Origin of the sequence: Cedecea sp. P7760 (assembly GCF_013386425.1) — a bacterium.
In the GTDB taxonomy this organism is placed as follows: Bacteria; Pseudomonadota; Gammaproteobacteria; order Enterobacterales; family Enterobacteriaceae; genus Cedecea; species Cedecea selenatireducens.
On sequence record NZ_JACARU010000003.1, the window covers coordinates 57672 to 105838 of the forward strand.

The following is a 48167-nucleotide window of genomic DNA, read 5'->3' on the forward strand; positions in this document are numbered from 1 at the left end:
AAGATAAGCTCTATAACGACTACCAAACCGTCATCGAAGGGCGCAAAGAGCTGGCGTTGAACCGCGAGCGAGCGGAACGGATTTACCAGGATACCTACACGCCTCATGCTGCCGATTATCGAAACAACATTATCTGGGCGGATACCTACCACCTGAGCGCTGTAAACTGGTCAAATATTATGATGCTGGGCGCAATTGGCCTGGTGTTTTATATGGCTAACAGCCTGGGCTGGTCCGATACCAACGTAGCAGCCACTTTCTCTTTAACGTTGTTATTCCTGCGCACGCCACTCCTTTCTGCCGTGGGAGCCTTACCGACGCTATTAAGCGCCCAGGTTGCCTTTAACAAGCTGAACAAGTTCCAGCTCGCGCCTTACGATGCCCGGTTCCCCCGTTCGAAAGAAGCTGGGAACTGGCAACAGCTTGAAATGCGCGATGTGGTATTCCAGTACGGTGACAATAGCTTCGGCGTGGGCCCGCTTAATCTCACCATTAAGCGCGGAGAGCTGCTGTTCCTGATTGGCGGCAACGGCAGCGGAAAATCTACCCTTGCGATGCTGCTTACCGGACTTTATCAGCCGGTGAGCGGGGCTATTTACCTTGATGGAAAAAGAGTTGAGGCCGAAACGCAGGACGACTACCGCAAGCTATTTTCGGCAGTCTTTACCGACGTCTGGCTGTTCGACAGGCTTCTTGGACCGCAGGGTAAGCAGGCTAACCCTGAGCTGGTGGCCAGCTGGCTTGAGCGGTTGAAGATGAGCAGCAAGCTGGAGCTGGAAAACGGCACCATTCTTAACCTCAAGCTGTCGAAAGGTCAGCGCAAGCGCGTGGCGCTGCTGCTGGCGCTGGCGGAGGAACGCGATATTATTCTGCTGGACGAATGGGCCGCAGACCAGGATCCTCATTTCCGCCGGGAGTTCTACCAGGTGTTGCTGCCGCTGATGCAGCAAATGGGGAAAACGGTATTTGCCATCAGCCATGACGATAATTACTTCATCCATGCCGACCGCCTGCTGGAAATGCGCCAGGGTAAGCTTAGCGAACTTACCGGCCATGAGCGGGAGCAGGCGTCACGCGATGCCGTAGCAAGAACGGGCCATTAGGTCAGCGTTTTCTAAACAAAGTAAAAAAAACCAGTCTATTAAGGCTGGTTTTTTGTTTTCTTCATCTTCCCGCGCTATAAACTAACTCGTCGTTTCAAGGGAACAGTTTATTTATGACAGCCATTCAGAAGTACAGCACCAAAGAGCGCGACCAGGATCGGGCGCGCATCCTGCAAATCTTGCTGACGAATAAGGCCGTTGCCAGCGGCATTCTGGCCAAAGAGCCGCTCGCTGAAACGCAAAGTGCTGAACAGGATATCGCCGAGATAGTGACGCTGGTAGGGCGGCTGCCCGCGCCGGATCTCGCCGATGTCCTGGAAGCATTGCCCACGGAAGAGCGTTTAGCGCTGTGGAGCCTGATTACCGAAGAGCGGCGCGGTAGCGTACTGGTCGAAGCGGCAGAAACCGTCTGGGACGATCTGATTGAGGATATGAGCGATAAAGCGTTGCTTAACGCGCTACGTCCGCTGGATATTGACGATCAGATCTATCTGGCGCAATACCTTCCTCGCGATCTGGTCGGGCGCCTGCTGGCGACGATGCCGCAGAATGAGCGCACCCAGGTTCGCCAGATCCTGCATTATGACAAGCACAGCGTCGGTGCGATCATGGACTTTGAAGTGATCACCGTGCGTCCTGACGTCACGCTTGCCGTGGTGCAGCGCTATCTTCGACTTCGCGGTAAAGTCCCGCAGAACACCGATAAACTGTTCGTCACCAGCCGGGACAAAACGCTGTTGGGGGAGCTGGACCTCACCGCGATTTTGCTGCATGCGCCGCAAACGCCGGTGTTTAAAGTGATGGACGATAATCCCACCTGTTTTGCTCCGGAAGATCACGATGAAAAAGCCGCACGTACCTTTGAGCGTGACGACTTAATCAGCGCCGCGGTTATCGACAGCGCCGGCAAGCTGATGGGCCGCTTAACGGTCGATGAGATTGTTGACGTGGTGTACGAGGAAACCGACAGCGATTTGCGCCGCATGGGCGGCCTGAGCACGGAAGAGGACGTCTTTGCGCCGGTGAGCAAAGCCGTTCGCACCCGATGGGCGTGGCTTGCCATTAACCTTTGTACTGCGTTTGTGGCTTCCCGTGTGATCGGGCTCTTTGAACATACCATTTCTCAGCTGGTGGCCCTGGCGTCTCTGATGCCGATTGTGGCCGGTATCGGCGGCAACACCGGTAACCAGACTATTACCATGATCGTGCGCGCGTTAGCGCTACAGCATATTCAGGCCGGCAATATCTCATTCCTGATGCTGCGCGAGCTTGGCGTGGCGTTGATCAACGGCCTGGTCTGGGGCGGCGTGATGGGAACGATTACCTGGCTGTTGTATAACGACGCAGCGATGGGCGGCGTCATGACGCTGGCGATGATCCTGAATCTTTTGGTTGCGGCGCTGATGGGCGTGGTTATTCCGATGACGATGACCAAACTGGGCAAAGATCCCGCCGTCGGCTCAAGCGTAATGATCACGGCGATAACCGACACCGGCGGATTCTTTATCTTCCTCGGCCTGGCAACGTTGTTCCTGCTGTAATCCGATATAACGCCCTGAATGGCGTTCAGGGCGTAGCGGTTTTTATTTCTTCAGTCCGGATTTTTTCACGATATACCTAATTTGTGAAATAAGACTGGAGAGGTATTTCTTCTGGCGGTATTCGTGCTTAGAACGCAGTTTTAACAGGGTGGTTGTATGGGCATCCTGCAGCGGCAAGCCTTTCCAGGGCGATTGCTCGTAGGCAATATCAAAATAGACCGACGACGGGTAACGCATCCATTGTAACCAGGGTTTTGAGCTGCTGGTGTAGTGGATAAAGACCGTCTCATCGGTAATAGCTTCGCTATGCAGATGTGACGTTTTGAGACCAAAGTGATGGGCGGCGTCATAAATCTGATTATATTTTCCCGGCAGCAACAGGCTGTTTTTATGGAAAAGAATATTCAGCACGTCCTGATCGAGGAAGCTGTATTCCGTCGTTTTATCCCCAATCATCGCCAGCGCTTTTTCGGTAAAATTGTTCAGCTTCCACTGTTCGAGATTCAGGTAAATTACCCCGGCATTAAAATAATTACCTTCCATTCCAGACAAACCCAGTCGTTCCTCGCACGTCTGCTGTACTAATCCCAGATCCGGGACCACGGCGGCATACTTTTCCCCTAATTTGAGATCCAGGAGAGCGTCAGGACTGGCTTTGCACATCACGTCGGCATCAAGATAAAGAACGGTTTTCTTAGTCGATGACAGAGAGTTAAACGCAATAAAGCGATAGTAGGTCGCGACGGTCCATTTGGCCCGTACGGGGAAATCTGAGAAGGATGTTTTGTCGATCAGATAAATATAAATATTTGTCTGGAATTTTTGCGCCAGCGCGTTAAATTTTTCGAGATGATCGTTGCTGATAAAATCAGTGAAAAAATGGAAGTTGAATTTCTTACTGCTATTAATGAGCACTGATACGGCAGAAACGGCGGCACCTAATAAAAAATTCTTGTCGATGCTATAGACAACATCATGTGCCTCTTCGCCTTCAGCCAGGGAGAGATACTCATTACTCACAATATACTTAACAACATGTTCCATTTCGAATTAGCCTATTTCTTTGCCTGTAGGGCTTTTCCCTAATGGCGTAATATGTCAAAAATCCGCCCCTGACGGAAGTGGCTGTACTTTATTTGCACGGCAGATGGAAGATTTCAGGTACAAAAAAACCAGCCACTGAGGGCTGGTTTTAAAATTTTGGTCGGCACGAGAGGATTTGAACCTCCGACCCCCGACACCCCATGACGGTGCGCTACCAGGCTGCGCTACGTGCCGACGCAGAAGAATAATACTACATTTTTTCGCGTTGATTGCAAGGACGGTTACGGCTAACTGTCTTATAAATAAACAATTAGTTGGCGATGAAACGCTTCTCGTCGGTCAGCACCTGCAGCAGCAGATCAAGCTGAGGCTTGGTCTCTTCGATTCTCTTGCCCTGCAGATCGTACATCCTGTAGTTGCCGTTATTGCTAAGCACCAGCGTCATTTCCGGCGTGGTCACGGCCAGGGTTTCGTTGTCGGCCCCAATCACCCAATTATTACGACGGGTCGCGGCAAACAGATCTTCGCCCTGAGAATATTCATTTGCCGGCGTTTTAACGTGCAGCAGGCGCTGCATCAGCGTTGTCATGACATCCTGATGATCGGTGAGCTTGGTGATGGTCTGTGCTGGCGTACCCGGCCAATGGATCACCAGCGGTACCTGAATATGAGCCCGTGACCAGGCAAAAGCATCGCGCTGTGCGCCAAGCGGGACACCGTGTCCTGCGGTAACGATCACCACGGTATTTTGCAGTTTACCCGCCGCCTGAAGCGCATCCAGCACGCGTTTAATCTGTTCATCTACGTTGCCGGCCGCGCGGGAATAGCGCCGCTCAAAGCCCTGCTGGTTGCCGTTGTCGTCAATGCTGGTGCCGTTAAAGGCCACCCACGAGAACCAGCGGTTATCGTCAGAGGCATACTGATTGAGCCAGTTAATCCACTGTGTTGCCGTCTGGCTGTCGCCCTGGTTTTTAGCCGGACGTAGCGAGAAGTCGGAGAGCAGGGCCTGGCGGTACATTGCCGAGTTAAAGCCGTCGGAGGCAAAAAGGCCAAGCTGGTAGCCCTGCTGGTTTAAGCCGGTAATCAGCGCGGCAGGCGTACGTTTTGATAGCACGCCGTCCATATAAGCCGGTGAAATGCCGTAGAACAGGCCGAAGATACCGCTGTCGGTACTATTCCCGGAGCTCATGTGCTGGGTAAAGCGGATATTGCCGGCGGCGAATTCGCTCAGCGCTGGCATATCTTTGCTCACGCTGTCTGCGTTCAGGCCGTCCACGGTAATCAGCAGAACATTGTTGCCGATACCCATATCGCGGAACTGCAGGTTACTCAGCGGATACTGCACCGAAAGCGCTTCCGGGCTGCCTTGCTCAACCAGACGACGCTGGTACTCTTGCGCATCAAGCAGGCCGTGTTTTTCAAGGAAGCGACGTGCCGTCATCGGGTAAGAAAGCGGCAGATTCGCCCGCTGCATGGTTATCGGGCGATAAAAGTTAGCATCCGCCCAGATATACATCAGGTGGCTGCTAAAGAAAGAGATAAAGAACAGAATCACTAAAGGACGCACGTATTTACGGCGACGGCCGAGGCTGCGCAGCTTCTGCCAGCTCCACGTCGCAAACAGCATCTCAATAAGCAAAATCACCGGTGCGCTGATGAACATCAGCTGCCAGTCGCGGGCCATCTCCCCCTGGTCAGGGTTAATCACCAGATCCCAGACGGTGGGATTAAGGTGAAGGTGGAAGCGCGTGAAAACTTCGCTGTCTATCAGCAATAGCGTCATGCCCGCCGTGGCTAAGGCAGCGCTGATAAAGCGCAGCAGGCGCTGCGACATCACGATAAACGTCAGCGGAAAAATCAGCAGCAAATAGGCAGCAAACACCAAAAAACTAAAGTGCCCAACGACGCTAAGGTACGAATAAACTCGCCCCGTCAGCGTCGTTGGCCAGTCGGCAATAAACAGATAGCGGCTACCCAGCAGCATGGCCAGCAGGATATTAAACAGGGCGAACCAGTGTCCCCAACTGACCATCTGGGAAACTTTTTCGCGGTAGCGCTGACGGTTAGTCACCATAACTTGTTACGATAGTTCCTTAGTGGGCTTTATCTTCGCTCACCGAAGCTTGAAGCGCCTCGGCAAAGGAGCGAGCCAAAGGACGACGCTGAGCGGACGCCACGCTGGTGTTTATCAGATTGGTGACCATATTTCCCAAAACCATCAGGGAAAGATCGGTAGGCGCGTGGTGTTTTTCCAGCACGCCGGCCAGTTCGGTCAGCATCGCTTCAACTTGTTCGTCACTGTAGCGGGATGTTTGTGGCATAAATTAAAAATCATTCGTATTCGGGAAAGGGCATTATCTTACCGTAGCAGGGACGATTTTTCCGCTTTTTTATCACGACTTGCGTCCCGGTAGCGGCGGTGGTTGAATACCGCCCGGTCTTAAAGGAGAGTTTAACATGAGTCTGGATATCAACCAGATTGCCCTGCATCAACTGATTAAGCGCGATGAGCAGACGCTGGACGTCGTGCTTCGCGATTCGCTGCTGGCAACCGACGGTGCCGTCGAAGATATGATGGCGGAGCTGCACCGCGTGTACAGCGCCAAAAATAAAGCTTACGGCCTGTTCAGCGAAGAGAGCGAGCTGGCCGAAGCGCTGCGTTTACAGCGTAAAGGCGATGAGGATTTTCTTGCCTTTACCCGTGCGGCGACCGGTCGCCTTCGCGATGAACTGGCAAAATACCCGTTTGCCGACGGCGGCATTGTGCTGTTTTGCCACTACCGTTATCTGGCGGTGGAATATTTGCTGGTGGCGGTGCTGAACAATCTGAGCAGCATGCGCGTTAACGAAGAGCTGGATATTAGCGCGACCCACTACCTGGACATCAACCACGCGGACATCGTCGCGCGTATTGATTTGACTGAATGGGAAACCAACCCGGAGTCTACCCGCTATCTGACCTTCCTGAAGGGCAGAGTGGGGCGCAAAGTGGCCGATTTCTTTATGGACTTCCTGGGCGCCAGCGAAGGCCTGAACGCAAAGGCGCAGAACAAAGGTCTGCTGCAGGCGCTGGACGACTTCACCAATGAAGCCCAGTTGGACAAAAACGAGCGCCAGGCCGCGCGGCAGCAGGTTTATGCCTACTGCAACGAACAGCTTCAGGCGGGAGAAGAGATTGAACTCTCTTCATTGGCCGATGAGCTGCCGTGGGCGGTTGACGACAAGAACTTCCAACAGTTTACCGCCGACAAGGGCTACGAACTGGAAGAGAGCTTCCCGGCCGATCGCGGAACTCTGCGTCAGCTGACTAAATATGCCGGTAGCGGCGGCGGGCTGACGATTAGCTTCGATGCCATGCTGCTGGGCGAGCGTATTTTCTGGGATCCGGCGACGGATACCCTGACTATCAAAGGGACGCCGCCGAACCTGCGCGACCAGCTCCAGCGCCGCACTTCCGGGAAATAACCCGTCAAAACGGCCCGCATATTACCGGCGGGCCGTATCAAGTACTCATTGCTTAAGCTTACGGCGCAACCGTAGGGCAAGTATTTGGGATGTATTCTGGCTCCGGACCTTCGCTTTCGGGCAGGCGGTGCAAATTTCGAATCTCCAGCTTTTCCCCCATCCAGACTGCGTGAGCGGTATGGTCGGCTTTGGGGTGCCCGGTATTAGGGTGCAGCAGCACGGTTAGTCCGCTGCGGTTGAGCATCAGCCACGGCGCCAGGCGCACAAATTCATCGGGCATAAAAGCGACCTGGTACATCGGCAGGGCGTGAGGGCCAACGGGCTCGTCGTGCCAGCGCCCGAGCAGCACGGAAAAACGCTGCGCAATTTCTTGCCGAATCCTTTCCGCGGTCGCCCTCTGCTGAGGCGTCTCGAAATAGATATGGGCGTGGTAGCTTTGTATCGTCCTGATAGCCTGGATATCCGTTTCTACGGCGGGTGTCAGCGATGCACCTGCGGGGGTTTTTTCAACCATGGAAGTTATCTCTCAGTGCCAGGCGTGGCGTCGGGAATGCTTATATAACAAAAAACCCCGCCGAAGCGGGGTTTTTTTCGAACTTAACTCGCGATTAAGCGCGAACGAAGTCGATGTGAGTCAGTTTTGGCTTGAACGGGTGACGCTGAACAGCCTGAACTTTCACTTTTACTTCTTTGCCGTCGATAGACAGGGTCAGAACTTCTTCGTAGAAACCAGGTTTAGCCTGCTGGTTCATTACGGAGTCGTGATCCAGTTCGATGGATACAGGAGCTTCCGCGCCACCATAAACGATAGCTGGGAATTTGTTTGCTGCACGCAGGCGGCGGCTCGCACCCTTGCCCTGCTCTTTACGTTCTACTGCATTGATAGTAAACATTGAATGTTTCTCTTTAAATAAGCCTGCTACAGGCGACCCAGCAGCAGGTAAAGTTTTCTGCTTTGCGGATGCAAAAGCGGGCGGCATTATAGCCATATCTGACCCTGTCGGCAATGAAAAGTACCGCTTAACCGCGCAATTCATTGGCCCGGCGGAAGCGTCCCTGGTAGTCGAAAACCTTCTCTCGAACGTTCCAGAATTGCCCCTTCATGCGGGCAACCACGAAATCAGGATGGCGCAGCAGCGCCTGCTGGGCTACAACGTCTGCGGCGTTTATCCAACGTAACGGCACGCCGGGCGCGCGTGAGTGTGGGCGGATAAACAGTTGTTCAAACGCCATACGTTGAGCGGGTGTCTGGAGACGGAAGCGCTCGCTAACGTCTGCTCCGTCTTCATCGTAATAGGTGATTTTCAGCCAGTCGCCATTAGCGTCGCCGCCGTGCTGTAGCGTCATGCCGCTGCAGCGTAGCACCAGCGCATCCTTTAGCTTCAGGGCGGCTTTGAGCATATCGTCCGGGTCGACCAGCACGTGATCGCACTGATGGCATCGGCGGGCGGCAATATCATTTTCCGCATTGCAGTTGGGGCAGTTTTTGAAGCGAAACCGATAGTCGCACTGCTCCCGCAGGCCGTCATCGTCTTCAAACCAGCCCTGGCAGCGGCGGCCAAAGTGTTCAGTTACCGTACCGTCTGCGGTGGTTTTTCCCCAGAACGTATTGGCAAAACCGCAGGACGGGCAAAAGACCTGCACCGGTACGTTGTCGCTTTTTCCTTTGGCATGGCCCACTTCCGGGGTAAATAAGTCATGCGGATTGCCGGCGTAGTCGAGGATCAGGCAGTCTTTTTTACCGGGCGACAGGCGCAGGCCGCGACCAACGATTTGTTGGTAAAGGCTAACTGACTCGGTAGGACGCAGGATGGCTATCAGGTCCACGTGCGGCGCATCAAAACCGGTGGTCAGTACCGCCACGTTCACCAGAAACCGGAACTGCTGATTTTTAAAAGCTTCGATAAGCGTATCGCGCGCCGGGCCGGGCGTATCGGCGGTAATCAAGGCTGCGTCGGTGGTGGGCAACAGGGCGATAATCTCTTTGGCGTGCTCTACCGTGGCGGCGAAAATCATTACGCCACGGCGCTCGGCGGCAAACTCAACTATCTGGCTGATGATGTGGGGCGTGATGCGTTTTTGCTGCTTAAGCTCACGGTTCAGGTCGGCTTCGCTGAACAGCCCGTTGGACTGCGCCTGCAGGCGGCTAAAGTCGTATTGCACCACCGGCATATCCAGCCTTTCCGGCGGCGTCAGGTAGCCATGCTTAATCATATAGCGCAGCGGCAGCTCGTAAATGCAGTCGCGGAACAGCGCTTTTTCATCGCCGCGAACCATGCCGTGATAGTGAAATTGATAAATCCAGCCTTTGCCGAGACGGTAAGGCGTCGCGGTCAGCCCCAATAGCCGTAGCCTGGGGTTGTTGCCGCGCAGATGCGTGAGGATTTGCTGATACTGACTTTCGTCGCTGTCGCCGATACGGTGGCATTCATCGACAATCAGCAGGGAAAACTCACCGTGAAAATGCTCAAGATTGCGGGCCACGGACTGCACGCTGCCAAACACCACTTTTCCCTGACTCTCTTTGCGCTGCAGGCCGGCGGCAAAAATGTCTGCTTCCAGCCCAAGGGCGACGTATTTCGCGTGGTTTTGCGCCACCAGCTCTTTTACGTGAGCAAGCACCAACACGCGTCCACGTGCCACTCTTGCCAGCTCCGCTATCACCAGGCTTTTGCCCGCGCCGGTAGGCAGCACGATAACGGCGGGTTCAGAATGTTTACGGAAGTAGCTGAGGGTGGCGTCCACCGCTTCTTGCTGATAGGGGCGTAGAGTAAAAGACATGGCAGGGTGGTTTTTCAACCTTCTTATCAAATGACTGCAACGATTATGCCATAAAGCACGGTTTTACCTTGAGAGAGTTTTTGATGTCGCTATACTGGCAAACTAATTATCAGGCAAACCAATTTTCACCTGAATTTGGGCTTCAGTCCCGGCCGCAATCTCGCTTGTCGGCACCTTCATGAAACAGGCAATACACTAATGCGACTCGATAAATTTATCTCTCAGCAGCTCGGCGTCAGCCGTGCTATCTCTGGCCGCGAAATCCGCGCTAGCCGCGTCACCATTGACGATGAAGTGGTGCGTGACGCCTCTTTTAAACTGCTGCCGGAACACCAGGTGGCGTTTGATGGCAACCCGCTGACCCAGCAAAATGGCCCACGCTATTTCATGCTTAATAAGCCGCAGGGCTACGTTTGCTCGACCGATGACCCGGATCATCCGACGGTGCTTTACTTCCTGGACGTGCCGGTGGCGCACAAGCTGCATGCTGCGGGTCGCCTTGATATCGACACCACCGGTCTGGTGCTGATGACGGACGACGGCCAGTGGTCGCACCGCATTACTTCTCCGCGCCATCATTGCGAAAAAACCTATCTTGTGACGCTGGAATCGCCGGTAGAAGAGGGCACGGCGGAACACTTCGCGAAAGGCGTTCAGCTGCATAATGAGAAAGATCTCACCAAACCTGCCGTGCTGGAAGTGATTACCCCCACGGAAGTGCGCCTGACCATCAGCGAAGGTCGCTACCACCAGGTCAAACGCATGTTCGCGGCGGTCGGTAACCGCGTTGTTGGCCTGCACCGCGAGCGTATTGGTGAAATCGCACTGGATCCTGAGCTGGCCCCCGGTGAGTACCGCCCGTTAACCGAACAGGAAATTGCCAGCGTCGGCATGCCCTAATCTCCGGAGTGACTTTTGAGCCGTAAACAGAACTCTTCTGTCGGTATTATCGTAATCCTTGGCCTGCTGGCGATGCTGATGCCGCTGTCCATCGATATGTATCTGCCGGCGTTGCCGATGATTGCCCAGGGCTTTAATGTGCCGGCGGGCAGCGCGCAAATGACCCTCAGTACCTATATTCTGGGCTTTGCAATCGGGCAGATCTTCTATGGGCCGATGGCCGATAGCCTGGGGCGTAAGCCGGTGGTGCTGGGTGGCACGCTGATATTTGCCCTCGCGGCTATCGCCTGCGCGCTTTCACAGACCATCGAGCAGCTGATTTGGATGCGTTTTCTGCATGGCCTCGCGGCCGCGGCGGCGAGCGTGGTCATCAATGCCCTGATGCGCGATATCTATCCGAAAGAAGAGTTCTCCCGGATGATGTCCTTCGTGATGCTGATAACCACCATTGCGCCGCTAGTCGCGCCTATGGTCGGGGGAGCGGTGCTGGTGTGGTTTAGCTGGCATGTTATCTTCTGGATTCTGGCCGCCGCCGCGCTGCTGGCCTCAGCGATGATTTTCTTCTTTATTCACGAAACGTTGGCCCCTGAGATGCGGCAGAAATTTAATCTGCGCACTACGGTCGGGAATTTCGCCACGCTGTTCCGCCATAAGCGCGTGCTCAGCTATATGCTGGCCAGCGGCTTCAGCTTCGCCGGTATGTTCTCGTTTCTTAGCGCGGGGCCGTTCGTTTACATCGAACTCAACCACGTTTCGCCCCAGCATTTTGGCTACTACTTTGCGCTGAACGTGGTGTTCCTGTTCATCATGACCATGATCAACAGCCGCTTTGTGCGCAGGGTTGGGGCGATCAACATGTTTCGGACCGGGCTTTGCATCCAGTTTGCGATGGCGGTATGGCTGGTGGTGAGCAGCCAGCTGGACTTCGGCTTCTGGGCGATGGTGCTTGGCGTGGCGATATTTATCAGCTGCGTGTCGCTGGTTTCCTCCAACGCCATGGCGGTGATTCTGGACGAGTTCCCGCACATGGCCGGGACTGCGTCTTCGTTGGCCGGCACCTTCCGCTTTGGTATTGGCGCGCTAACCGGGGCTTTACTCTCGGTGGCAACCTTTAACACCGCCTGGCCGATGATCTGGTCCATTGCTATCTGTGCGACAGCCTCGGTGGTGTTCTACTTTTACGCCAGCAAAGCCCGCCACAAAAAGGCCTGAAAACGCGCGGGTGTTTCGGTTCAGAAACGCCCGTGTTCTTCGCTAAAACTCCGCCATTACGTCCGTCGATACAGGATATATGTTTCGCATATGTAAAACGCTCAACTGTAAAAAGTCACAACTTTGTAGTTAAAAAGGTTGAGTTAGATCTCAGAAAGCGATACATATAGCGCCGAAACGCGTGCTGTAGCACAAAAATAAAGCGTTAGTAATGAAATTACTACAGTGGATGTAAGTCAGTTTCGTACTCGTTTAAACGCAATTTATCAACATTGTGTTAACCTTTATGCAAACTGTTTGAGATATATTGCCGATTGGAACTTCCGGGGAAATGAAATTGAACACCATACAACTGTCCATCGTGCACCGCCTGCCGCAGAGCTATCGCTGGTTGACGGGTTTTGCAGGCTCCAAAGTTGAACCGATTCCGCAAAACGGCCCACAAGACGACGGTTGCCTGATTGGCCTCAAGCTGCTGAGCCCGGATGGGGAAAAGGCGTGGCCGATCATGGATACGCTTAGCCAGGCATTAAGCGATATTGAAGTCGACAGTTCGGTGGTCGAGTGCGAAGGCGAGCCGTGCCTGTTTGTTAATCTTCAGGATGAGCTGGCAGCAACCTGCCGCCTGAAAAACGTTGGCGTGGCCATTGCCGAACCTTTTTCCAGCAATAACCCTTTCTGATCTCAGGCGAGTGCCAGAAGCTGACGCGTGTAGTCGCTTTGCGGGGCGCTAAAGATCTGCCTGCAGTCTCCCTGTTCGACAACTTCCCCCTGATGCAGCACTACCATCTGGTGGCAAAGCGCTTTGACCACCTGCAAATCATGGCTGATGAAGATATACGCCAGCCGGTGCTTTTCCTGCAGTGATTTTAACAGCGCCAGAATTTGCGCCTGAACCGAGCGGTCCAGCGAGGACGTCGGCTCATCCAGCACGATAAGCTGCGGCTGCAAAATTAAAGCCCTGGCAATAGCGATGCGCTGACGCTGGCCGCCGGAAAACTCAGCCGGGTAGCGGTGCAGCATATCCGCCTGCAGGCCAACTTCCTCCAGAGCCTGAATCACTTTAGCCTCACGTTCGGCGGCGTTTAGCGATGGATGATGCACCCGCAGGCCTTCCTCAACGATTTGCAACACGTCGAGGCGTGGGTTCAGCGAAGAATTAGGGTCCTGGAAAACCACCTGAACGCGGTGGCGCAGCGGCAGCAGCTGTTTGCGCTTAAGCTCATGCAGAGGCTGGCCGTCAAACCAGATAGCGCCGGTGGAATGAATTAATCGCAGCAGCGCCAGCCCGGTGGTGCTTTTACCCGAACCTGATTCGCCAACCAGGCCCAGGCTTTCGCCGGGCCGCAGCTCGAAGCTCAGCTTTTTAAGGCCATAATGGTGGCCCACCGTTCTTTTCAACAGCCCCCGACGAATGGGGAAAGCGACCTGCAGATCCTCAACCTTGAGCAAAGGAGCAACGCCCTTTTGAAGCGGCACCGGCTCCCCTGAAGGCTCTGCGTTCAGCAGTTGCCGGGTATAGGGATGCTGAGGGTTGTTAAATAGCCGGGCGGCAGGCTGCTGTTCAACGCACTGACCGTGACGCATGACCGCCACGTTATCAGCCAGCTTTTTCACAATGCTCAGGTTATGCGTGATAAACAGCAGCCCCATGTTCAGCTCCTGCTTCAGCTCTTGCAGCAGCTGCAGGATCTGCGCCTGAACGGAAACGTCCAGCGCGGTTGTCGGCTCATCGGCAATCAGCAATTCAGGTCGCGTCAGCAGCGCCATGGCAATCATCACGCGCTGGCGTTCCCCGCCGGACAGCAGGTGAGGGTAGTCATTCAGCCGGGCCGCAGGGGTGCGGATCCCCACGCGATCGAGACAGGTAAGAATCTCCGCCCGCGCCGCCTCCGGCCGCATTCCCCGGTGCAAAGAGAGCACTTCATAAAGCTGTTTTTCGATAGTGTGCAGCGGGTTTAATGACACCATCGGTTCCTGAAAAATCATCGCAATTTTGTTGCCGCGCACGCCGCGCAGCGCTCTTTCTGGCGCGTTTAGCAGGTCCGTACCGTGAAACAAAATCTCTCCCGAAGGATAAACCACGGGCGGTGACGGCAGCAACCGCAGCACGGAGAGCGCCGTCACGCTCTTCCCCGACCCGGACTCGCCGACCAGCGCCAGCGTCTCGCCTGCTTCAACCTGAAGAGAAACCGAGTCCACCACCTGATGCAGCGTTTTACCTTGCTGAAAAGCAATAGAAAGATGGTTGATGGCGAGTAGCGGAGTCGTCATGGTCAGCGCGCCTTAGAAGGATCAAAGGCGTCACGGACCGCTTCGCCAATAAAAATTAACAGGGAGAGCAAGATCGCCAGAGATAGAAAGGCGGAAATGCCCAACCACGGTGCCTGCAGGTTGTTTTTCCCCTGCAGTACCAGTTCGCCAAGCGAAGGTGAGCCAAGCGGCAGACCAAAACCGAGGAAGTCGAGTGAGGTCAGGGTCGTTATCGAAGCGCACAGAATAAAGGGCAGGAAGGTCAGGGTGGCGACCATGGCGTTAGGTAACATATGGCGGGTCATGATTGACCAGTCGCCGACGCCCATCGCCCGCGCAGCGCGAATATAGTCGAAATTGCGGGTGCGCAAAAACTCTGCCCGCACGACGCCGACCAGCCCCATCCAGCCAAATAATACGGTGATGCCCAGCAGCCACCAAAAGTTAGGCTGCACCACGCTCGACAGCATGATTATCAAAAATAGCGTTGGCATCCCCGACCAGACTTCTATCAAGCGTTGCCCCCACAGGTCGACGCGCCCGCCGTAATAGCCCTGCACCGCGCCTGCCAGAACGCCAATAATGCTGGAGAAAAAGGTCAGCATCAGGCCGAAGAGCACGGAAATGCGGGTTCCGTAAAGTATTCTCGCCAGCACGTCGCTGCCGTTGGCATCGGTGCCGAGCCAGTTTTGCGCGCTGGGTGGCGAAGGGAACGGCACGTTGCTGGCGTAGTTAATGGTGTTGCTGCTAAAGCGTATCGGCGCCCAGAGGATCCAGCCTTTGTCGCTCAGGCGCGCGGTTAACCAGGGGTCCTGGTAGTCGGCGGGGGTGGCAAGCGGGCCGCCAAAATCGCTTTCGCTGTAGTTTTTTATCGACGGGAACCAGAGCTTGCCTTCGTAATGCACCAGCAGCGGACGATCGTTGGCGACCAGCTCTGAACCCATGCTCAAAATAAAGATAAGGGCAAAGATCCACAGCGACCAGTAGCCACGGCGGTTCTGTCGAAAACGCGTCCAGCGCGCCTGGTTTACCGGGCTTAGTCGGCTCATCCTCGGCCCTCAAAATCAATGCGGGGATCGACCAGCGTATAGGTGACATCGCTGATGATGTTGGTCAGCAGGCCAATCAAGCTAAAAATATACAGCGTGCCGAAAATCACCGGATAGTCGCGTGAAATCGTCGCCTCGTAGCCAAGCAGGCCCAGGCCGTTAAGAGAGAACATCACTTCAATAAGCAGCGATCCGGTGAAGAACATGCTGATAAACGTTGCCGGAAAACCAGCGATCACCAGCAGCATCGCGTTACGAAAGACGTGGCGATACAGAATTTTCTTCTCATCCAGCCCCTTAGCCCGCGCGGTCACCACGTACTGTTTACGAATCTCATCGAGGAAGGAATTTTTCGTCAGCATGGTCAGCGTGGCGAAGCCGCCGATAACCGTTGCCAGCACCGGTAGCGCGATGTGCCACAGATAATCGGTGATTTTGCTGTACCAGGGCAGGGCGTCAAAATTGGCCGACGTCAGCCCTCGCAGAGGGAACCAGTCGAGATAAGTCCCGCCGGCAAACAGCACAATCAGCAGGATGGCAAACAAAAACGCCGGGATGGCATAGCCGATGATGATAAAAATGCTGCTCCAGATATCAAAGCTGCTGCCGTTGCTCACCGCCTTGCGGATCCCAAGCGGAATTGACACCAGATAGATGATCAGCGTGCTCCACAGCCCGATGGAAATGGATACGGGCAGGCTGTCTTTAATCAGCTTGATCACCGAAGAGCTACGGAACAGGCTATTACCAAAGTCAAAGCGTAAATAGTCGCCCAGCATAGTGAAATAACGCTCGTGCAGCGGCTTGTCGAACCCATAGCGATGCACAATCTCTGCGATGACTTCAGGGTCGAGTCCACGGCCACCCCGGTACTGGCTGCTGGTAACATCCCCCACGCCGGTTCGGGCATGGCTGCCGCCCATTGCATCGTTACTCACGCCCGGCATGCCGCTGCTGTGGCCCATCTGTATGGCCGCAATAGCCTGATCTACCGGCCCGCCAGGCGCGATTTGCACGATGAAAAAGTTGATGGTGATTATCGCCCACAGGGTGGGAATGATGAGCAGCAGACGTCGGAGAATATAAGCGCCCACGTTAGTCCCCCTGGCGCCGGTCGGCAGGCAGCTTCGCCGCTTTGTTTACGTCATACCACCAGTTATCAAAGCCGTTGTTATACATTGGGCGGATGGCCGGGCGGGAGAATTTATTCCACCAGGCTAAACGGTCGGCTGACGTATACCACATCGGCAGCATGTAGTTGTTCCAGGTCAGCACGCGGTCAAGGGCACGGCCCAGCGGCAGCAGTTTTTTCTTATCGCCCTGGCTGGCGATAATCATCTCGATAAGCTTGTCGATAACCGGGCTTTGCACGCCGGGTGCGTTATAGCTCGAATTGATGTACTCCGATGCCCAGATGATTTGTAAATCCGGGCTTGGGTAAGGCATCGCGCTGTAAACCCGAGGCATCATGTCGTAATCACGGCTGCGCAGGCGGCTGGAGAGCTGCGAGTTATCCACCTGGCGGATGTTCATGGTAATGCCCAGGCGCTGCAAGTTGCGCTGGAAGGGGAGGATCCACTGCGTATTGCCTGCCGTGCCGGCCAGCAGTTCAAAAACAAACGGCTTGCCGGTGCTCACACTCACCAGCTTCTGGTCTTTTAACTCCCAACCCGCTTCTTTAAGCAGGCTGAGCGCCTTAAGCAGGTTATCCCGGTCAAACCCACGGCCGTCTGATTTAGGCGGGTTGTAGATTGAGGTGAAGACCTCCGGCGGGAGATCTTTTTTCATCGGCGCCAGCAGCATCAGTTCGTCGGCGTCCGGATAGCCGCGTGCGGCGTATTCGGTATTCTGGAAGTAGCTGTTGGCCCGACTATAGGCGCCATAAAACAGCGCTTTGTTCATCCATTCAAAATCAAACGCCAGGCCGATAGCTTCCCTTACCCGACGGTCGCTAAAAATGGGGCGCTGGATGTTAAATGCCAGCCAGCGGGTGTCCTGGGCGGATTCGTTTTTCTGTTCATCTTTAACGATGAAGTGGTTGCTGAAGTTTTTACCTGTATAGCGCGTGGCCCAGTTCTTGGCAGAAACTTCGCTGCGAAAATCAAAAGCTCCGGCCTTGAAGGCCTCGAAGGCAACGTCATCATCAAGATAATAGTCGTAGCGGATGGTATTAAAGTTCCAACGCCCCCGGTTCACTGGCAGATTTGCTGCCCAATAGTCACGGACTCGCGACCAGGTGATGTATTGACCCATTTTCCAGTCGGTGATTTTGTACGGTCCGCTGGAAGGCGGAGGGGAAGAAAGTGGGTCGCTTAGTTTGTGATCTTTCCAGAACTTTTCCGGGAATACTGGCAGTGAGAACAAGCCCAGCATTCTGTCTTTGCTCGGCGTGGCAAGCTCGATGCGCACGGTCAGCGGAGCAATCGCTCGTACCGTCGCCCCTTTGTATATCAGCCGGAACTGCGGCACGCCTTCGGTCATGAATTTATTGAAGGTGAACGCGACGTCCTGCGCGGTAATCGGGCTGCCGTCCTGGTAACGGGCGCGGGGATTGATTGAGATTTCAGCCCAGGCAAAGTTGGACGGATAGCGGGCCATCTCGGCAATCAGCGGGTAATAACTGCCGGGTTCATCATCGGAGGTAGTAAACAGCGTGTCGTACAGCGCATCGGTGCGGATACCGGGGTTACCTCGCATGGCGAAGCGGTTGAAGTTATCAAAGGTGCCAATGGCCGAAAGCGTAATATTACCGCCTTTTGGGGCCGCTGGATTAACGTAATCGAACTGAGTGAAGTTGACGGCGTATTTAGGTTCGCCCAGCACGGCAAAGGCATAACTTTCGTTTATCTCTGCGGCGCACGGCATCAGGGAAAACGTGCTCAGGCAAAGCAGCATCAGTGCACGTACAGCTCTCGTCATCTTCATTCCTTGCCTGGTGGATGGCAGACCGCAGGCGTCGCGCTCCTGCGCCCGGTAAGCCCATGATGGTTAATCATAAGTTAGCCGGCGAAGATTGTGCAATGTCTGTCAGTCTTTCAGTTCGTCATAAAGCGTGTGGGACGGGTTCCAGCTGGCGAGCTGGCTTAGGGTCAGCGGGCGGCTGAAGTAATAGCCCTGCAGGAAGTTACAGCCACGCTCAATAAGCCATTTTGCCTGCTCCGGCGTTTCCACGCCTTCCGCGACCGTATTCATGTTCAGCCGCTGGGCGAGCGTCAGCACGGCGTCCAACACCGGAGCCGTCACCGTCTCCATGCCGATGGAGTTGACGAAGCCGCGGTCGATTTTCAGGTAATCCAGGGTAAACCGTTCCAGGTAAATCAGCGCGCTGTGGCCGGTGCCGAAGTCATCAACCGCAATTTCAAACCCTTGCTCATGCAGCCAGGCGAAAATCCCCATCGCCTCTTTTTCTTTCAGCATATCGCGTTCGGTTATCTCGAAAACCAGCTGGAAATGGTGCGGCGGCATAGAAGCGGCAAATGCCTGAATGTCTTGCTTAAACGTTGGCGAGTGTAGATGGCTGGGCGCAAGATTAACGCCAATTTTGGCACCGGCCGGTAAGACTTTCTGCAGTACTGGCGCATCTTTGGCTATCAGCTCAAACAGATGGCGAGTCAGCGGCACGATAAGCTGCTGGGCTTCGGCAAAGCCGATGAAAGCATCCGGAGGGATCATGCCCGCCGTCGGGTGCTCCCAGCGCATCAGCACTTCTATGCCACGCATCTGCAGCGCCTCAGAGTCGACAACGGGCTGGTAAACAACAAAGAACTGTCCGCGCTTAATGCCGGTAAGAATTTCTTTGCCGGCCCGCACCTTCACCGTAAGGAAATAACCGCACAGCGCGGTGCCAAGCAGGCCGGATAATAACCCGGCAAGGATCGCGAGCTGAATATCCTCTACCGGCCACGGAGTACCGTAAATGTAGAGTTTAATGGGGTAACCGCTGAGGATAGAAATTCTTGTGGGGGAGGGAGGGAGTTCATCGACGTTAATAACGTCCGGGGAATAGGACGTTAGCGCTTTGTTTCCCACCACCAGCGCCATCGAACTGATGTCCTGCTGCCTCGAGGTGAAGACCAGGTACGGCGTGAGGTTGACGTTTAGCGTGGTGAAGACACCGCGTCCTGAAGCCAGCGGATTCAGAAACCAGGCGGCAATCACCGGCCTGCCCGGCATCATTGGCGTGCCGTTCATGATAGCCAGGTCGATAGGTTTATTGATGTTCAGCTCGGGTTCCAGGGCATCCATCGACAGTTCCATGTCGCCGGTGGCGGAAGAGCAGTAGGCGATGCTGTTACGCACCAGCAAAAAGGCCCGCACGTTGGGATTAAAAGCCGCGCGGGAAGTGAGCTCGCCGCTGACTCTTTCGCATTCGTTCATGGTTAAAGGTTGAATGCCGTCGGCGGTGGCGTGGAGTTCTTTAAAAAAGGTATCGAGGTAGTTGCTGATGTCGCGAGCGAGAAGGTTATAAGCGGACTCACGCTTGGAATGAAGCGCCAGGCTGGTTAGCCCCCCCACAAATAATGCGGCAAACAGTCCCATCAGCAGGCTGAAGGTGACTATCTGCTTTGGGGTGCTAAAGTAGCGCGAAAAAATGTTCTTATAAGACATGGATGTATGAGTCCCGCAGGGGCAAGCGAATCATCGTTTGTTTTATGATTTTTTCTGACTATAACCCATAACCCGGAAATTGTTTAATTTGTTTCATCGGGTGACTATTTGCTGTTTCTCTCGCTGAGGAAAGAGTAACCAGCTGAATTTCAGGCATAAAAAAACGCTGCATCGGCAGCGCTTTTAACGTTGGTAGTTTTGCTGAGTAGCCAAGGGAATAACCCTCAACAAAACATATCTTTTTATGGCGTTAGCTGCGGCTCAGCACCCGGCGTGCTTCGTTGTAACGCTTCTTCCAGTAAGGTTCATCCATGCTGGAGATAACAACCCCGCTGCTGGTGGAAGCATGTACAAACTGGTTATTACCAATGTAGATGCCGACATGACGCCCGGTAGAGCCCGCGCGGAACAGCACTAAATCGCCGGTGCGTAATTTATTACGCGAAACGGATTTGCCGGATTCCTGCTGCTCGGACGTTGAACGAGGCAGCGTTAAGCCAAACTGTTCCTGAAACGTGCGCTGCACGAATGCAGAACAATCGATACCCGCTCTGCTGCTGCCGCCAAGACGGTAGCGTACACCTTTCCAGCTCGCGTATTGGTCCATAAGGCGTGACTTAACGTCTACGTTACGAACCATCTCTTCGAATTCATCCTGAGAAGCTTGCAGTAAAAAACTGTCTTTTTCACCGACTGCATGCGTCTCAGAATGCATATTTGCTGTGTTAGTCGAACTACAGGCGGAGAGCATAACTGCTACCGCAACCGCGGGGATAGCCCGCAGGATGTATCTCAAAATAGGCTGAGATCTGACCATGTTGTTTGTTTTCCCTTGATGTCCTTAACGAATAATTCGTTATACAAAAATACCAACGTGACGAGACTAATTACCTACAGGCAACGAGACAATTATTTATGCACAAAAATGTGGAACACCGCACACTTTTATTCACAGCACAAATAGCTGAGACGTAGCGAAAACTTTCCCGAGACTACCCGATAAGACCAGGCTATGCGAGCGTTTTTATTCTTATTTTTATAAGAAATTGTGATGTTTCGTCGCGAAAGGTTATTTCGAACAAATGATCGACGATGCTGCTGGTTTTATCGTCAGGTCATTCAAATTGAAGAGGATTTGGCGTGAGTAAATATTCATCTTGCCGTCATGGTGCTGAAAAAATAAGCAGGGACCTGTAGGGGACCCTGCTTATTCGCCATCGTCATAGCTTATTCGGCATCAGCGAGAAGCTTTATATTTACCCGGCAAAGTACGATTCAGTATGGAAATTAACCGGTCACTGATTGGGGTTAAAAGCACCCACGGCAGGCCCACCAGGGCGATAGAAAGTGAGCCAACGTAGACGTCGGTAAACCAGTGCGCGCCTATCATTATTCTTGGCGAAGAGAAGATAAAGAAGATAGCTGTCGCGATAAGAAATGCACGCCCGCCGAAATATCGCAGCATAAAACCGGTAAAGATAAGCAGCATCAGGCCATGATCGCCGGGGAAGCTGTCGCTCGAGGCATCTTTCGTCGGGAAGTGCAGCAGCTCGCTGACGCGATGGATATCGGTGAAGAACAGCGTCGGGCTGGCGTGAGCCACCGGGATAAGGTGGCCGAGCTGGTTAATCACCACGGCGCACAGCAGCATCACGATGCCCATCAGCACCAGGCGGCGGCGGCCAGCGCCGTCTTCACGCAGCCAGAACCAGGAGAACAGGGCGCCCATTGCGAGCAGCGAAATGCCGTCGAAAGCGCGGTTATTGGTGATAGCAATCAGCGTTAAAAATGTCTGGCTTTTGACAAGTTCATTATTAAAGAAATGGAACAGCGTGGCGTCAATGTTGAACCAAAATCCATGGTTCACGGGCAGATACCAGCTAAAGAACAGGGCAAGGCCCAGCGCGTTCAGTAACAGTAAAAGAGGGAGGCGATTAATCATGATGCAGCTTCTAAATCTCATTACGGGGGCGGAAAGGTAGTCGTATTAACTTAAACGTAAGCTCAACAGGCCGGATTGTAGAACGTTCCAGTCGGGATTATCCGGGTGTATCAATTCGATGCGGCTGTCCGGCGGCGGCGAGGATTGTGTCTCAATATGCAGGTCGTTGCCCTGACGGTTGATACGCACCAGCCCTTCAGGAATACGCAGCACGCCCTTTACCCGTTCAACCGGAGCGAGACGAGCCCACTCGAGCAGGCCGATGGTGTCGAAGACGGTTTCCTCATCGAAAATCCAGCCACAGGCGTAATATCCCTGCCCGCTGTTAACGCTCCGCCGCCAGCGCTGATGCCCCGGCAGGCTAAGCGCGGCAAGGCCGTGAGTCACCGCCTTTGCATGCTGATGTTCGGCGCTGGACGGCAGATCGCGCTGATTCAGCCGCGCCCTGTCCAGCAGTTCAATATTGATAGCGCCATTTTCTGCGTGAACCAGCGCTCGACTGTCCCCATTCGCCTGATACCAGCGCTCTAACGCGGCTTTGCTTTCCGGCGTGGCGCGATCCTGTTTATTAGCCACAATGACGTCCGCCGCGGCGAGCTGGTCGCGGAAGTTGTCATTATTCAGGGCTTTTTCATCCAGCAGCTGGCGGGCGTCCAGCAGGCAAAGCGTGGCCCGCAGGTCAATCCACGGCTGATAAACCTCCGCCTTGAGCATGTCCAGGATTTGCTTCGGGTGGCCGAGGCCGGTGGGTTCAATCAGCAGACGATCGGGTTTGCCCTGGCGCAGCAGCGTGTTCAGACCGACCTGCATCGGCAGGCCGTTAACGCAACACATACAGCCGCCGGGGATCTCTTTGAGCAGCGCTCCGCTGTCCGCCAGCAGCGCGCCGTCAATGCCGACCTCGCCAAACTCATTCACCAGCACCGCCCACTTCTCATCAACCGGCTTATTCGCCAGCAGGTGCAGGATGGTGGTGGTTTTACCGCTGCCGAGGAAGCCGGTAATTAAATTTGTTTTTGTCACAGGAACTCCGGGGGTTTATCGCGCATAAACCACGTCAATCATTAAGTCATTGTTAATTATTTACGCTGACTATCCTGACGACAACCCGGTTAAAAGAGAAGGCTTAACGCGTTTTTACCCGGAGGTAAACCACGTTAAGCGCATTGATTGTTAACTGAAGTGCAGGTTTTCGACCGCGCCGCGAGCGCCCAGGTGGGTAAGCTGTTGCCAGGCGTGCTGAACTTCATCGATAAATTTCGCGTTTTTCGGCAGGTCATCGCCAAAAATTTCATTCAGGCTGAGGAGGGCGCTTACGCGCTCACTCTCGCCGCTGTCGCTGACCAGCATCTGAATCTTCCCCAGCAGCGGATCGCGAACGTCAATAGCCTTACCCTGCTCGTCTACGCCGCTGACGTAGCGCATCCAGCCGGCAATACCGAGCGCCAGACATGACCAGTTGCTCTCGTTTTCCAGATGCCAGCGTACGCCTTCCAGCCAGCGCTGGGGCAGCTTCTGGCTACCGTCCATGGCGATTTGCCAGGTGCGGTGCCTGAGCGCCGGGTTAGCAAAGCGTACCAGCAGATTTGTGGCGTACTGATTCAGGTCGACGCCGCAAATGTTCAGCGTCACGGCCTGCTCCTGCAGCATCAGGTGCCTTGCGGCACGGGCAAAGCGTTCGTCGGCCATGCAATCATTAATATGCTGGTAGCCGGCAAGGTAGCCGAGATAAGCCAGAAACGAATGGCTGCCGTTAAGCATACGCAGCTTCATTTGTTCAAAGGGCATGACGTCTTTAACCATTTCCACGCCCGCGGCTTCCCATTCGGGGCGGCCAGCAACAAAGTCATCTTCTATTACCCATTGGATAAAAGGCTCTGCGGCAATGGCGCAGGGATCTTTTACGCCCAGAACGCTCTCGATCTCTTGCAGTGACTCTTCCGTAGCAGCCGGAACAATGCGGTCAACCATAGTGCTCGGGAAAGTGACCTCTTTGGCAATCCATTCTTCCAGCATCGCGCTTCGTTGGGCTGCCATGCCCAGCACGGCCTGACGAACCAAATGCCCGTTATGGGGAATATTGTCGCAGGACAAAACCGTAAACGGGTTTAATCCGCGTTCGCGGCGGCGGCTCAGCGCCTCAACGAGGATCCCCGGCACCGAGTGTGGTTCGTGCGGCGAGGCAAAATCGTGAATGATTCGCTCATTGGTCGTATCGAGCTTTCCGCTAGCGGGATCGATGCAGTAGCCTTTTTCGGTGACGGTCAGGGAGACAATCGCGACCTGCGGCTCGCAAAATTTCTCTATGATGGCCTCCATGCCGTCCAGTTTTGCGTTCAGGCACTCTTTTACTGCGCCAATCACCAACGCCTCGTTCCCCGTCGCGCCTTTTTCCAGCACCGTAAACAGGTGATCCTGCTGACGAAGATCGCGCATCAGGCTATCGCCGTTAAACAGGCTGATCTCGCAGATCCCCCAGTCGCCGCCAAGCTTGTTAAGAACCCGATCGGTAAGCAAGGCCTGGTGCGCACGATGGAAAGCGCCAAAACCAAAATGCACGATGCGCGTCCTGAGAGCGCCACGATCGTAGTTTGGCCGTTGAACGGTTGCGGGGAGTAAAGCGGTGGCAATGGTGTCCATAGATTGGCATCCTGGGTGAGGGAGATGGAAACCTTTGCAGTGTAAAGCTGTATGACAGGAAATGAAATTGGTCTATTAATTTAATCGTTTTTGTGTGATTCAGGTCTGATAATGAGGCGGAAAGGTTTAATTGGTATAATAACTTTGTCGGGGAGAGAGACAAAACGCTCCCGAAGGAGCGTCATCAATCATCAGTCAGCGCGGCCCATGGAGCGCTTTTCCGCGATATGAATGCGGATTTTCTCGCCGGCAACCATGTATTCCGGTACCTGAATCACCAGGCCGGTGGACAGGGTGGCAGGTTTGGTACGGGAGCTGGCGGAAGCGCCCTTGATGCCCGGTGCGGTTTCGATGATTTCCAGATCCACGGTTTGCGGCAGCTCCAGCGCCAGCAGCTGGCCGTCCCAGGTCAGAACCTGCATATCCGGCATACCGCCTTCAGGAATGAACTGCAGCTCTTCTTCAATCTGGTCTTTGGTGAAGATATACGGCGTGTAATCTTCTTTATCCATGAACACGTATTCGTTGCCGTCGATATAGGAGAAATCAACGAAACGGCGGGTCAGGGTAATAGTGTCAACGATATCATCACCCTTGAAGCGCTCTTCCACTTTCTGCCCGGTACGAACGTCGGAGAAACGCATCTTGTACAGGGTTGCTGCGCCGCGGGCGCTAGGTGCCTGGATATCAATATCTTTAACAATCAGCAACTTGCCGTTGTAATTGAGAACCATGCCTTTTTTGATTTCGTTAGCTCTTGCCATCGGTGTTTCCTGTCAAAAATTGAGATGCGAAAATATTGCGTCAAAGTACTCGTGAGGCGCGTTTCAGGCAAGTGGATTTGATAAAGAAGCATTAAAGTAAGGGGTTTAAGGCAGGCGTGCCGACAGCCTCCTGCTTTGTCGGCACGGCAGTGGCAAAGCAGGCTTAGCCGCGGCCATCCTTCGGCGCTAAGAAATAGAAAGCAAACGGCAGCGAGCACAGAATGGTGAACATAATCGTGTAGATGGCGACCCATGCACCCTGCATGATAAACATGTCCAGCGTCCATTGTTCCATCGGCCAGTTGTACTGCTCCTCCACGCCTTCAAAGGTGACCTTTGAAATCAGCGACACCACGATGGTGAAGACAATCACGACCGCGATAAGGAATTTTTTACCTTCGGGTGTACGAAGTTTTGCAAGCATATCAGCCTCCTGGCTGGTGAATGATTAAGCGTAATGGCCCCGGTGTTCGGGGCCTGGATGATTAAAACGTGACGTTCACTTTGCCCCAGACCGTCCGGCCTGGTTCATTAACCGGGGTATTGGACGAATAGCCAAAGCTGCTGTTGCCCGCCAGGTTCAGGTGCTCGCTGTAGGTTTTGTTGAACAGGTTATCGACCCCGGCGCTGAGCTTGATGGCCTTGCTAAGGCGATAGGCCGCATTGGCGGAGAAAATCGCGAAGCCGCTGCTTTTATCAAAGTCTTTCCCGACCACGTTGCCTTCGTTTAGCGCAACCCGCTGCTGGCCGCTGACCATGCGCAGCAGGCCGGTACTGCTCCAGTCTCCCTGTTCCCAGGTCAGGCCAAAGCGTGTTTCCAGCGGGGCAATTTGCGGCAGCGGTTGATGGTCGCTGGTGTTTTGCCCCCAGGCGTAGGCAAGGCTTGCGTCCGCCTTCCATGCTTCGGTCAGCGCATAGCTCATGCCCATTTCGCCGCCCATAATCGTGGCGTCAACGTTATCGGCCTGGCTCACGCGCGCGTTATCAGGGTCATAGCGGAACAGGATGAAATCATTCACCCGGCCAAGATACGCAGAAACCCAGCTATTAAAGCGCTCGCCGCTGTACTGTGCGCCAATGTCTAACTGCGTGGTTTTTTCCGTTTTCAGGTTATCGAAGACATTTTTAGAGCCATCAGGCCCGTAGGTGGGCGAGAACAGTTCCCAGTAATCCGGAAAGCGTTCGGTGTAGCCAACGCCGGCATACAGCATGACCGGGATGTCGCTGAGCGTTTGCTCATAGCGAATAAAACCTGCCGGTAATGTTTTGCTGCGCACGCTGGCGCCCACGCCCGTATCGTTATTGACGCGCGTGCGGTCGAGGCGCGTGCCGCCGATAACTTTACCGTTGGCGTCAGCATTCCAGGTTAGCTCGCTAAAGACGCCTGCGTCCTGGAAACGAGCATCTTGCTTCCAGCCGGCATCCTGCTTGCTGCGGTGGGTGCTTTGCTGGCCGTCGATGCCGCTACGCAGTTCGTAATCTGACCAGATCCAGGTGCCCATCATACGTCCGCCAATCGTGCGGCGATCGAGCTGCATCGCCATCGGCATATTCATGCTCATCGACGAACCCATATCCATGCCCATCGATGAGGCCATGTGCCCGCCAGACATCCCGCCGGACATTGTCCCCGGCGATCGTAGCGAGTAGTTATCCATGATGTGGTTGGCATAGTTGTAATAGACGTTGGTTTCGAACTTATTGAACACGTCGCCAATGTTCGATGCTTCAAAACGCGCGCCGAGGCTGTCTCGCCTGAACTGCGAGCCATCCATGCTGCGACCGGCATAGCGGGCTTCGCCGTTGCCTTTCCCGGCGGTCAGCTCAAGCAGTGTGTCCTTGTTGGGCGTCCAGCCCAGTGCCACGTCGGTGTTCCATTTATCCCACTTCGAGGCCACCCGGTTACCGTTGCCGTCTTCGTAATCACCTGAATGGGATTTATTGCCGATCAGCCTTAGATAACCGTCCTCGTTGCCGAGGCTAACGTCCGCGTTGCTGTCCCAGCGCTGATTAGAGGCGGTAAGCAGGCTGGCCGTGCCCTGAATGTCCGCTTTTTCAAAGCGCGGTGGTTCCCTGTCGAAGCGCACCGTTCCCGCCGAGTTACCCGGCCCCCAAAGTACGCTCTCAGGCCCTTTAATCAGCGTCAGAAGATCAAAGCTTTCGGGCGAAATATAAGAGCCTGGGGCGTCCATTCTGGCCGGACAGGCGCCCGGCATTTCACCATTGTTGGTCAGAATACGCAGGCGAGAGCCGAACATACCGCGAAATACCGGGTCGCCGTTGGTGCCGCCGTTGCGGATTTGCGAGAAACCTGGAATCGTCTTCAGATAGTCAGACCCGTCGCTTGCCGGAACGGGCTGGCGCGGCGTTTTTGGAGACGTCACAACCTCCAGCGGCGATGACGCCGGAGAGGTGACTATCATCACGGAGTCGTCCTGCATATCCATAGCTTCATGCGCTCCCGCCGCGATGGCCGCAGGAGAGGAGATAGCCAGCAGTATCAGCGATACCAGCGGCTTTAAATGCGTTTTCATCATTGCCTTACTGTCCTTCAGGCGTAACGTCGCCGCTCTTGATTAAAAGAGCGCGCATGAGACAACGCTTCAACGTTGCCGCCAGCGTTACGCAGTTAATTATTAGAGTGTTATGCGAAGCAAAAGGCAGCAGAGGGCGGGGCACGGGCCGGATGAGGTGACCAGGGGCGAGATAGCGTGGCGCAGCACAGGGCGAGCACCGGCGTTCGGCGCACGCCAGTCAGCAGCAACAGCAGTAAAACCGTGAGGCAGAACTGAATAAAAGGCAGGTGGATCAGCAGCTGGCAGTATCCGCAGGCGATCTCTTCCCCGGGCGACATCCCAGGGCCGGACATCAGCATATTGTGCGGCATTGAAGCTTGAGGGCACGGCTCGGGCATGGGCATGTGATGGTCCATGTCAGACATGTCCATTGTCATCATCATGCTGCTGTGTTCGCAGGCTGAATGGTGCATCAGCGATTTTGAAATAACCGGTGCAATAAACAGCATGGCAACGGCAAGCAGCGCCAGCCAGCAGGCTGTTCGGTGAAAGTGATTGCGCCGTGACAAAACGTTACCGATCCGTAGTCGTTGTGGCGCAAGTGTATCCTGGAAGGAGGAATGATGTTAAATGAATTGTTAGATTGACGCAGGCACCGGGTCTGCTATTGTCACGCACCCTCTGACGCTGGCGGAAAAATAAATGGAGTGTCGTCCTGACTGCGGCGCCTGCTGTACCGCGCCTTCAATATCAACGCCGATCCCCGGTATGCCGGAGGGGAAGCCCGCCAACACGCCCTGCGTTCAGCTGGACGAGCGCCTGCGTTGCAAACTGTTCGGTTCGCCTTTACGGCCTAAAGTTTGCGGCGGCCTCCAGCCAGCAAGGGAGATGTGCGGCACCTCTCGCCAGCAGGCAATGGCGTATCTGATTCACCTTGAAGCCGCCACGGCACCTTAAATATCTTTGATCCGTGCCATGCAATAAACGCTGATGGCTATCATCCCCAGCGCGATGAAGAAAACGCTGTGGTAGTTCCAGATCTCCGCCACAACCCCGGCAAGTGAGCCAGCAATAATCCAGCCCACGCGGGTGGTGTTGGTATACAGCGTGGTAGCCGCTCCTGCCTGCCCTGGCATGAGGTCCTGAAAATAGATCATGCCGATCCCGGCCAGAATCCCGATAAAGATGGCGTTTAACAGCTGCAGCCCAAGCAGCATATATTCGTTAGTCAGCGCCACCATCCCAATATAGAACAGCAACCCTGCCGCGACGGCGAAGCGCATCAGGAAGCGTTTACCGAAGCGTTTTGCGTAGTAGCCCGCAATCAACATGGTCGGAATTTCCAGCCCGGCGGCGGTGCCCATCATTATCCCGGCGAGCTTCTCCGGCAGATGTAACTCATTGATGATATAGAGCGGCATATTAATGATGTACAGGCTGTTGCAACCCCACATCATGGTACAGGCGGTAAACAGCAGCAGGGCATCGCGGCGGTTACGGCGCGGCGACTCCAGCGTGACCGTCGTTTTTACCGCAGGTTCTTTGCGCATGGACGGCAAAAATAGCCAGACCATCGCGCCGCAAATGACAAAGGCAAATGCGGCGCTCAGGTACATCGCTTTGAAGCCAAATCCCATCGCCAGCGCGTAGGCAATCGGCGGTCCAATGACCCAGGCAAGAGAAACCTGCGCCCGCAGGATAGAGCTGAACATCACCGCTTCGCGCCCGGTATGGTCGGCATGCTCGCGGGCTAGCGCAAACATCTGCGGGTTGGCCGTGGAGCCGAAGCTGCTGAGAAACACCCCGACGAACAGCAAAATGAAGTAGTTACGATTCCAGGCGAACAGAATACAGCCCAGCGCGCCGAGCAGGCAGCAGGCAAAAATCAGCGTTTTGCGGTCACCTTTGCGGTCAGAGCGCCCGGCTAAAAACTGGCTCACCAAAATACCTATCACCGCGCTGCCGGTGAAGAAAAAACCGACCAGCGCGGGGCGAACGTGGACTTCATCGGTCAAAAACAGGCTTAGCGTCGGCGTTTGGAGTGCGCCGGCGATGCCGGTCAAAAATGCCACAATCAAAAAGGCGCTTGAGGTGAAATCCAGGGGCTTGCGGGCTGCGGTAACGGGAGCGTTTTGCATGCTAATCGGTGACAGGAAAAAGAATGCGCGGAGTTTACGCCCGTTACCTTGAAATAAACAGATTTACCCGCCCGCTCTGCGAGACCGCCAGCACAAATCATCCACAGCGGTAGAACCCCGGCCAGGGCACGCCTGGAGTAGCTGAAGTTTGCTGATGCTGGCCGGAAATAGCCTGCCCAGGCGCTGAACTTACCGTCTGCTAAACTGAAAATGTGCTGAAGCTCTAAATTTCGCAAACAGAAATGCGAGAAATGTTGCGTGGAATGCAGCATTAGCGCAACACTCCTTGAAACGTTTCAGCGTCATCTTTTTGCATCCCGCAGCTCGAGATGGCGCATTTTTTCTCAACCAAGCTGAATCGTTTCAATTCGGCGAGAGAGGAGATCTATGTTCCAGTTATCTGTGCAGGATATTCACCCGGGCGAGTCAGCCGGGAGCAAAGAAGAGGCTATCCGCCAGGTTGCCGCTGCCCTTGTGCAGGCAGGCAACGTCGGCGAAGGCTATGTCAACGGCATGCTGGCGCGTGAGCAGCAGACGACAACCTATTTAGGCAACGGGATTGCCATCCCGCACGGCACCACCGACACGCGTGGCCTGGTGCTGAAAACCGGCGTTCAGGTTTTCCAGTTCCCGCAGGGCGTGGAGTGGGGCGAGGGCCAGACCGCCTATGTGGCGATCGGCATTGCCGCCAGCTCTGACGAGCACCTCGGACTGCTGCGTCAGCTGACCCACGTGCTGAGCGACGACGACGTGGCTGAACAGCTGAAGTCCGCAGCCAGCGCGGAAGAACTTCGTGCGCTGCTGATGGGCGAGAAACAAACTACCGCGCTGCTGCTGGATAACAGCCTGCTGGCGCTGAACGTCGACGCCAGCGACCTGATGACCCTCCAGGCGTTGAACGCCGGTCGCCTCAAGCAGGCGGGCGCGGTCGACGCGGCTTTCGTCAGCAACGTTATTGCCGGTAACCCGCTGTATCTCGGGCAGGGCATCTGGCTGAACGACAGCGCGGCAGGCAATCTGGCCAGCGCCGTCGCGGTTAGCCGCCCGGCCGCAGGCTTTGAAGCGAACGGAAACCCGGTGAATTTGCTGCTGACCGTCGCCGTTGCAGACGAGCAGCCGCTGCAGGTGCTGAACCGCCTGAGCGACATGCTGATTGGCAACCGTGCCGACAAACTGTTAAGCGCGGATGCACCGGCATTGCTGACGCTGCTGACCAGCGACGATGCTCCGGCAGAAGAGGCGCTGAGCGCTGAGTTCACCGTGCGAAATGAACATGGCCTGCACGCCCGTCCGGGTACGGCTCTGGTCAACACCATAAAACAATTCAATAGCGAAATTACCGTGACAAACCTTGATGGAACCGGCAAGCCGGCAAATGGACGTAGCCTGATGAAAGTTGTGGCGCTGGGTGTGAAAAAAGGCCATCGCCTGCGCTTCACCGCGCAGGGTCAAGATGCTGAACTGGCGCTGAAGGCGATTGGCGATGCCATCGCTGCAGGCCTTGGGGAGGGCGCGTAATGACCAGACGTGTAGCGACTATCACCCTCAACCCGGCCTATGACTTAGTGGGCTTCTGCCCGGAAATCGAGCGCGGTGAAGTCAACCTGGTTCGGACTACCGGCCTGCATGCCGCTGGCAAAGGCATTAACGTGGCCAAAGTGCTGAAAGATCTTGGCATCGACGTCACCGTGGGCGGCTTCCTGGGCAAAGATAATCAGGATGGCTTCCAGCAGCTCTTCAGCGAGCTGGGCATAGCGAACCGTTTCCAGGTCGTACAGGGCCGCACCCGCATTAACGTCAAGCTGACCGAAAAAGACGGCGAAGTGACCGACCTTAACTTCTCCGGTTTTGAAGTGACCGGTGCTGACTGGGAGCGCTTCGTTGCCGACTCCCTGAGCTGGCTGGGCCAGTTCGACATGGTCTGCGTCAGCGGCAGCCTGCCTGCGGGCGTTACTCCGGAAGCGTTCACCGACTGGATGACCCGCCTGCGCAGCCAGTGCCCTTGCATTATCTTCGACAGCAGTCGTGAAGCATTAGTTGCAGGCCTGAAAGCCGCGCCATGGCTGGTGAAGCCTAACCGCCGCGAGCTGGAGATTTGGGCCGGGCGCAAACTGCCTGAACTGAAAGACGTGATTGAGGCGGCGCATGCTTTGCGTGAGCAGGGGATTGCGCATGTGGTGATTTCTCTCGGCGCTGAAGGTGCGCTGTGGGTTAACGCCTCGGGTGAATGGATTGCCAAACCACCGACTTGTGAAGTTGTTAGTACCGTTGGCGCAGGGGATTCGATGGTCGGCGGCCTGATTTATGGCCTGCTGATGCGTGAGTCCAGTGAACACACGCTGCGCCTTGCTACCGCCGTTGCGGCCCTGGCCGTCAGCCAGAGCAATGTAGGCATTACCGATCGTACACAGCTGGCCGCTATGATGGCTCGTGTCGACCTGAAACCTTTCCACTGACAGCAGGAGACAGGCAATGAAAACGCTGTTAATTATTGAGCCGGGACTGGGGCAGGCGCGCGCGTATCTCGCGAAGACGCTGCTCGGTGCCGCCGCGCCAAAAGCGCATCTCGACATCATTGATAACCCGAACGACGCCGAACTGGCGATTGTTGTCGGCACCGCCATTCCGGCTGATACCTCGCTGAACGGCAAAAAGGTGTTCCTCGGCGATATCGACAGAGCCGTTCAGCATCCTGAGCTGTTCCTGAGTGAAGCAAAAGGTAAGGCACAGACGTACACGGCACCGGTAGTAGCCGCATCCGTAGCTACAAAAGGGCCAAAGCGTATTGTCGCCGTCACCGCCTGCCCAACCGGCGTGGCGCACACCTTTATGGCAGCCGAAGCGATTGAAACGGAAGCGAAAAAGCGCGGCTGGTGGGTTAAGGTTGAAACCCGTGGCTCCGTGGGCGCAGGTAACGCGATTACGCCTGAAGAAGTCGCCGAGGCTGACCTGGTGATTGTGGCGGCCGATATTGAAGTCGACCTTGCAAAATTTGCCGGCAAGCCGATGTACCGCACCTCTACCGGCCTGGCGCTGAAGAAAACCGCCCAGGAGCTGGATAAAGCTCTGGTCGAAGCCAAACCTTACGAAGCGGCAGGTAAAGCAAGCTCTGCTCAGGAATCTGGCAAAAAAGAAAGTGCCGGAGCGTATCGTCACCTGCTGACCGGCGTTTCTTACATGCTGCCGATGGTGGTGGCGGGCGGTCTTTGTATCGCACTCTCCTTCGCCTTCGGGATCCAGGCCTTTAAGGAACCCGGCACGCTTGCCGCTGCGCTGATGCAGATTGGCGGCGGTTCCGCGTTCGCTCTGATGGTACCGGTGCTGGCGGGTTACATAGCCTTTTCTATTGCCGACCGTCCGGGCCTGACGCCGGGTCTTATCGGCGGCATGCTGGCAGTTAGCACCGGCTCAGGCTTTATCGGCGGCATCATCGCCGGTTTCCTGGCGGGCTATATCGCGAAGTTGATTAGCTCTAAGCTGAAGCTGCCGCCAAGCATGGAAGCGCTGAAGCCGATTCTGATCATTCCGCTGTTCTCAAGCCTGGTTGTTGGCCTGGCGATGATCTACCTGATCGGGACGCCGGTGGCTAAAATCCTGGCGGGCCTGACCCACTGGCTGCAAACCATGGGCACCGCGAACGCGGTCCTGCTGGGTGCTATTCTGGGCGGGATGATGTGTACCGACATGGGCGGCCCGGTGAACAAAGCGGCATACGCTTTTGGGGTTGGCCTGCTCAGTACTCAGACCTATGCGCCAATGGCGGCGATTATGGCCGCAGGTATGGTGCCACCTCTGGCGCTGGGCCTGGCCACGCTGGTTGCTCGCCGTAAGTTTGATAAGGCGCAGCAGGAAGGGGGCAAGGCGGCGCTGGTACTGGGGCTGTGCTTCATTACCGAAGGGGCGATTCCGTTTGCCGCTCGTGACCCGATGCGCGTTCTGCCTTGCTGTATCATCGGCGGCGCGCTGACGGGGGCGCTGTCCATGGCGGTTGGCGCGAAGCTGATGGCACCGCACGGTGGCCTGTTTGTGCTGCTAATCCCTGGCGCGATTACCCCGGTGCTGGGTTATCTGCTGGCGATTATTGCCGGTACGCTGGTGGCTGGCCTGTCCTACGCCTTCCTCAAGCGTCCTGAAACGGAGCTGGCGGCGAAAGCGGCTTAATCTCCAACTCAACGTCTGCCTTCTTTCTATTGAAGGCAGACGTTTCTCTTCTGCCTTTATTTTTCATTCCCTGCAATCCCTTAAATGCCTTTCGGGATCTCTCCCACATGACTGAAAACTCTCCAACTCGTTACAGCCCTTTACTAAGCCCTTTGCACAATCCTGATATTTCAACCTTGTTTCCTGCCGGCTAAAAACGAATATTTTGGCAAGGCAAACAATATAGGTGTACTATGTACTCGGTGGTGTACTTAGTACCCTCAAGGATGGGGGCACGATGACTCACGCTATTACTTTTATTGAGACGACGTTATTCACTCGCCAGATTAAACAGCTCGCGACGGATGACGAACTTAGCGCGTTGCAAAAAGAATTAATTGGATCGCCGGAGAAAGGTGACCTGATACAGAAAACCGGGGGATTACGGAAGATCAGGATGGCAACCGGCGTTCGGGGGAAAAGCGGAGGTGCCAGGGTTGTTTATTTTTTGGCAACGGCGGAGGTGATTTGGCTGATTATGGCCTGGCCGAAGAATATAAAAGAAGACCTGACGGCCGCGGAAAAAACTGAACTCAGAAAACTGACGACATTATTGAAAGGTAAAATAGAGCATGAGTTTTTTTAATGACCTTAAATCCTCGCTTGAAGAGGCGGTAGAGATTAAAAATGGCGCGAAGGCACCTGCAATGGTGGTTCGCTATGACGTGGCGGATGTCCGGGCGATCAGAGAGCAGCTGAATGTTTCACAAAGTGAAATGGCAAAGGCGTTAGGCACCAGCGTTGACACCATCAAAAGCTGGGAATTAAAGCGCCGGAACCCCACTGGCCTCGCAGCAAAAGTGCTGGCGACGATTCAGGCCAACCCGGCATTTTACTATGAGCTGGCAGCACGCTGAGCGTTGCTGCCAGCTAAGATCCAGGCGCAATACGCTCAACAACTAAGCCGTGGCTTCTTCGTGCTGCTGCGCCTTAAGCCAGGCGATTTCTTCCGCCCAGATATCCGGATTAGTGGTTTCCAGAATTAACGGGATGCCGTCGAAACGTGCATCGCGCATGATCCAGCTGAACGGCGTGTGGCCGATGTTGCCGAGGCCCAGGCTGTTATGGCGGTCAACGCGGCTGCCAAATTCACTTTTTGCATCGTTAAGGTGCATGCCGCGAAGGTATTTAAAGCCGACAATGCGTTCGAACTCGCTAAAGGTATTTTCACAGTCTTCTTCGGTACGCAGATCGTAACCGGCGGCAAAAGCGTGGCAGGTATCAATGCAGACGCCAACGCGGGACTTGTCTTCCACGCCGTCAATAATTGCCGCGAGATGTTCAAAGCGGAAACCGAGGTTGCTGCCCTGGCCTGCGGTGTTTTCAATAACGGCGGTCACGCCCTCGGATTTTTCCAGCGCAATGTTGATCGACTCTGCGATACGCTTCAGGCATTCCTTTTCCGGAATTTGCTTCAGGTGGCTGCCCGGATGGAAATTCAGCAGCGTCAGCCCCAGGTCCTGGCAGCGAACCATCTCGTCGATAAACGCCTCGCGGGATTTCTCCAGCGCCTCTTCAACCGGATGGCCGAGGTTAATCAGGTAGCTGTCGTGAGGGAGAATTTGGCCCGGACCGTAGTGATATTTTTCGCAGGCGCTTTTAAAGCTGTCGATAATTTCGCTGGTCAGCGGCGCGGCGCGCCACTGGCGTTGATTCTTGGTGAACAGGGCAAAAGCGGTGGCTTCCAGTTCGTGGGCGCGGATGGCGGCATTTTCCAGGCCGCCCGAGGCGCTAACGTGCGCTCCAATAAACTTCATCTGTCTTCTCCTGTTTCTTGACGGGCAAAACCCGCTATCTGTAATCCGTCATGATAGCGGGTCAGGAGGCTTTTTTCCGTATTGAATTATGCGATCAGGTGGTGAATCGCCAGGTTAATGCCCGCACCGCCGACAATCAGCCAGATGAACAGCACCAGCGCCATCAGCAGCGGGCGCACGCCGGCTTTTTTCAGCGCGCTGACGTGGGTTGTCAGGCCGAGTGCGGCCATCGCCACCGCCAGCAGGACGGTATCCAGCGTGACAAGTAGATTAACCACGGCCTGCGGCAAGAAGTGGAAGGAGTTGAAAATCGCCACCACGATAAACAGTATCGCAAACCATGGAATAGTGATTTTGCTCGTCTGCGCGCTGCCAGCCGGTGCCAAAGACTTAACGCGGGCGGCCAGGAAAATCAGGAACGGCGCAAGCATCATCACGCGCAGCATTTTGGCAATCACCGCCGCGTTTTCCGTTTCAGGGCTAATCGCATGGCCTGCCGCTACAACCTGAGCGACCTCATGCATCGTCGAGCCGGTGTAGATCCCGAAGGTTTCCGGCGTAAACCACTGGCTGACGAACGGGTAAATCATCGGGTAGATAAAGATAGCCAGGGTCCCGAAGATAACCACGGTTGCCACCGCCACGGTGACTTTGCTGGCCTCGGCTTTGACCACGGGCTCGGTGGCAAGCACCGCCGCCGCACCGCAAATGCTGCTGCCCGCGCCAATCAGCCAGCTGGTTTGTTTATCCAGCCCGAAGACTTTTTGGCCGAGCCAGCAGGCGAGGGCGAAGGTGCTGCACAGCGTCAGCACGTCAATCAGCAGGCCACTTACGCCGACGTCGGCAATTTGCGAAAACGTCAGGCGGAAGCCATAAAGAATAATGCCGAGGCGCAGCAGATGCTGTTTGGCGAACAGCACGCCGCCGTCGCATTGCTGCCAGATTTTTGGGTAAACGGTGTTACCGACAATCATGCCGCAAAGGATGGCAAGCGTCAGGGCGCTAAGGCCAACTCCGGCCACCGCAGGGATATTGCCGAGCCATAACGCCAGTCCGGTAATGGCGGCGGAAAGCGCCAGCCCCGGTAAAAAGTGCCACAGCGTGTGGCGGTGAGCTTGTACTGTGAGTGCAGTCATAACCTTCTCCTTTGTCATGGCAAAAAGGCTACGCCTCGCTGGCATAAAAATAAAATTGATTATATATTTATAATTAATCTTTATAAGTGGTAAGCAACTCGCTGCCACCACAGGAAAGCCCCCTTATGCATATCACGCTGCGGCAACTTGAAGTGTTTGCTGAAGTCCTTAAAAGCGGCTCGACCACCCAGGCATCCCAGATGCTATCCCTGTCCCAGTCGGCGGTAAGCGCCGCCCTGGCCGACCTGGAAGGGCAGCTTGGGGTTCAGCTTTTCGACAGGGTCGGGAAGCGGCTGGTCGTCAACGAGCACGGCAGGCTGCTCTATCCGCGTGTGGTGGGGCTGCTGGAGCAGGCGGGTGAAATAGAACAGCTGTTTCGCGAGGATAACGGCGCGATTCGTGTTTATGCCAGCAGCACCATTGGCAACTACATTCTGCCGGAGATGATTGCCCGCTACCGGCGCGACTTTCCGAAGCTGCCGCTCGAGCTTAGCGTCGGCAACAGTCAGGACGTGATTAACGCGGTGGCGGATTTTCGTGTCGATATCGGCCTGATAGAAGGCCCGTGCCACATGGCGGAGCTGGTCACTGAACCCTGGCTGGAAGATGAGCTGGTGGTCTTTGCTTCGCCGGGGAACCCGCTGGTACATCAGCCGGTCACGCTTGAAAACCTGGCAAAACAGCCGTGGATCCTGCGTGAGCGTGGCTCAGGCACCCGTGAGATTGTCGACTATTTATTGCTGTCGCACCTGCCGAAGTTCCAGCTGGGCATGGAGCTGGGCAATTCCGAGGCGATCAAGCATGCGGTGCGCCACGGCCTGGGCATCAGTTGCCTGTCCCGCCGCGTCATTGCCGAGCAGCTGGAAAGCGGCTCGCTGGTGGAGGTTGTCGTCCCGCTCCCTCGCCTGGTGCGCACGCTGTACCGCATCCACCACCGCCAGAAGCACATCTCCAACGCGCTGCTTCGCTTCCTGCGCTACTGCGAAGCATAATGCACCAAAATCTTGCAGCTGCACCTGATTGGGGTGTAGCTGCGAGGCAGCTATCCTCTTGTTAACCTTCCTTTCACCGTGATACCGCCACAATCTTCGCGATCCCTCTTCATTGGCACATTAGTTGCAGAATTGAATTCAAAGAATCTTTTGTTTCAATCAGGCGACGAGGCTGCACATGACGATGAAAAAATGGTTGTTCTCTTTAGTTGGCGCGACGGTTCTGCTGGCTCAGGCCGGGGCGGTAATGGCCGACCAGCTGCAGGATATTGAAAAGCGCGGCGTGCTGCGCGTGGCGGTCCCGCAGGATTTCCCGCCTTTTGGTTCGGTGAATGCTGACCTGAAGCCGCAGGGTTACGACATCGATATGGCGGCCTACCTGGCGAAGGGGCTGAAAGTCAAACTGCAGCTGGTGCCGGTGACCAGCGCGAACCGCGTCCCGTACCTGCAAACGGACAAGGTTGACCTGGTGATTTCCAGCCTCGGCAAAAACGCCGAACGTGAAAAGGTCATCGATTTTAGCCGCGCCTATGCCCCGTTCTTCCTGGGCGTATTTGGGCCGAAAGATGCCACGGTAGCCGATGCTAAAGCGCTCAGCGGGAAAACCATCGGCGTGACCCGTGGCGCAGTAGAAGACATGGTATTAACCGATCTCGCGCCGAAAGACGCCGACGTGAAGCGCTACGAAGACAACAACACCACGATTTCTGCTTACCTTTCCGGCCAGGTGCAGTACATCGCCACCGGCAACCTGGTCGTGGCGGCAATTGCCCGCCAGAGCCCAACCAAAGCCCCGGTCAGCCAGTTTATGCTCAAAGACTCGCCTTGCTACATCGGGCTGAAAAAGAACGAGCCTGCCCTGAAAGCGAAGGTAGATGAGCTGATTGGTGACGCGCTGAAGGACAACACTCTGAACGCCCTGTCGCAGAAATGGATGCAGGCGCCGCTGCCTGCCAACCTCGGCGCCTGAGGAGCCGGGAATGACCACGCAACTTGATTTTGCCGGTCTGCTGCCCTACTGGCCGGCGCTACTTGCCGGCCTGTGGGTGACGCTGGGGCTCACCGTTATGGCGACCGTGGGTGGCGTTGCCATCGGCATTACCGGGGCGGCCATTCGCAGCGGCAAACCGGGGCTGTTAAGCCTCGTGTGGGGCGGCTATGTGGAGCTGATCCGCAACACGCCGTTTGTGGTGCAGCTGTTCTTTATTGTCTTTGGGCTACCGGCGCTGGGGCTAAAGCTCAACGCCGGGGAAGCGGCACTTATCGCGATGCTGATTAATCTTGGGGCTTACAGCACCGAAATTATCCGGGCGGGCATTCAGGTGACGCCGAAAGGGCAGTGGGAAGCGGCTCGCGTGCTGGGGTTAAGCCGCAGCCAGACGTTTTTACGCGTGGTGTTGCCGCCGTCGCTGAAGCGCATTTATCCGTCGCTGGTTAGCCAGTGCATTATCGTGATGCTGGGGTCTTCCGTGGTGTCGCAGGTTTCCTGCGAAGATCTGACGTTTGCCGCCAGCCTTATTCAGTCACGCACCTTCCTGAGCTTTGAGGTCTACCTGGTGACCACCTTAATGTATCTGGTGCTGTCGTTAATCATGCGCCAGCTGCTGCTTGCGGCAGGGCGAAAATGGCTGGGGAGTGATGTCGGATGATGACGTTTACCGACTGGGATATCGTGCGCAACCTGCTGCTGGCGGCCCGCTGGACGGTGCTGCTGTCGCTGATTGCTTTTTTCTTCGGCACGCTGGTGACCTTGCCGTTGCTGCTGCTGCGCATGAGCCGCTGGACGTGGCCAAAGCGCTTCATTAGCGCCTATGTTGCGCTGTTTCAGGGCACGCCGCTGCTGATGCAGCTGTTCCTCGCATTCTTCGGTATCGCGCTGTTCGGGATCGACGTGAGCGCCTGGACGGCGGCGACGCTTGCCCTGACGCTGTTTACCAGCGCATTTTTGCTGGATATCTGGTACGGCAGCATTCGTGCGTTGCCCAAAGGCCAATGGGAAGCCTGTCGTTGCCTCGGTTTGAGCTTCGGGCAGACGCTGTTCCGGGTAATAGCCCCGCAGGCAATGCGCATCGCCGTTGCGCCGACGGTCGGGTTTTCGGTGCAGGTGATTAAGGGCACCGCGCTGGCCTCGATTATTGGTTTTGTCGAGCTGACCAAAGCCGGCACCATGCTGAATAACGTGACGTTTGAGCCGTTTAAAGTGTTTGCCCTGGTGGCGCTCGGCTATTTCTTACTTTGCTATCCGCTGTCGCGCTACAGCCGCTATCTGGAGAAAAAATTCCATGCCGCTCATCACCATTAATGACGTACAAAAATATTACGGCGACAACCACGTGCTGAAGGGCGTCAGCCTTGATATCGACATGGGCGAAGTGGTGTCGATCATCGGCCGCAGCGGCTCCGGTAAAAGTACGTTGCTGCGCTGCATGAACGGGCTTGAAGGTTACCAGGACGGCAGCATCAAGCTCGGTGGGATGACTATCACCGACCGTGAATCTCAGGCGCGTGAAATCAGCCGTTCCGTGGGGATGGTGTTCCAGAGCTTTAACCTGTTCCCGCACATGACCGCGCTGGAAAACGTGATGCTGGCGCCGCGCAGGGTCCTGAATAAGAGCGCTGCCGAATGCCGTGAGCTGGCGCTGGAAATGCTCAACAAAGTCGGCCTGGGCGAACGCGTGGATTACTATCCGGCCAACCTTTCCGGCGGCCAGCAGCAGCGCGTGGCCATTGCGCGGGCGCTGGCGATGAACCCCAAAGTGCTGCTGTGCGATGAAATTACCTCGGCGCTCGACCCGGAGCTGGTGGGCGAAGTGCTTAAAGTTCTGGAGCAGCTGGCGGCAGAAGGCATGACGCTGATTCTGGTGACTCATGAAATGAACTTTGCCCGGGAGGTCGGCGACCGCGTGGTGTTTATGCACCAGGGGAAAGTGTGGGAGCAGGGTGAGAGCAAGTCGTTTTTTGCTCATCCTCGTACTCAGGAACTGCAGCAGTTTATCTCCTCCGTACGCGGGCTAGGTTAATCTTTGACCGCCGGTCGGCTGAATGCGCCGGCGGTTTTTAATTCCCCTCAACTTATCGGCCTGATTAGCGACTTGCTAATAATTGCCGGGCGATCATGAAGCTCTCTTATAACCCGGGATTTCTGCTATCTGAATAAAGACGTTTTGTTACAATCTTGCCTCATTTTTTGGACAGGCAACAATTTCCTATGGTTTCACAAGATAAAACGACAGAAGCGCCTGGCTTACGCCGCGAATTAAAGGCGCGCCACCTGACGATGATCGCCATTGGCGGCTCCATCGGTACGGGGCTTTTCGTTGCCTCTGGGGCGACAATTTCTCAGGCGGGGCCGGGCGGCGCGCTGCTCTCTTATATGCTGATTGGCCTGATGGTGTACTTCCTGATGACCAGCCTGGGCGAGCTGGCGGCGTTTATGCCGGTCTCTGGTTCCTTCGCAACCTACGGCCAGAAATACGTTGAAGACGGCTTTGGCTTCGCGCTTGGCTGGAACTACTGGTACAACTGGGCGGTGACCATCGCCGTTGACCTCGTCGCCGCGCAGCTGGTGATGAATTACTGGTTCCCGGACACCCCAGGCTGGATCTGGAGTGCGCTGTTCCTCGGTATCATGTTCTTGCTTAACTGGATCTCCGTGAAGGGCTTTGGCGAAGCGGAATACTGGTTCTCGCTGATAAAAGTGACCACCGTCATCATCTTCATCATTGTGGGTGTGATGATGATCGTGGGTATTTTCAAAGGGGCACAGCCGGTAGGCTGGAGCAACTGGACAACCGGCGATGCGCCGTTTGCCGGGGGCTTTGCCGCAATGATCGGCGTAGCGATGATCGTAGGCTTCTCTTTCCAGGGCACCGAGCTTATCGGGATTGCCGCCGGTGAGTCCGCGGACCCGGAGAAAAATATCCCTCGCGCAGTGCGTCAGGTGTTCTGGCGAATCCTGCTGTTCTATGTGTTCGCGATCCTGATTGTCAGCCTGATCATTCCTTATACTGACCCAAGCCTGCTGCGCAACGATGTGAAAGACATCAGCGTCAGCCCGTTCACCCTGGTGTTCCAGCACGCGGGCCTGCTCTCTGCGGCGGCGGTCATGAACGCCGTTATCCTGACGGCGGTGCTGTCAGCGGGTAACTCCGGGATGTACGCTTCCACACGTATGCTTTACACCCTGGCCTGCGACGGCAAGGCGCCGCGTATTTTCGCGAAGCTGTCTAAAGGCGGCGTGCCGCGTAACGCGCTGTACGCTACCACCATTATCGCCGGGCTGTGCTTCCTGACGTCTATGTTCGGCAACCAGACCGTTTACCTGTGGCTGCTGAATACCTCCGGGATGACCGGCTTTATCGCCTGGTTGGGGATTGCCATCAGCCACTATCGCTTCCGTCGCGGTTACGTGCTGCAGGGCAACGACATTAACGACCTGCCGTACCGTTCGGGCTTCTTCCCGATTGGGCCGATCTTCGCCTTTGTGCTGTGCCTTGTCATCACGCTGGGCCAGAACTACGAAGCGTTCCTGTCTGACACCATCGACTGGGGCGGCGTCGCGGCAACCTATATCGGTATTCCGCTGTTCCTGGCTATCTGGTTCGGCTACAAGATAACGAAGGGCAGCCGCTTCGTGCGCTACAGCGAAATGGAATTCCCGAAATTTCGTGAGAAATAAGTCAAAGTAACAATAAGTTACTCTTTAGAGGGCGTGATTATCACGCCCTTTTTCTATTCTGCTGGCAATCAATAATGCCAACGGGCTATAGTATTCAACAATTAAATTGATAACCATTATCATTTGCTTTATCGTTAACGCCATTCTTTAAGGAACGAAGGAGCGTTAGCGTGAAGCATATGATTAAATTCAAGAATATCTGTCTGGCTCTGGCATTAACCGCCACTGGTTTACACTCCGCCATCGCCGCAACGGTGACCGATATCGTAGGGCGTGAAGTCACCATCCCGCAGAAGGTTGATCGCATTTTGCTGGGGGAAGGGCGGCTGTTTTATGCTCTGGCGCTGCTGGAAGGGCAAAAGCCGATAGACCGTATCGTGGGCTGGCAGGGCGACTTCCGTAAGCTGGACACCCAGACTTACGCGGAATATAAAGCGAAATTCCCGAAAATTGACGATATCCCGCTGATTGGCAGCACCACGGCCGACAGCGTCAGCCCGGAAAAAGTACTGACGTTGCATCCGGATGTGGCGATTTTTGGCCTGTCTGGTCACGGCCCTGGCCGCCACAGCGAGCTGGTTTCCCAGCTTGAAAAAGCGGGCGTGCCGGTAGTCTTCGTCGATTTTCGTACCTCGCCGCTGAAAAATACCTTGCCGAGCATGCGTCTGCTGGGCAAAGTGTTGCATCGCGAGAAACAGGCCGATGATTACATCGCCTTTTATGAAGCAAACCTGAAAAAAATTACCGACGTCACCGGCAAGATGGCGGCAAAAGATAAACCTTCGGTGTTTATCGAACTGCGTGCTGCGGCGATGGAAGAGTGCTGCGGGTCTGCCGGGAAAGGCAACATGGGCGATTTTATCGATCTGGCGGGCGGTAACAACATTGCTAAAGACCTGCTGCCGGGTGCGTTGGGCACGGTGAACCTGGAAAAAGTGCTTGCCGCTGACCCGCAGGTCTATATTGCCAGCGGCGGCAAAGCCCCTGGTGCGACCTCGCCGGGCGTGGTGCTCGGCGCTCAGGCGACCAAAGCTGAAGCCCAGGCCAGCCTGCAGAGCGTGCTGGAGCGTAAAGGCATTGACCAGCTAACGGCGGTTAAAGAAGGGCGCGCCTATGGCGTATGGCATAATTTCTACAATTCGCCGTATAACATCCTGGCTATTCAGGCGATGGCGACCTGGTTCCATCCGCAGCAGTTTGCCGAGGTGAATCCGGAGCAGACGATGCAACAACTTTATAAACAGTTCCTGGCGGTAGAGCCAACGGGAACGTACTGGACCGATCTGAAGAAGTAACGAAGGTAAGACTTGATGAGTGCCACCACCGATCCGATGCCGAACGAGGCGCAGCCTGCCACTATTATGGGGCGCTACCAGCAGGTGCTACGTCACCGCTATTTGCTGATGGGGGCGTTGGTCATTGCGATCTTAGCCTCGCTGCTGCTGGACTTTACCCTTGGCCCGTCCGGGCTGCCGCTGGATACGCTGTGGCAGACCCTGATTGACCCGGCCAGCGCTAACGCCGGTACGCGGGTGATCGTGTGGGACATTCGTCTGCCGTATGCGCTGATGGCGCTGCTGGTCGGCATGGCGCTGGGCCTGGCGGGGGCGGAGATGCAAACCATCCTCAATAACCCGCTGGCCAGCCCGTTTACGCTCGGCGTTTCCTCCGCGGCGGCCTTCGGTGCCGCGCTGGCTATCATTCTCGGCATCGGTATCCCAGGGGTGCCGGATCAGTGGTTTATCTCCGCCAACGCCTTTGTCTTTGCGCTGTTTGCCGCGCTGATGCTGGACGCCATTACCCGCTGGACCCGCGTGGCGAGTTCCGGCGTGGTGCTGTTTGGTATCGCGCTGGTGTTCACCTTTAATGCCCTGGTGTCGATGCTGCAGTTTATCGCCAGCGAAGACACGCTGCAGGGGCTGGTGTTCTGGACCATGGGCAGCCTGGCGCGTGCCTCCTGGGACAAGCTCGGCGTGCTGCTGCTGGCCTTTGCCATCATCATGCCGATTTCTATGCTCAGTTCCTGGAAGCTGACCGCGCTGCGCTTAGGCGAAGATCGCGCCGTCAGCTTTGGTATCGACGTGAAGCGCCTGCGTTTAGGCACTTTGCTGCGCATCAGTATTTTGTCCGCGCTGTCCGTGGCCTTTGTGGGCCCAATCGGCTTCATTGGCCTGGTTGCGCCGCACATCGCCCGTATGCTGTTTGGCGAAGATCACCGTTTTTACCTGCCGGGCAGCGTGCTGGTCGGGGCGCTGGTGCTGTCACTGGCGTCGGTTGCCTCTAAAAACATTATCCCTGGCGTCATCATTCCGGTGGGGATCGTCACCTCGCTGGTGGGCGTGCCGTTCTTCCTGAGTATTATTCTTCGCCATAAGGGGAACGTGTGATGCAGGGCTTACAGATTGATGCATTCAACGCCGGTTACCCGAAGCGTAAAATTATCGAAAACCTCAGCGTGCCGACGCTGCCACGCGGCAAAATTACCGTGCTGCTGGGGCCAAACGGCTGCGGTAAATCGACTTTACTGCGTTCGTTAGCGGGCCTGAACCGCGCGGAAGGGCAGCTGTATCTCGACGGTGAAGACCTGATGGCTTTGCCGTTCGCTAAACGCGCGGAAAAAGTGGTTTACCTGCCGCAGTCGCTGCCGCAGGGCGTGCATCTGCACGTGCTGGAATCCATCATCGTGGCGCAGCGTGCGTCCGGTGGCCGCCACAGCGCTGAAAGCGAAGCGCAGGTCATGCAGCTGCTAAAACAGCTGGGGATCTCGCATCTGGCTTTGAGCTACCTGGATCAGCTTTCCGGCGGGCAAAAACAGCTCGTAGGCCTGGCGCAGTCTTTGATTCGCCGTCCCTCTCTGCTGTTGCTCGACGAGCCGCTGAGTGCGCTGGATTTGAATTACCAGTTCCACGTCATGGACCTGGTCGCCCGCGAAACCCGCGAGCGCAATATCGTCACCGTTGTTGTGGTGCACGATATTAATATTGCTTTACGCCATAGCGAGCATGTTCTCATGCTGCGCGACGGCAAACTGGTTGCCAGCGGCGAGCCGGAGGAAGTGATTACTCCGCGCAGCCTGGCCCAGGTTTACGGCGTGAAGGGGCGCATTGAACGCTGCTCACAGGGTGTTGCCCAGGTGCTTATCGACGGCCTGGTGGAAACGCCCACCGTATAACAACGCATTTCAGGAATACTAAGGAACACAGTATGCAGCCGGTGGCCAATGTAGCCGCTGGCGCATAGTGCAATGTGAGCGCTAAACGGTTGTTTCGTTTGTAATTCACCTCATGGAGAGAAAGAAATGTTAAGGTTGAATCCCATTGTCCGGGGAGGACTCTGCGCATCCGTGCTCGGTCTGGCTTTTCCCGCCATCGCTGACGATCGCGAAGAAACCCTCGTAGTCACCGCGTCCGCCATCGAACAAAACCTCAAAGATGCGCCTGCCAGCATCAGCGTTATCACCCAGGACGAGCTGCAAAAAAGGCCCGTCAATAATCTGAAAGATGTGCTGCAGAACGTGCCCGGCGTACAGCTGACCAACGAAAGCGATAACCGCCGTGGCGTCAGCCTGCGTGGCATGGACAGCAGCTACACCCTGATTCTGGTGGACGGCAAGCGAGTTAACTCCCGCAATGCGGTATTCCGCCATAACGATTTTGACCTGAACTGGATCCCGGCTGATGCGATTGAACGTATCGAAGTAGTGCGCGGGCCGATGTCCTCGCTCTATGGCTCAGATGCCCTTGGCGGCGTGGTGAACATCATTACCCGCAAGGTAGGCAAAGCCTGGCACGGGACCTTCACCGTGGATTCAACCGTGCAGGAACACCGCGACCGCGGCGATACCTACAACGGCAATTTCTTCACCAGCGGCCCGCTGATTGACGACGTGCTCGGCGTAAAAGTCTACGGCAGCCTGGGCAAGCGCCAGAAAGACGGTCAGCAGACTTCAACAACTAACGCCAATGGCCTGACGCCGCAGATTGAAGGCTTCACTTCGCGCAATGCCAGCACCGAGTTTTCGTGGACGCCTGCCGACAATCAGGATGTCACCGTAGGCTACGGCTTTGACCGCCAGGACAGGGAATCTGACTCGCTGGATAAGAACCGCATCGAACGTCAGGATTATTCCCTCGGCCATAACGGACGCTGGGACTTCGGCAATACGGAACTGCGTTTCTACGGCGACAAAATTGATAACCTCAACCCGGGCAATAGCGCGGCTATCACCTCACGCAACAACAGCGTCGACGGCAAGCTGGTGCTGCCGCTCAGCGACATCAACCAGTTCCTGACCTTCGGCGGTGAGTGGCGTCACGACAAGCTGAGCGACCCGGTAAATATTACCGGCGGTAATAGTTCTAAAACTTCTGCCAGCCAGTACGCTCTGTTTATTGAAGACGAATGGCGCATCTTCGAGCCGCTGGCGCTGACCACCGGCATTCGTATGGATGACCATGAAACCTACGGCGACCACTGGAGCCCGCGTGCTTATCTGGTGTACAGCGCCACCGATACCGTCACCGTTAAAGGCGGCTGGGCAACGGCCTTCAAAGCGCCTTCTCTGCTGCAGCTTAGCCCGGACTGGACCAGTAAATCCTGCCGTGGCGCCTGCCAGATTGTCGGCAGCCCTGACCTGAAGCCGGAAACGAGCGAAAGCTTTGAGCTGGGCCTGTATTACGCCGGGGACGAAGGCATTCTGGACGGCGTGAGCGGCAGCGTGACCGCCTTCCAGAACAACGTTGAGGATATGATTGATATCCAGCGTACCGCGAACCGCAGCGTGGCACCGTCTTACTCAAACTTTGTTGGCTTTGATAAGAGCGGTAACCCGATCTTCCGCTACTACAACGTGAACAAAGCGCGTATCCGCGGTGTGGAAACCGAGCTGAAAATACCGTTTAACGACCAGTGGAAGCTGTCGCTGAACTACACCTACAACGACGGGCGTGACCTGAGCAACGGCGGCAATAAACCGCTGCAGCAGCAGTCGTTCCATACCGCTAACGGCACCGTTGACTGGGCGCCGCTGGAAGATTGGTCGTTCTATGTTTCGGCGAACTACACCGGCAAGCAGCGTGCGGTATCAGCCACCGACAAAACGCCGGGCGGCTACATAGTGTGGAACACGGGTGGAGCCTGGAAGGCGACGAAGAACGTGAAGGTGCGCGCAGGGGTGCTGAACCTGGGCGACAAAGACCTGAATCGTGACGTCTACAGCTACAACGAAGACGGCCGTCGCTACTTTATGGCGCTGGATTATAGTTTCTAAGTTGTAGGTACCGTCTCTCTAAGAGGTGTGTCTTATACATATTCTTCCTGGAGAGGTCCTTAGTTCAGTCGTTATTCCGTTCACCCATAGATCTGTTTTCCCTGCTCGTTCAGAGCACGGTGAACGTGTGAGGGGGAATTACGCCATTCCCCCTCACAACCCCCGGCGCCCGGCGAGCT

The 48167-nt window shown here is 55.6% G+C and carries 44 protein-coding genes and 1 tRNA gene (1 of these 45 only partly in view); 22 read left to right on the plus strand and 23 right to left on the minus strand.

The features are described from left to right. Window positions 1-1103, plus strand: the 3' portion of a protein-coding gene (locus HX778_RS00735) for a multidrug ABC transporter permease/ATP-binding protein (protein WP_176981067.1). It extends 544 nt beyond the left edge of the window; 1103 of the gene's 1647 nt are visible here — the last part of the coding sequence; the start codon falls outside the window, past its left edge; it ends in the stop codon at window positions 1101-1103. Window positions 1104-1216: 113 nt separating this feature from the next. After that, entirely contained in the window at window positions 1217-2644 is a 1428-nt protein-coding gene (gene mgtE, locus HX778_RS00740; protein WP_038480989.1) for a magnesium transporter, read from the plus strand. 42 nt (window positions 2645-2686) lie between these two features. Here mgtE and HX778_RS00745 read toward each other — a convergent pair whose 3' ends face one another. The 4 genes from HX778_RS00745 to HX778_RS00760 all read right to left on the minus strand — a co-directional run bounded on the left by HX778_RS00745 (window position 2687) and on the right by HX778_RS00760 (window position 6009). After that, a complete protein-coding gene (locus HX778_RS00745) occupies window positions 2687-3688 on the minus strand; it encodes a glycosyltransferase (protein WP_176981068.1) in 1002 nt (333 codons plus the stop codon). 157 nt (window positions 3689-3845) lie between these two features. Then, window positions 3846-3922: transfer RNA gene (locus HX778_RS00750), tRNA-Pro, on the minus strand. A gap of 76 nt (window positions 3923-3998) precedes the next feature. After that, window positions 3999-5762 (minus strand): LPS biosynthesis-modulating metalloenzyme YejM, encoded by a 1764-nt coding sequence (yejM, locus tag HX778_RS00755; protein WP_176981069.1) that lies wholly within the window; start codon window positions 5760-5762, stop codon window positions 3999-4001. A gap of 19 nt (window positions 5763-5781) precedes the next feature. Next, window positions 5782-6009, minus strand: a complete 228-nt coding sequence (locus HX778_RS00760) for a YejL family protein (protein ID WP_016537389.1) — start codon at window positions 6007-6009, stop codon at window positions 5782-5784. A gap of 136 nt (window positions 6010-6145) precedes the next feature. On the opposite strand from HX778_RS00760, the gene yejK reads away from it, so the two are divergent. Further along, window positions 6146-7153, plus strand: coding sequence for a nucleoid-associated protein YejK (yejK, locus tag HX778_RS00765; RefSeq protein ID WP_038480995.1), 1008 nt, complete (start codon window positions 6146-6148; stop codon window positions 7151-7153). Between the two features lie 58 nt (window positions 7154-7211). Here yejK and HX778_RS00770 read toward each other — a convergent pair whose 3' ends face one another. The 3 genes from HX778_RS00770 to HX778_RS00780 all read right to left on the minus strand — a co-directional run bounded on the left by HX778_RS00770 (window position 7212) and on the right by HX778_RS00780 (window position 9934). Beyond that, on the minus strand, window positions 7212-7667 hold the full coding sequence (locus HX778_RS00770; protein WP_176981070.1) for a DOPA 4,5-dioxygenase family protein: 456 nt from the start codon (window positions 7665-7667) through the stop codon (window positions 7212-7214). Between the two features lie 94 nt (window positions 7668-7761). Then, window positions 7762-8046 carry a 50S ribosomal protein L25 gene (gene rplY / locus HX778_RS00775; RefSeq protein WP_038480998.1) on the minus strand — a complete coding sequence of 95 codons (285 nt, stop codon included), beginning with the start codon at window positions 8044-8046 and terminating at the stop codon, window positions 7762-7764. A gap of 127 nt (window positions 8047-8173) precedes the next feature. After that, window positions 8174-9934: a DEAD/DEAH box helicase gene (locus HX778_RS00780; protein ID WP_176981071.1), complete on the minus strand. Its 1761-nt coding sequence runs from the start codon at window positions 9932-9934 to the stop codon at window positions 8174-8176. Between the two features lie 198 nt (window positions 9935-10132). Between HX778_RS00780 and rsuA the strand changes: the two genes are divergently transcribed. The 3 genes from rsuA to HX778_RS00795 all read left to right on the plus strand — a co-directional run bounded on the left by rsuA (window position 10133) and on the right by HX778_RS00795 (window position 12728). Next, a complete protein-coding gene (rsuA, locus tag HX778_RS00785) occupies window positions 10133-10834 on the plus strand; it encodes a 16S rRNA pseudouridine(516) synthase RsuA (protein WP_038481004.1) in 702 nt (233 codons plus the stop codon). A 15-nt stretch (window positions 10835-10849) separates the two neighbouring features. Beyond that, a complete protein-coding gene (locus tag HX778_RS00790) occupies window positions 10850-12046 on the plus strand; it encodes a Bcr/CflA family multidrug efflux MFS transporter (protein WP_038481007.1) in 1197 nt (398 codons plus the stop codon). 337 nt (window positions 12047-12383) lie between these two features. After that, a complete protein-coding gene (locus tag HX778_RS00795; RefSeq protein ID WP_176981072.1) occupies window positions 12384-12728 on the plus strand; it encodes a YejG family protein in 345 nt (114 codons plus the stop codon). A 2-nt stretch (window positions 12729-12730) separates the two neighbouring features. On the opposite strand, the gene yejF is transcribed toward HX778_RS00795, so the two are convergent. From yejF to HX778_RS00860, 13 genes are all read right to left on the minus strand, one after another. After that, window positions 12731-14320: a microcin C ABC transporter ATP-binding protein YejF gene (gene yejF / locus HX778_RS00800; RefSeq protein WP_176981073.1), complete on the minus strand. Its 1590-nt coding sequence runs from the start codon at window positions 14318-14320 to the stop codon at window positions 12731-12733. A 2-nt stretch (window positions 14321-14322) separates the two neighbouring features. After that, window positions 14323-15348, minus strand: coding sequence for a microcin C ABC transporter permease (locus tag HX778_RS00805; RefSeq protein ID WP_038481013.1), 1026 nt, complete (start codon window positions 15346-15348; stop codon window positions 14323-14325). Next, a complete protein-coding gene (locus HX778_RS00810) occupies window positions 15345-16442 on the minus strand; it encodes a microcin C ABC transporter permease YejB (RefSeq protein WP_176981074.1) in 1098 nt (365 codons plus the stop codon). Before HX778_RS00810 ends, HX778_RS00805 begins: the two co-directional genes overlap by 4 nt. Before the next feature lies 1 nt (window position 16443). Continuing rightward, the gene (locus HX778_RS00815; RefSeq protein ID WP_255483308.1) at window positions 16444-18243 is read right to left on the minus strand and encodes an extracellular solute-binding protein; all 1800 of its coding nucleotides are present in this window, start codon (window positions 18241-18243) and stop codon (window positions 16444-16446) included. Between the two features lie 132 nt (window positions 18244-18375). Then, window positions 18376-19956, minus strand: coding sequence for a cyclic di-GMP phosphodiesterase (locus HX778_RS00820; protein WP_176981076.1), 1581 nt, complete (start codon window positions 19954-19956; stop codon window positions 18376-18378). 250 nt (window positions 19957-20206) lie between these two features. Then, window positions 20207-20773 (minus strand): bifunctional murein DD-endopeptidase/murein LD-carboxypeptidase, encoded by a 567-nt coding sequence (gene mepS, locus HX778_RS00825; RefSeq protein ID WP_038481023.1) that lies wholly within the window; start codon window positions 20771-20773, stop codon window positions 20207-20209. A gap of 420 nt (window positions 20774-21193) precedes the next feature. Then, window positions 21194-21898, minus strand: a complete 705-nt coding sequence (locus tag HX778_RS00830; protein WP_176981077.1) for a phosphatase PAP2 family protein — start codon at window positions 21896-21898, stop codon at window positions 21194-21196. Between the two features lie 45 nt (window positions 21899-21943). Next, the gene (locus HX778_RS00835) at window positions 21944-22921 is read right to left on the minus strand and encodes a GTP-binding protein (protein ID WP_176981078.1); all 978 of its coding nucleotides are present in this window, start codon (window positions 22919-22921) and stop codon (window positions 21944-21946) included. A gap of 150 nt (window positions 22922-23071) precedes the next feature. Then, window positions 23072-24538 (minus strand): mannitol dehydrogenase family protein, encoded by a 1467-nt coding sequence (locus HX778_RS00840; protein WP_176981079.1) that lies wholly within the window; start codon window positions 24536-24538, stop codon window positions 23072-23074. Between the two features lie 191 nt (window positions 24539-24729). Beyond that, window positions 24730-25302, minus strand: a complete 573-nt coding sequence (gene yeiP / locus HX778_RS00845) for an elongation factor P-like protein YeiP (RefSeq protein WP_008459912.1) — start codon at window positions 25300-25302, stop codon at window positions 24730-24732. A gap of 163 nt (window positions 25303-25465) precedes the next feature. Then, window positions 25466-25726, minus strand: a complete 261-nt coding sequence (locus tag HX778_RS00850) for a DUF2534 family protein (RefSeq protein WP_038481034.1) — start codon at window positions 25724-25726, stop codon at window positions 25466-25468. Window positions 25727-25787: 61 nt separating this feature from the next. Continuing rightward, complete coding sequence (locus HX778_RS00855; protein ID WP_176981086.1) at window positions 25788-27836, minus strand: TonB-dependent copper receptor; 2049 nt, start codon at window positions 27834-27836, stop codon at window positions 25788-25790. A gap of 110 nt (window positions 27837-27946) precedes the next feature. Next, window positions 27947-28387: a DUF2946 domain-containing protein gene (locus HX778_RS00860; protein ID WP_038481040.1), complete on the minus strand. Its 441-nt coding sequence runs from the start codon at window positions 28385-28387 to the stop codon at window positions 27947-27949. A gap of 133 nt (window positions 28388-28520) precedes the next feature. Here HX778_RS00860 and HX778_RS00865 point away from each other — a divergent pair, with 133 nt between their 5' ends. Further along, window positions 28521-28775, plus strand: a complete 255-nt coding sequence (locus tag HX778_RS00865) for a YkgJ family cysteine cluster protein (protein WP_038481043.1) — start codon at window positions 28521-28523, stop codon at window positions 28773-28775. Here HX778_RS00865 and setB read toward each other — a convergent pair. Then, window positions 28772-29956, minus strand: a complete 1185-nt coding sequence (gene setB, locus HX778_RS00870) for a sugar efflux transporter SetB (RefSeq protein WP_176981080.1) — start codon at window positions 29954-29956, stop codon at window positions 28772-28774. The genes HX778_RS00865 and setB overlap by 4 nt on opposite strands. 387 nt (window positions 29957-30343) lie before the next feature. Here setB and fruB point away from each other — a divergent pair, with 387 nt between their 5' ends. From fruB to nadS, 5 genes are all read left to right on the plus strand, one after another. After that, window positions 30344-31474 (plus strand): fused PTS fructose transporter subunit IIA/HPr protein, encoded by a 1131-nt coding sequence (gene fruB, locus HX778_RS00875; RefSeq protein WP_176981081.1) that lies wholly within the window; start codon window positions 30344-30346, stop codon window positions 31472-31474. After that, window positions 31474-32412: a 1-phosphofructokinase gene (gene fruK, locus HX778_RS00880; protein ID WP_038481053.1), complete on the plus strand. Its 939-nt coding sequence runs from the start codon at window positions 31474-31476 to the stop codon at window positions 32410-32412. The genes fruB and fruK overlap by 1 nt, the downstream gene beginning before the upstream one ends. Before the next feature lie 16 nt (window positions 32413-32428). Continuing rightward, complete coding sequence (gene fruA, locus HX778_RS00885; protein ID WP_176981082.1) at window positions 32429-34117, plus strand: PTS fructose transporter subunit IIBC; 1689 nt, start codon at window positions 32429-32431, stop codon at window positions 34115-34117. Between the two features lie 277 nt (window positions 34118-34394). Next, complete coding sequence (locus HX778_RS00890) at window positions 34395-34742, plus strand: type II toxin-antitoxin system RelE/ParE family toxin (protein ID WP_038481060.1); 348 nt, start codon at window positions 34395-34397, stop codon at window positions 34740-34742. Further along, complete coding sequence (nadS, locus tag HX778_RS00895; protein WP_038481063.1) at window positions 34729-35013, plus strand: NadS family protein; 285 nt, start codon at window positions 34729-34731, stop codon at window positions 35011-35013. The genes HX778_RS00890 and nadS overlap by 14 nt, the downstream gene beginning before the upstream one ends. A 42-nt stretch (window positions 35014-35055) precedes the next feature. Here nadS and nfo read toward each other — a convergent pair whose 3' ends face one another. Together nfo and HX778_RS00905 are read right to left on the minus strand one after the other, a co-directional pair. Continuing rightward, on the minus strand, window positions 35056-35913 hold the full coding sequence (gene nfo, locus HX778_RS00900) for a deoxyribonuclease IV (protein WP_176981083.1): 858 nt from the start codon (window positions 35911-35913) through the stop codon (window positions 35056-35058). Window positions 35914-35999: 86 nt separating this feature from the next. Beyond that, window positions 36000-37049, minus strand: coding sequence for a YeiH family putative sulfate export transporter (locus tag HX778_RS00905; RefSeq protein ID WP_038481069.1), 1050 nt, complete (start codon window positions 37047-37049; stop codon window positions 36000-36002). Between the two features lie 125 nt (window positions 37050-37174). On the opposite strand from HX778_RS00905, the gene yieE reads away from it, so the two are divergent. The 10 genes from yieE to cirA all read left to right on the plus strand — a co-directional run bounded on the left by yieE (window position 37175) and on the right by cirA (window position 47988). Beyond that, a complete protein-coding gene (gene yieE / locus HX778_RS00910; protein WP_038481072.1) occupies window positions 37175-38041 on the plus strand; it encodes a DNA-binding transcriptional regulator YeiE in 867 nt (288 codons plus the stop codon). A 184-nt stretch (window positions 38042-38225) separates the two neighbouring features. Next, a complete protein-coding gene (locus tag HX778_RS00915; RefSeq protein ID WP_176981087.1) occupies window positions 38226-39011 on the plus strand; it encodes a transporter substrate-binding domain-containing protein in 786 nt (261 codons plus the stop codon). Between the two features lie 10 nt (window positions 39012-39021). After that, window positions 39022-39690, plus strand: coding sequence for an amino acid ABC transporter permease (locus tag HX778_RS00920; protein WP_038481075.1), 669 nt, complete (start codon window positions 39022-39024; stop codon window positions 39688-39690). Beyond that, entirely contained in the window at window positions 39687-40343 is a 657-nt protein-coding gene (locus HX778_RS00925; protein WP_038481078.1) for an amino acid ABC transporter permease, read from the plus strand. Before HX778_RS00920 ends, HX778_RS00925 begins: the two co-directional genes overlap by 4 nt. Continuing rightward, on the plus strand, window positions 40324-41061 hold the full coding sequence (locus tag HX778_RS00930; RefSeq protein ID WP_038481080.1) for an amino acid ABC transporter ATP-binding protein: 738 nt from the start codon (window positions 40324-40326) through the stop codon (window positions 41059-41061). Before HX778_RS00925 ends, HX778_RS00930 begins: the two co-directional genes overlap by 20 nt. 188 nt (window positions 41062-41249) lie before the next feature. Further along, window positions 41250-42719, plus strand: coding sequence for an amino acid permease (locus HX778_RS00935; RefSeq protein WP_176981084.1), 1470 nt, complete (start codon window positions 41250-41252; stop codon window positions 42717-42719). A 179-nt stretch (window positions 42720-42898) separates the two neighbouring features. After that, the gene (locus HX778_RS00940; protein WP_176981088.1) at window positions 42899-44014 is read left to right on the plus strand and encodes an ABC transporter substrate-binding protein; all 1116 of its coding nucleotides are present in this window, start codon (window positions 42899-42901) and stop codon (window positions 44012-44014) included. Window positions 44015-44029: 15 nt separating this feature from the next. After that, window positions 44030-45106, plus strand: coding sequence for an iron ABC transporter permease (locus tag HX778_RS00945; RefSeq protein ID WP_038481087.1), 1077 nt, complete (start codon window positions 44030-44032; stop codon window positions 45104-45106). Next, complete coding sequence (locus HX778_RS00950; protein WP_096753968.1) at window positions 45103-45891, plus strand: ABC transporter ATP-binding protein; 789 nt, start codon at window positions 45103-45105, stop codon at window positions 45889-45891. The genes HX778_RS00945 and HX778_RS00950 overlap by 4 nt, the downstream gene beginning before the upstream one ends. 126 nt (window positions 45892-46017) lie before the next feature. Beyond that, window positions 46018-47988, plus strand: coding sequence for a catecholate siderophore receptor CirA (gene cirA, locus HX778_RS00955; protein WP_176981085.1), 1971 nt, complete (start codon window positions 46018-46020; stop codon window positions 47986-47988). Window positions 47989-48167 lie beyond the last annotated feature (179 nt).

Bases quoted from the DNA above. Each gene is read 5' to 3' on its own strand.
- HX778_RS00820 (WP_176981076.1), bottom strand. From the start codon at position 19,956: ATGTCTTATAAGAACATTTTTTCGCGCTACTTTAGCACCCCAAAGCAG.
- HX778_RS00770 (WP_176981070.1), bottom strand. From the start codon at position 7,667: ATGGTTGAAAAAACCCCCGCAGGTGCATCGCTGACACCCGCCGTAGAA.
- HX778_RS00830 (WP_176981077.1), bottom strand. From the start codon at position 21,898: ATGATTAATCGCCTCCCTCTTTTACTGTTACTGAACGCGCTGGGCCTT.
- HX778_RS00925 (WP_038481078.1), top strand. From the start codon at position 39,687: ATGATGACGTTTACCGACTGGGATATCGTGCGCAACCTGCTGCTGGCG.
- fruA (WP_176981082.1), top strand. From the start codon at position 32,429: ATGAAAACGCTGTTAATTATTGAGCCGGGACTGGGGCAGGCGCGCGCG.
- HX778_RS00935 (WP_176981084.1), top strand. From the start codon at position 41,250: ATGGTTTCACAAGATAAAACGACAGAAGCGCCTGGCTTACGCCGCGAA.
- rplY (WP_038480998.1), bottom strand. From the start codon at position 8,046: ATGTTTACTATCAATGCAGTAGAACGTAAAGAGCAGGGCAAGGGTGCG.
- fruK (WP_038481053.1), top strand. From the start codon at position 31,474: ATGACCAGACGTGTAGCGACTATCACCCTCAACCCGGCCTATGACTTA.
- mgtE (WP_038480989.1), top strand. From the start codon at position 1,217: ATGACAGCCATTCAGAAGTACAGCACCAAAGAGCGCGACCAGGATCGG.
- HX778_RS00815 (WP_255483308.1), bottom strand. From the start codon at position 18,243: ATGCTGCTTTGCCTGAGCACGTTTTCCCTGATGCCGTGCGCCGCAGAG.
- nadS (WP_038481063.1), top strand. From the start codon at position 34,729: ATGAGTTTTTTTAATGACCTTAAATCCTCGCTTGAAGAGGCGGTAGAG.
- HX778_RS00840 (WP_176981079.1), bottom strand. From the start codon at position 24,538: ATGGACACCATTGCCACCGCTTTACTCCCCGCAACCGTTCAACGGCCA.
- yejF (WP_176981073.1), bottom strand. From the start codon at position 14,320: ATGACGACTCCGCTACTCGCCATCAACCATCTTTCTATTGCTTTTCAG.
- setB (WP_176981080.1), bottom strand. From the start codon at position 29,956: ATGCAAAACGCTCCCGTTACCGCAGCCCGCAAGCCCCTGGATTTCACC.
- cirA (WP_176981085.1), top strand. From the start codon at position 46,018: ATGTTAAGGTTGAATCCCATTGTCCGGGGAGGACTCTGCGCATCCGTG.
- fruB (WP_176981081.1), top strand. From the start codon at position 30,344: ATGTTCCAGTTATCTGTGCAGGATATTCACCCGGGCGAGTCAGCCGGG.
- HX778_RS00905 (WP_038481069.1), bottom strand. From the start codon at position 37,049: ATGACTGCACTCACAGTACAAGCTCACCGCCACACGCTGTGGCACTTT.
- yejM (WP_176981069.1), bottom strand. From the start codon at position 5,762: ATGGTGACTAACCGTCAGCGCTACCGCGAAAAAGTTTCCCAGATGGTC.
- HX778_RS00760 (WP_016537389.1), bottom strand. From the start codon at position 6,009: ATGCCACAAACATCCCGCTACAGTGACGAACAAGTTGAAGCGATGCTG.
- HX778_RS00850 (WP_038481034.1), bottom strand. From the start codon at position 25,726: ATGCTTGCAAAACTTCGTACACCCGAAGGTAAAAAATTCCTTATCGCG.
- nfo (WP_176981083.1), bottom strand. From the start codon at position 35,913: ATGAAGTTTATTGGAGCGCACGTTAGCGCCTCGGGCGGCCTGGAAAAT.
- HX778_RS00780 (WP_176981071.1), bottom strand. From the start codon at position 9,934: ATGTCTTTTACTCTACGCCCCTATCAGCAAGAAGCGGTGGACGCCACC.
- HX778_RS00930 (WP_038481080.1), top strand. From the start codon at position 40,324: ATGCCGCTCATCACCATTAATGACGTACAAAAATATTACGGCGACAAC.
- yejK (WP_038480995.1), top strand. From the start codon at position 6,146: ATGAGTCTGGATATCAACCAGATTGCCCTGCATCAACTGATTAAGCGC.
- HX778_RS00915 (WP_176981087.1), top strand. From the start codon at position 38,226: ATGAAAAAATGGTTGTTCTCTTTAGTTGGCGCGACGGTTCTGCTGGCT.
- HX778_RS00945 (WP_038481087.1), top strand. From the start codon at position 44,030: ATGAGTGCCACCACCGATCCGATGCCGAACGAGGCGCAGCCTGCCACT.
- HX778_RS00805 (WP_038481013.1), bottom strand. From the start codon at position 15,348: ATGAGCCGACTAAGCCCGGTAAACCAGGCGCGCTGGACGCGTTTTCGA.
- HX778_RS00940 (WP_176981088.1), top strand. From the start codon at position 42,899: ATGATTAAATTCAAGAATATCTGTCTGGCTCTGGCATTAACCGCCACT.
- HX778_RS00855 (WP_176981086.1), bottom strand. From the start codon at position 27,836: ATGAAAACGCATTTAAAGCCGCTGGTATCGCTGATACTGCTGGCTATC.
- mepS (WP_038481023.1), bottom strand. From the start codon at position 20,773: ATGGTCAGATCTCAGCCTATTTTGAGATACATCCTGCGGGCTATCCCC.
- HX778_RS00745 (WP_176981068.1), bottom strand. From the start codon at position 3,688: ATGGAACATGTTGTTAAGTATATTGTGAGTAATGAGTATCTCTCCCTG.
- yeiP (WP_008459912.1), bottom strand. From the start codon at position 25,302: ATGGCAAGAGCTAACGAAATCAAAAAAGGCATGGTTCTCAATTACAAC.
- HX778_RS00865 (WP_038481043.1), top strand. From the start codon at position 28,521: ATGGAGTGTCGTCCTGACTGCGGCGCCTGCTGTACCGCGCCTTCAATA.
- yieE (WP_038481072.1), top strand. From the start codon at position 37,175: ATGCATATCACGCTGCGGCAACTTGAAGTGTTTGCTGAAGTCCTTAAA.
- HX778_RS00920 (WP_038481075.1), top strand. From the start codon at position 39,022: ATGACCACGCAACTTGATTTTGCCGGTCTGCTGCCCTACTGGCCGGCG.
- HX778_RS00890 (WP_038481060.1), top strand. From the start codon at position 34,395: ATGACTCACGCTATTACTTTTATTGAGACGACGTTATTCACTCGCCAG.
- rsuA (WP_038481004.1), top strand. From the start codon at position 10,133: ATGCGACTCGATAAATTTATCTCTCAGCAGCTCGGCGTCAGCCGTGCT.